The sequence below is a fragment of the Deinococcus metalli genome, assembly GCF_014201805.1.
Classification (GTDB): Bacteria; Deinococcota; Deinococci; order Deinococcales; family Deinococcaceae; genus Deinococcus; species Deinococcus metalli.
On sequence record NZ_JACHFK010000001.1, the window covers coordinates 162,943 to 217,945 of the forward strand.

54 protein-coding genes, 1 tRNA gene and 1 pseudogene (2 of these 56 running past the window's edge) are annotated in these 55,003 nt (G+C 70.8%); 23 read left to right on the top strand and 33 right to left on the bottom strand.

Features of this window, described 5'->3' with window-relative positions:
* Positions 1 to 2,009, bottom strand: the 5' portion of a protein-coding gene (locus HNQ07_RS23905) for a sensor histidine kinase (protein ID WP_229831803.1). The gene continues 28 nt to the left of window position 1, outside the view; the window shows 2,009 of its 2,037 coding nt (coding positions 1-2,009); the start codon lies at positions 2,007 to 2,009; its stop codon lies beyond the left edge, outside the window.
* An 84-nt stretch (positions 2,010 to 2,093) separates the two neighbouring features.
* On the opposite strand from HNQ07_RS23905, the gene HNQ07_RS00860 reads away from it, so the two are divergent.
* Genes HNQ07_RS00860 through HNQ07_RS00875 form a run of 4 tightly spaced genes read left to right on the top strand, consistent with a single transcriptional unit; the run spans position 2,094 to position 5,097 of the window.
* On the top strand, positions 2,094 to 3,056 hold the full coding sequence (locus HNQ07_RS00860) for a carbohydrate kinase family protein (protein ID WP_184108908.1): 963 nt from the start codon (positions 2,094 to 2,096) through the stop codon (positions 3,054 to 3,056).
* Positions 3,053 to 4,084, top strand: coding sequence for an endolytic transglycosylase MltG (mltG, locus tag HNQ07_RS00865; RefSeq protein ID WP_184108910.1), 1,032 nt, complete (start codon positions 3,053 to 3,055; stop codon positions 4,082 to 4,084). The genes HNQ07_RS00860 and mltG overlap by 4 nt, the downstream gene beginning before the upstream one ends.
* A gap of 39 nt (positions 4,085 to 4,123) precedes the next feature.
* Positions 4,124 to 4,315: a hypothetical protein gene (locus tag HNQ07_RS00870; RefSeq protein WP_184108912.1), complete on the top strand. Its 192-nt coding sequence runs from the start codon at positions 4,124 to 4,126 to the stop codon at positions 4,313 to 4,315.
* Entirely contained in the window at positions 4,312 to 5,097 is a 786-nt protein-coding gene (locus HNQ07_RS00875) for a DUF421 domain-containing protein (RefSeq protein ID WP_229831802.1), read from the top strand. The genes HNQ07_RS00870 and HNQ07_RS00875 overlap by 4 nt, the downstream gene beginning before the upstream one ends.
* 6 nt (positions 5,098 to 5,103) lie before the next feature.
* Here HNQ07_RS00875 and HNQ07_RS00880 read toward each other — a convergent pair whose 3' ends face one another.
* From HNQ07_RS00880 to ruvX, 13 genes are all read right to left on the bottom strand, one after another.
* The gene (locus HNQ07_RS00880; protein WP_184108914.1) at positions 5,104 to 5,502 is read right to left on the bottom strand and encodes a 2Fe-2S iron-sulfur cluster-binding protein; all 399 of its coding nucleotides are present in this window, start codon (positions 5,500 to 5,502) and stop codon (positions 5,104 to 5,106) included.
* 44 nt (positions 5,503 to 5,546) lie between these two features.
* On the bottom strand, positions 5,547 to 7,235 hold the full coding sequence (locus HNQ07_RS00885) for a sensor domain-containing diguanylate cyclase (protein WP_184108923.1): 1,689 nt from the start codon (positions 7,233 to 7,235) through the stop codon (positions 5,547 to 5,549).
* Positions 7,236 to 7,297: 62 nt separating this feature from the next.
* Positions 7,298 to 8,986, bottom strand: coding sequence for an adenine deaminase (locus HNQ07_RS00890; protein WP_184108925.1), 1,689 nt, complete (start codon positions 8,984 to 8,986; stop codon positions 7,298 to 7,300).
* A gap of 8 nt (positions 8,987 to 8,994) precedes the next feature.
* Positions 8,995 to 9,810: a hypothetical protein gene (locus HNQ07_RS00895; protein WP_184108927.1), complete on the bottom strand. Its 816-nt coding sequence runs from the start codon at positions 9,808 to 9,810 to the stop codon at positions 8,995 to 8,997.
* A gap of 39 nt (positions 9,811 to 9,849) precedes the next feature.
* Positions 9,850 to 10,593 (bottom strand): prepilin-type N-terminal cleavage/methylation domain-containing protein, encoded by a 744-nt coding sequence (locus HNQ07_RS00900; protein ID WP_184108928.1) that lies wholly within the window; start codon positions 10,591 to 10,593, stop codon positions 9,850 to 9,852.
* Positions 10,590 to 11,039: a PulJ/GspJ family protein gene (locus HNQ07_RS00905; protein WP_184108930.1), complete on the bottom strand. Its 450-nt coding sequence runs from the start codon at positions 11,037 to 11,039 to the stop codon at positions 10,590 to 10,592. Before HNQ07_RS00905 ends, HNQ07_RS00900 begins: the two co-directional genes overlap by 4 nt.
* Positions 11,036 to 11,560: a pilus assembly FimT family protein gene (locus tag HNQ07_RS00910; protein WP_375790389.1), complete on the bottom strand. Its 525-nt coding sequence runs from the start codon at positions 11,558 to 11,560 to the stop codon at positions 11,036 to 11,038. Before HNQ07_RS00910 ends, HNQ07_RS00905 begins: the two co-directional genes overlap by 4 nt.
* Positions 11,545 to 13,155 carry a pilus assembly PilX N-terminal domain-containing protein gene (locus tag HNQ07_RS00915; RefSeq protein ID WP_184108933.1) on the bottom strand — a complete coding sequence of 537 codons (1,611 nt, stop codon included), beginning with the start codon at positions 13,153 to 13,155 and terminating at the stop codon, positions 11,545 to 11,547. Before HNQ07_RS00915 ends, HNQ07_RS00910 begins: the two co-directional genes overlap by 16 nt.
* A 68-nt stretch (positions 13,156 to 13,223) precedes the next feature.
* On the bottom strand, positions 13,224 to 14,285 hold the full coding sequence (locus HNQ07_RS00920) for a C39 family peptidase (protein ID WP_184109806.1): 1,062 nt from the start codon (positions 14,283 to 14,285) through the stop codon (positions 13,224 to 13,226).
* A gap of 52 nt (positions 14,286 to 14,337) precedes the next feature.
* Positions 14,338 to 15,348 carry an alpha/beta hydrolase gene (locus tag HNQ07_RS00925; RefSeq protein WP_184108935.1) on the bottom strand — a complete coding sequence of 337 codons (1,011 nt, stop codon included), beginning with the start codon at positions 15,346 to 15,348 and terminating at the stop codon, positions 14,338 to 14,340.
* A gap of 225 nt (positions 15,349 to 15,573) precedes the next feature.
* Complete coding sequence (locus tag HNQ07_RS00930) at positions 15,574 to 17,256, bottom strand: long-chain fatty acid--CoA ligase (protein ID WP_184108937.1); 1,683 nt, start codon at positions 17,254 to 17,256, stop codon at positions 15,574 to 15,576.
* Between the two features lie 156 nt (positions 17,257 to 17,412).
* Complete coding sequence (locus HNQ07_RS00935; protein WP_184108939.1) at positions 17,413 to 17,589, bottom strand: hypothetical protein; 177 nt, start codon at positions 17,587 to 17,589, stop codon at positions 17,413 to 17,415.
* A gap of 43 nt (positions 17,590 to 17,632) precedes the next feature.
* Positions 17,633 to 18,055, bottom strand: a complete 423-nt coding sequence (gene ruvX / locus HNQ07_RS00940; RefSeq protein WP_184108941.1) for a Holliday junction resolvase RuvX — start codon at positions 18,053 to 18,055, stop codon at positions 17,633 to 17,635.
* A 42-nt stretch (positions 18,056 to 18,097) separates the two neighbouring features.
* On the opposite strand from ruvX, the gene HNQ07_RS00945 reads away from it, so the two are divergent.
* Positions 18,098 to 18,883 carry an enoyl-CoA hydratase-related protein gene (locus HNQ07_RS00945; RefSeq protein WP_184108943.1) on the top strand — a complete coding sequence of 262 codons (786 nt, stop codon included), beginning with the start codon at positions 18,098 to 18,100 and terminating at the stop codon, positions 18,881 to 18,883.
* A 62-nt stretch (positions 18,884 to 18,945) separates the two neighbouring features.
* Here HNQ07_RS00945 and HNQ07_RS00950 read toward each other — a convergent pair whose 3' ends face one another.
* On the bottom strand, positions 18,946 to 19,482 hold the full coding sequence (locus HNQ07_RS00950; protein WP_184108945.1) for a hypothetical protein: 537 nt from the start codon (positions 19,480 to 19,482) through the stop codon (positions 18,946 to 18,948).
* A gap of 127 nt (positions 19,483 to 19,609) precedes the next feature.
* Between HNQ07_RS00950 and HNQ07_RS00955 the strand changes: the two genes are divergently transcribed.
* The 5 genes from HNQ07_RS00955 to rdgB all read left to right on the top strand — a co-directional run bounded on the left by HNQ07_RS00955 (position 19,610) and on the right by rdgB (position 24,435).
* Positions 19,610 to 20,752, top strand: coding sequence for an XdhC family protein (locus HNQ07_RS00955; protein ID WP_184108947.1), 1,143 nt, complete (start codon positions 19,610 to 19,612; stop codon positions 20,750 to 20,752).
* 47 nt (positions 20,753 to 20,799) lie between these two features.
* A complete protein-coding gene (locus HNQ07_RS00960; RefSeq protein ID WP_184108949.1) occupies positions 20,800 to 21,330 on the top strand; it encodes a hypothetical protein in 531 nt (176 codons plus the stop codon).
* A 9-nt stretch (positions 21,331 to 21,339) separates the two neighbouring features.
* Positions 21,340 to 22,341, top strand: a complete 1,002-nt coding sequence (locus HNQ07_RS00965; RefSeq protein WP_184108951.1) for an ATP-binding protein — start codon at positions 21,340 to 21,342, stop codon at positions 22,339 to 22,341.
* 62 nt (positions 22,342 to 22,403) lie between these two features.
* Positions 22,404 to 23,777 carry a D-alanyl-D-alanine carboxypeptidase gene (locus tag HNQ07_RS00970; RefSeq protein WP_184108953.1) on the top strand — a complete coding sequence of 458 codons (1,374 nt, stop codon included), beginning with the start codon at positions 22,404 to 22,406 and terminating at the stop codon, positions 23,775 to 23,777.
* A gap of 58 nt (positions 23,778 to 23,835) precedes the next feature.
* Positions 23,836 to 24,435, top strand: coding sequence for an RdgB/HAM1 family non-canonical purine NTP pyrophosphatase (gene rdgB, locus HNQ07_RS00975; RefSeq protein WP_184109807.1), 600 nt, complete (start codon positions 23,836 to 23,838; stop codon positions 24,433 to 24,435).
* A gap of 79 nt (positions 24,436 to 24,514) precedes the next feature.
* Here the strand turns inward: rdgB and HNQ07_RS00980 are convergent, their stop codons facing one another.
* Positions 24,515 to 24,982: a SufE family protein gene (locus tag HNQ07_RS00980; protein ID WP_184108955.1), complete on the bottom strand. Its 468-nt coding sequence runs from the start codon at positions 24,980 to 24,982 to the stop codon at positions 24,515 to 24,517.
* A gap of 141 nt (positions 24,983 to 25,123) precedes the next feature.
* Here HNQ07_RS00980 and HNQ07_RS00985 point away from each other — a divergent pair, with 141 nt between their 5' ends.
* Entirely contained in the window at positions 25,124 to 25,987 is an 864-nt protein-coding gene (locus HNQ07_RS00985; RefSeq protein ID WP_184108957.1) for a sulfurtransferase, read from the top strand.
* 64 nt (positions 25,988 to 26,051) lie between these two features.
* Here HNQ07_RS00985 and HNQ07_RS00990 read toward each other — a convergent pair whose 3' ends face one another.
* From HNQ07_RS00990 to HNQ07_RS01000, 4 genes and pseudogenes are all read right to left on the bottom strand, one after another.
* Positions 26,052 to 26,750, bottom strand: coding sequence for a Gfo/Idh/MocA family protein (locus HNQ07_RS00990; protein ID WP_373297951.1), 699 nt, complete (start codon positions 26,748 to 26,750; stop codon positions 26,052 to 26,054).
* Positions 26,730 to 27,107: pseudogene (locus HNQ07_RS24505) on the bottom strand (Gfo/Idh/MocA family protein); the annotation flags it as partial. The pseudogene HNQ07_RS24505 and the gene HNQ07_RS00990, both read right to left, overlap by 21 nt.
* Before the next feature lie 10 nt (positions 27,108 to 27,117).
* A complete protein-coding gene (locus tag HNQ07_RS00995) occupies positions 27,118 to 28,578 on the bottom strand; it encodes a glycoside hydrolase family 13 protein (protein ID WP_184108961.1) in 1,461 nt (486 codons plus the stop codon).
* 29 nt (positions 28,579 to 28,607) lie between these two features.
* Positions 28,608 to 29,927, bottom strand: coding sequence for an HD domain-containing protein (locus tag HNQ07_RS01000; RefSeq protein ID WP_184108963.1), 1,320 nt, complete (start codon positions 29,925 to 29,927; stop codon positions 28,608 to 28,610).
* 96 nt (positions 29,928 to 30,023) lie between these two features.
* Here HNQ07_RS01000 and HNQ07_RS01005 point away from each other — a divergent pair.
* Positions 30,024 to 30,098 (top strand) — tRNA-Ala (locus tag HNQ07_RS01005).
* A 119-nt stretch (positions 30,099 to 30,217) separates the two neighbouring features.
* Positions 30,218 to 32,092: a sensor histidine kinase gene (locus HNQ07_RS01010; protein ID WP_184108965.1), complete on the top strand. Its 1,875-nt coding sequence runs from the start codon at positions 30,218 to 30,220 to the stop codon at positions 32,090 to 32,092.
* A 33-nt stretch (positions 32,093 to 32,125) separates the two neighbouring features.
* Here the strand turns inward: HNQ07_RS01010 and HNQ07_RS01015 are convergent, their stop codons facing one another.
* From HNQ07_RS01015 to HNQ07_RS01050, 8 genes are all read right to left on the bottom strand, one after another.
* Positions 32,126 to 32,587: a peroxiredoxin gene (locus HNQ07_RS01015; RefSeq protein ID WP_184108967.1), complete on the bottom strand. Its 462-nt coding sequence runs from the start codon at positions 32,585 to 32,587 to the stop codon at positions 32,126 to 32,128.
* Between the two features lie 59 nt (positions 32,588 to 32,646).
* A complete protein-coding gene (locus HNQ07_RS01020) occupies positions 32,647 to 33,639 on the bottom strand; it encodes a PIG-L deacetylase family protein (RefSeq protein WP_184108969.1) in 993 nt (330 codons plus the stop codon).
* A gap of 38 nt (positions 33,640 to 33,677) precedes the next feature.
* Complete coding sequence (locus HNQ07_RS01025; protein ID WP_229831801.1) at positions 33,678 to 34,379, bottom strand: C39 family peptidase; 702 nt, start codon at positions 34,377 to 34,379, stop codon at positions 33,678 to 33,680.
* Between the two features lie 118 nt (positions 34,380 to 34,497).
* Complete coding sequence (locus HNQ07_RS01030) at positions 34,498 to 35,364, bottom strand: ion transporter (RefSeq protein WP_184108973.1); 867 nt, start codon at positions 35,362 to 35,364, stop codon at positions 34,498 to 34,500.
* 71 nt (positions 35,365 to 35,435) lie between these two features.
* The gene (locus tag HNQ07_RS01035) at positions 35,436 to 36,611 is read right to left on the bottom strand and encodes a sensor domain-containing diguanylate cyclase (RefSeq protein WP_229831800.1); all 1,176 of its coding nucleotides are present in this window, start codon (positions 36,609 to 36,611) and stop codon (positions 35,436 to 35,438) included.
* Between the two features lie 104 nt (positions 36,612 to 36,715).
* Positions 36,716 to 36,898, bottom strand: a complete 183-nt coding sequence (locus HNQ07_RS01040; RefSeq protein WP_184108975.1) for a hypothetical protein — start codon at positions 36,896 to 36,898, stop codon at positions 36,716 to 36,718.
* Positions 36,899 to 37,034: 136 nt separating this feature from the next.
* On the bottom strand, positions 37,035 to 37,376 hold the full coding sequence (locus HNQ07_RS01045; protein ID WP_184108977.1) for a hypothetical protein: 342 nt from the start codon (positions 37,374 to 37,376) through the stop codon (positions 37,035 to 37,037).
* Positions 37,377 to 37,589: 213 nt separating this feature from the next.
* A complete protein-coding gene (locus HNQ07_RS01050; RefSeq protein ID WP_184108979.1) occupies positions 37,590 to 38,939 on the bottom strand; it encodes a LamG-like jellyroll fold domain-containing protein in 1,350 nt (449 codons plus the stop codon).
* 177 nt (positions 38,940 to 39,116) lie between these two features.
* Here HNQ07_RS01050 and HNQ07_RS01055 point away from each other — a divergent pair, with 177 nt between their 5' ends.
* The 8 genes from HNQ07_RS01055 (at position 39,117) to HNQ07_RS01090 (ending at position 49,273) form a co-directional block, all read left to right on the top strand.
* A complete protein-coding gene (locus HNQ07_RS01055) occupies positions 39,117 to 39,389 on the top strand; it encodes a hypothetical protein (RefSeq protein ID WP_184108981.1) in 273 nt (90 codons plus the stop codon).
* 178 nt (positions 39,390 to 39,567) lie between these two features.
* Positions 39,568 to 42,735, top strand: a complete 3,168-nt coding sequence (locus HNQ07_RS01060; RefSeq protein WP_221274664.1) for an ExeM/NucH family extracellular endonuclease — start codon at positions 39,568 to 39,570, stop codon at positions 42,733 to 42,735.
* Between the two features lie 92 nt (positions 42,736 to 42,827).
* Positions 42,828 to 43,583 (top strand): sulfite exporter TauE/SafE family protein, encoded by a 756-nt coding sequence (locus tag HNQ07_RS01065; RefSeq protein WP_184108983.1) that lies wholly within the window; start codon positions 42,828 to 42,830, stop codon positions 43,581 to 43,583.
* On the top strand, positions 43,580 to 43,870 hold the full coding sequence (locus tag HNQ07_RS01070; protein WP_184108985.1) for a hypothetical protein: 291 nt from the start codon (positions 43,580 to 43,582) through the stop codon (positions 43,868 to 43,870). The genes HNQ07_RS01065 and HNQ07_RS01070 overlap by 4 nt, the downstream gene beginning before the upstream one ends.
* A 218-nt stretch (positions 43,871 to 44,088) precedes the next feature.
* On the top strand, positions 44,089 to 46,434 hold the full coding sequence (locus HNQ07_RS01075) for a 3-hydroxyacyl-CoA dehydrogenase/enoyl-CoA hydratase family protein (protein ID WP_184108987.1): 2,346 nt from the start codon (positions 44,089 to 44,091) through the stop codon (positions 46,432 to 46,434).
* Between the two features lie 23 nt (positions 46,435 to 46,457).
* Positions 46,458 to 47,633: an alpha/beta hydrolase family protein gene (locus tag HNQ07_RS01080; protein ID WP_184108989.1), complete on the top strand. Its 1,176-nt coding sequence runs from the start codon at positions 46,458 to 46,460 to the stop codon at positions 47,631 to 47,633.
* On the top strand, positions 47,626 to 48,060 hold the full coding sequence (locus HNQ07_RS01085) for an SMI1/KNR4 family protein (RefSeq protein ID WP_184108991.1): 435 nt from the start codon (positions 47,626 to 47,628) through the stop codon (positions 48,058 to 48,060). The genes HNQ07_RS01080 and HNQ07_RS01085 overlap by 8 nt, the downstream gene beginning before the upstream one ends.
* Positions 48,061 to 48,073: 13 nt before the next feature.
* A complete protein-coding gene (locus HNQ07_RS01090) occupies positions 48,074 to 49,273 on the top strand; it encodes a thiolase family protein (protein WP_184108992.1) in 1,200 nt (399 codons plus the stop codon).
* Positions 49,274 to 49,471: 198 nt separating this feature from the next.
* On the opposite strand, the gene HNQ07_RS01095 is transcribed toward HNQ07_RS01090, so the two are convergent.
* From HNQ07_RS01095 to nadE, 3 genes are all read right to left on the bottom strand, one after another.
* Positions 49,472 to 50,209 carry an Ig-like domain-containing protein gene (locus HNQ07_RS01095; protein ID WP_184108994.1) on the bottom strand — a complete coding sequence of 246 codons (738 nt, stop codon included), beginning with the start codon at positions 50,207 to 50,209 and terminating at the stop codon, positions 49,472 to 49,474.
* Between the two features lie 200 nt (positions 50,210 to 50,409).
* A complete protein-coding gene (locus HNQ07_RS01100) occupies positions 50,410 to 51,273 on the bottom strand; it encodes an Ig-like domain-containing protein (RefSeq protein WP_184108996.1) in 864 nt (287 codons plus the stop codon).
* A 57-nt stretch (positions 51,274 to 51,330) separates the two neighbouring features.
* Positions 51,331 to 52,161 (bottom strand): NAD(+) synthase, encoded by an 831-nt coding sequence (gene nadE / locus HNQ07_RS01105; protein ID WP_184109005.1) that lies wholly within the window; start codon positions 52,159 to 52,161, stop codon positions 51,331 to 51,333.
* Between the two features lie 101 nt (positions 52,162 to 52,262).
* On the opposite strand from nadE, the gene HNQ07_RS01110 reads away from it, so the two are divergent.
* Both HNQ07_RS01110 and HNQ07_RS01115 read left to right on the top strand, forming a co-directional pair.
* Complete coding sequence (locus HNQ07_RS01110) at positions 52,263 to 53,732, top strand: nicotinate phosphoribosyltransferase (protein ID WP_268245891.1); 1,470 nt, start codon at positions 52,263 to 52,265, stop codon at positions 53,730 to 53,732.
* 94 nt (positions 53,733 to 53,826) lie between these two features.
* Positions 53,827 to 54,723, top strand: coding sequence for an ADP-ribose pyrophosphatase (locus HNQ07_RS01115; RefSeq protein ID WP_184109009.1), 897 nt, complete (start codon positions 53,827 to 53,829; stop codon positions 54,721 to 54,723).
* Here the strand turns inward: HNQ07_RS01115 and HNQ07_RS01120 are convergent.
* Positions 54,720 to 54,962, bottom strand: a complete 243-nt coding sequence (locus HNQ07_RS01120; protein ID WP_184109011.1) for a hypothetical protein — start codon at positions 54,960 to 54,962, stop codon at positions 54,720 to 54,722. The two genes, HNQ07_RS01115 and HNQ07_RS01120, sit on opposite strands and share 4 nt — an antisense overlap.
* A gap of 1 nt (position 54,963) precedes the next feature.
* On the bottom strand, positions 54,964 to 55,003 hold the end of the coding sequence (locus HNQ07_RS01125) for a hypothetical protein (protein WP_184109013.1). 218 nt of this gene lie beyond the right edge of the window; the window shows 40 of its 258 coding nt (coding positions 219-258); its start codon lies off the right edge, out of view — the gene reads right to left on this strand; its stop codon occupies positions 54,964 to 54,966.

Sequence of the window (55,003 nt, forward strand, 5' to 3'; positions counted from 1 at the left end):
GCCGGGAGCGTCACGAAGAACGATGCGCCCTCGCCGGGACGCCCTTCAGCCCGCACGTGCCCTCCGTGCGCGATCACGATCCGCCACACGTCCGCCAGACCCAGGCCCAGGCCCTCGAAGCGGGTGGTGGTGGGCAGGCGCGTGAACGCCCCGAACAGCCGCGTGGCGTCGGCCGGATCGAAGCCCACGCCGTTGTCCCGCACCTCCACCAGCACCCCGTCCGGCACCACGCTGGCCGACACCTGCACGTGCGGCTGTGCCTGCTCGCCGGTGTACTTCAGCGCGTTGTGCAGCAGGTTCCCGAACACCACCCGCAGGGCGGCCGCGTCGCCCCGAACGGGTGGTATCGGTCCGATCTCCACCGCCACCGCCCGCTGCGGGTCCGCCTGATCCGCCCACGCCGCGCGCACCACCGCGTCCAGATCCACGGTGCCGGACGCCTGCGGCACCGCTCCACGCGCCGCGTACGCGAGCAGGCCGTCCAGCACCTCGGCCATGCGCTCGGTCGCGCCCGTGATGGCGTCCGCCGACCGCGTCCGCTGCGCGCCGGACACCTGATCCAGCAGTGTGGCGTGCCCGAGGATCACCTGCATCGGCGTGCGCAGGTAGTGGCTCACGGAGTGCGCGAAGGCCCGCAGCTCCTCGTTCGCCGCGTGCAGCTCCTGCGTGCGCCGCTCCACCCGCGCCTCCAGGTGCGCGTGCAGCTCCGCGACCTCCTGCCGCGCCTCGCGCAGCGCCTCCCGCTGGATGCGGGCCGTCACCTGAGCGCGCTCGTATTCCAGTTCCGCCAGTGCGACATCCAGCCGTTGCCGCTCCAGCCGGCGGTCCAGGTCGTCCTGCAGGTGACGGTGCCGCTCGCCCAGCTCGTACGCAAGCCGGTATTCGCCCAGCGCCGCGTGGGCCTGCGCCTGCAGCCGGAACGCCCGCGCATGGAGCCGGCCCGGCGCCCCGGTCTCCAGGCGCTCCAGGGTATGCCGGGTGCAGTTCAGGGTGAACTGCGGATCGTGGGGCAACTCCAGCTCGGCACGGTTCAGGAGGGTACGGGCGGCGGCGTGCGTGAGGCCGCCGCGCTCAAGCAGCTCCAGACCCGTGGTCAACAGGGCGCGTGCCTCCTCCGTGCGGCCCAGCAGGCCGTAGATCCGCCCAAGGGTGTCGCTGGCTTCGCCGGCGATACGCAGCCCACCTTCGAGGTGCAGGGCATGGCGTTCAATGATATCGGCAGCTTCATCCAGACGGTTCAGTGAGGTCAGCGCCTCCGCCTTGTTGATTAACATCACCTTGTCCGACTCGGCCGGTGGGTTCAGTGGACGTCCGTCCAGATAGCTGTCGATCACATCCAGGGCCTGCTGGTGCAGCTCGAGCCGCGAGTAGAGGAGGGCGTGCTGGGCGTGCACGAATACGGTGACCTGGGACGAGTCCGTGTGGGCGAGTGCGTTCCGGAGCTGCGTCAGCGCCACGGCATAACGCTCGAGTTCGATACTGACGATCACGGCGTTGGTCGCCGCGATCGTTGCTCCGCGACGATCGCCGCTGTCCAGCGCCGCGCGGCTCGCCCGTTCCAGCCAGAGACCCGCGTCTTCCAGCCGTCCCTGGCGGAAGGCGGCACCAGCCAGAGCGTTCATAGCAGCTGTTGTCTCGCGGGGGCGCTTCAGACCGTCCAGAATGGCGGTGAGCCGCTCAATATCCTCATCTACCGTGCTGCTCTCTCCAAGAGAGATGAACATCGAGAGCCGTTGTGCGCGGACGCCCGCCTCGCTCTCGGCATCACCGTCTGTGTGCTCCAGAGCTTCATCCAGAATGAGTTGCGCTCTGTCGTTGTTTCCCGTTTCCGACAGCCCGGCGCCGAGCGCGGTCAGCAGGGAGGCGAGGGTGCGCCTGTCTCCGGTCGCCCGGGCTGCGGGTAGCAGCGCCTCGGCCTCGCGTACCACGTCTGCCGGCTGGTCGCGGGTGCGTTCGCGCAGTGCCAGCAGCGCCTCGGCGGACAGGGAGGGGTGGGTGGAGGTCGGCATCAGCGTGTGTCCAGCGTAGCGCTTAGGGGGCAGCTGGGGTGCGGTGACCCCCGGCCGGGTGGAGGGCGGTATGCTGCGCCGACCATGACTGAACGCACACCGCTCGTTTCGCTGGGAGACCTGGCCTGGGACGTTCTGGCGAAACCCGACACCATGCTGTTGCCGGGCGGGGACACCACCGGGCGCATGGAGCTGTCGGGTGGAGGCAGCGCCGCGAACCTGGCCGTGTGGGCGCAGCGCTGCGCGTTCCCGGCCACGTTCGTCGGGAAGATCGGCCGCGACCGCTTCGGGGAGCTGGCCACGGCGGAACTCCGGGCCGAGGGCGTGCGGACGGCCCTGACGCTGAGTGACGAGCACCCGACGGGCGTGATCCTGGCGCTGATCGACCGGCGGGGGCAGCGGGCCATGCTGACCGGTCAGGGGGCCGACTGGGAGCTGTTGCCGGGCGAACTGCCGCTGGACGTGCTGCGCCGCGCGGGGCACCTGCACCTGACCGCGTGGAGCCTGTTCCGTCATCCGCCGCGCGCCGCGGCGCTGGAGGCCGCGAGGGTGGCCAAGGCGGCCGGGGCCACCCTGAGCCTCGATCCCGGGTCGTTCCAGATGATCCAGCAGCTGGGCCGCGATCCTTTTTTGCGGATCGTGGACGGCGTGCCCTTCGACGTGATCTTCCCGAACGACGACGAGGCGCGCGCCATGAGCGGCGAGCGTCACCCGGACGCGGCGCTGGACTGGTTCCGCGCCCGGTATCCGCACGCGCTGGTCGTGCTGAAGATGGACGAGGACGGCGTGATGATCGAGGGGCCGGACTGCGCGCGCGTCCAGGTGCCGGCCACCCGCGATCCCCTGATCGACGCGACCGGCGCCGGGGACGCGTTCGGCGGGGCGTTCCTGGCCGGCTGGCTGCGGCACGGGGACGCGCGGCGGGCGGCGGAACTGGCGGTGCAGGTGGGCGGCTGGGTGGTGTCGCGCTTCGGGGCGCGCGCGCCGGCGGACGATGACCTGCGGGCCCGGCTGGTCCGTGTGGGCGCCGTGCAGGAGCCGGCATGACCCGCCTGAGTGGGCGCCGCACGCCGTGGTGGGTGTGGGCGCTGCTGGTCGTGGTGGTGCTGATCGCGGCGGCGGTGCTGGCCGTGTACGTGTATATCCGTGGGCTGTTCGGCCCGGCGGGCGGCGCGCCGTACACGCTGGAGGTCAAGCCGGGCGACTCGCTGAGCGCGGTGGCGCGCACGCTGGAGCGCCGGCACATCGTGAAGAACGCGCGCGTGCTGCGCTACGTGATGGACCGTGACGGCACGGCCGGCAAGCTCAAGGAGGGTCTGTACGACCTCACGGGTACCCAGACGGTCGATCAGGTCGCCGCGACGCTCGCTGGCCCGGCGCGCGTGCCCACGGTGAACGTCACCATTCCCGAGGGCCGGCGCATCCGGGACATGCCCGCCATCTTCAAAAAGGCAGGATTTGACGCCGCCGCCATCCAGACGCTACTCAAGGACGAGAACCTGAGCCCCTACGCCAAGGGCCGGCAGCCGGACCTAGAGGGCTTCGTGTTCCCGGACACCTACGCGTTCCGCCCCCAGGAGTCGGCGCGCACCATCGTGCGGACGATGCTCGCGCGCATGAGCGAGGAATTCACGCCGGCGAACGTCGCCCTGGCGAAGAAACAGGGGCTGGACGTGCGCGGCTGGGTGATCCTGGCCAGCATGGTGCAGGCCGAGGCCGCCAACGACCGGGAGATGCCGGTGGTGGCGGGCGTGTTCGTGAACCGCCTGAAGGAGGGCATCGCGCTGGGCAGCGATCCCACGGTCGCTTACGGGCTGGGCAAGGACCTCCCGGAACTCGACCGCAGCGCCGGGGACTTCACGAAGGACACGCCGTACTCCACATACACCCGCCAGGGCCTGCCCGCCGGGCCGATCAACTCGCCGGGGAACGCGGCCCTCCAGAGCGTGCTGCGCCCGGTCCTCACCATGCAGGACGGCCGCACGGCGCTGTACTTCCTGCACGGCCTGGACGGCAAGATCTACGTGAACCACGATTACGCCGCCCACCTGCGCGACGTGGCCCGGCACCGCTGAGCCGCCCTCCGTCCGGCACGGGCGCACTACACTGCGGGCATGTCCAGGCACCTTGACCTGCGGCGCCGCAACGCGCTGTGGCAGCGGCTGCGCACCGAGGTGCCCGGCAGCCCCGCCTTCGAGGACGCCGCCCGTGAGCTGAGCGAGCTGACGGGCTGGCCCCGGGCGCGCGTGCTGGCGGGCCTGGGCCTGACCGGGCCCGACGCCGCGCCCGCCCCGGAGCCGTCGTGAGCGCGGAAGTGCAGCCCTTTGACTGGCAGCGCATGCTGCTGGGCGACACGCCGCCCGTGTTCCTGCTGGAAATCGGCGTGCGGACGGTCGTGGTGTTCCTGTGGCTGGCCTTCTTGCTGCGGATCACCGGCAAGCGCGGTCTGGCGCAGCTGAGCCCTCTGGAACTCGCCATCGTGATCGCGCTGGGGTCCGCGGCGGGCGATCCGATGTTCTACCCGGAAGTCCCGCTCGTGCACGCCATGCTGGTCATTGCGCTGGTCGTGGGCCTGCAACGCGGGCTGTCGCTGCTGGTGATCCGCTCGGACCGCGTCGAGGCGTTCATCGAGGGCGAGCCGGTGGAACTCGTGCGCGGCGGTGTCCTGAGCCCGCCCGCCCTTCAGGCCGCCGACCTCAGCCGCGAGGACCTGTTCGAGCGCCTGCGTGCCCAGGGGGTCCGGCAGCTGGGCGAGATCCAGCGGGCATACTTCGAGCAGGACGGCAATCTCTCGGTGTTCCGGCACGCGCACGGCGCGCCGCCGGGCCTGCCGATCGTGCCGCCGTGGGACCTGGAACCGCCGCCCGCACTGCCCGTGGGGCAGGCCGTGAGTGGCCCGGTCGCGTGCCTGACGTGCGGTCAGGTGCGGCAGATCGGTGGCCCGCTGCCGGCGTGCCCGTGCGGCGGCGAGACCTACACGCCCGCGACCACCGATCCCTTCGCGGAGGCCGGCGCGCCGGCGGACGAGGGGGACCACGCACCGGGCAGCGCGCCGCAGGGGGGCAGTCCCGCGGCGTCGAGCCGGTAGGAGCGCTCAGCCCTCGGTCGACGCGCCGGGCCGGGTCGTCCACACCGGGTCCGGCTCGATCTGCGGGGCCGGGGCCTTGCCGGCCTCCAGGCCGGTGGACGCCGTGGTCTGGAGCACGCGCACGCGCATCCCCGGCGCGCACTCGATCTGGCACGACAGCCGCGCTTCGCCCAGCAGCGCCTTCTCGCTCAGCTTGTCGAACTCGGCGGCCGTCATGCTGTCCGGCTCGCCCTCCAGGAATTCCACCCGGCACGTCGTGCAGCGCGCGTGGCCGCCGCAGCGGTGCAGGATGCCGGTCCCGCCGCCCTCCAGCGCCAGCACCAGCCGCTGGCCGTCCTGGGCGCCCACCGGGCCGAAGCCCTCCACCTGCACGCTGAAGCCCTCGCCGGTCGTCTGAGCGGTCATGCGCCCAGCATGCCACGGCGGCGACCACCGTGCCCGGTCGCCGCCTACAGCAGGCTGTCGGGCATGCCGCTCTCGCCGTCCACCCACACGCGGCCCTTCACGCGGCGCTTGCCGCGGATCAGGGCGGTGTCGGCACGGGCCATCACGGCCGTGCGGAGCAGCGGCGTGGTCTGGGGATCGTGCGGGTCGTAGAACGCCAGACCAGCGGTGGACCGCACCGCGTGGTCCACGCCGTCGACCGTCACGGGGCGGCGGGCCAGCGCGGCGATCATGCCCTCGACGCGCAGCCGCACCTCCTCGCGGCTGGCGCCGTCGACCAGCACGGCGAACTCGTCTCCGCCCAGGCGGCCCAGCAGGTCGCCGGGCCGGGCGGACGTCAGCAGCCGCGCGCCCACCGCGAGCAGCACGCTGTCGCCGGCCGGGTGGCCGTAGGTGTCGTTGATGGCCTTGAAACCGTCCAGGTCGAAGATCGCCACGCCCAGACAGCGCCCGCTCTGGGTGGCCGTCTGCGCGCGTTCCAGCGCTTCATCGAGCTGTGCCAGGAAGCCGCCGCGGTTTTGCAGGCCGGTCAGCGGGTCGGTGGTGGCCTGGCGATGCAGCGTGCGGATGGGCCGCACCGCGCGCTCGAGCAGCGGCCACGCCAGCAGGCCGCCGAGCACGCACGCCAGCACGATGCTTGCCAGCCGGATGTGCGAGGTGCGTTGCAGGCCCAGCATGAAGTCGTCGACCGGCGCGTAGACGCCCACCCGCCACTGCACGCCCGGCGCAAGCGCGATGGGCTGCACCACGGCCGAGTACGCCTGGCGGTCCACCGTGAACTCGCGCGTTCCCGGCCGCACCTGCCCGTCCGGACCGATCAGCGCCCGCAGCGCCGGGTCCGCCACCTCCGACAGGCTGGGCACGCGGCCCGTGACGTTTCCGGGCCACGTGGGAGACGTGGCGATCACGTGGCCCTGCGCGTCGGTCACGAAGGCGCGGCCGTGCCCGCCGATCTGCACGCCCTGCAGGAACGACGCCACCTGCCGCAGCTGCACATCCGCGCCCACGACCACCGTGCCGTCCGCGCCAGCGTCGACCGCGCGGGCGACCGTCACCCCCGGCTGGCCGCTCGACGCGAAGGTGTAGGGGGGCGTCCACACCGTGATCCCGGGCGTGGCCACGGCCAGCGTGTACCACGGGCGGGTGCGCGGATCGTAGTTGCCCGTGTCCACCCGGCGCGACACGATCCGCCCGCGTTCGTCGAGGACGGTCACGGTCGCGCGCCGGGTGGGGCGGGTCTCGATGGTGCTCAGCGACCGGCCGGCGTCGCTGGAGCCGCCCCGGCGCGTAGAGGTGAAGCGGCCGTCGTCGTGGCCGATCAGGACACCGTTCAGCTGCGGTACGGCGTTCAGCATGGTCTGGAAGGTCACGCTCAGCCGCGTGGCGTCGGCGGTGTCCAGCTGCCCGGTGCGGATCAGTTCCGTGGTGATGTCCACCAGCTGCGTGGGCGACTGCAGGGACGCGCGGATGTTCTCGGCCGCGACCTGCGCCAGGCGGCCCAGGGTCGTTTCGGCCTCGGCCTGCACCACCCGCTCGGCGTTCTGCCGGTCGTTCCACACGACCACGGCCACCGTCAGCATCTGCGTGACCAGCACGGCCAGCAGCATCAGCAGCCGCGCCCAGAAGGTGGCGCGGGTCGCCTGCGCTGGGGTCAGCGAGCCGGGCACGGTGGACGACTTGGGGGCGTGAATCATGTCTGGGTGGGCAACCTCGCGTCAGTGTAGTCGCCGGCTTCCTCCCAAAGATGTTCTCGGCCTTATCCCATTCTCACGTGATCATCACTGTTCGGGGGGAGCCGCGTCCAGTTCGTCACATCCACCAGGCCGTCAGGCGTCAGCTTCAGCGCCGGAATCACCGTCAGGCCCAGGAAACTCAGGGTCGTGACCGGGTAGGGCAGGGTGCAGCCCAGCGTGCGCGCCGCCGCCGTCACCTCGCCCAGCTGCGCCGCCGCGACGGCCGGCGGCAGGTCCGTCATCAGGCCCGCGAAGGGCAGCGGCAGCGAGGCCTTCACCACGCCGTCCGCGACCAGCACCACGCCGCCCCCCATGGTCTCCAGCGCGCGGCCCGCGGCGCGGATGTCGTCGTCCGTGCCGCCCAGGAAGGCCGCGTGGTGCGCGTCGTGCAGCACGCTGATCCCCAGCGTGCCGCCCCGCAGGCCGCTGCCGGACGTCCAGCACGTCGCCCACTGCTCCCGCCCGAAACGGTCGGCCACCACCAGCCGCGCGTCCCCGCTGCCCGGCGCGCCCACCCCGGTCGTGATCTGGTCGCCGCGCACCTCAATCACCGGCCAGCCCTGGGGCGCTGCGAAGACCGCCTCCGCCCACGACGCGCCCAGCGTCACCCCGCCGCCGGCCAGCGCGGGCGTGTGTCCCGCCGGGGCCGCCGGCACGCCCCCCACGAAGGTCTCCAGCACCTCGAAGTCCTTCAGATCGCGCAGCAGCACGACATCCGCGTAGTGACCCGGCGCGACCAGCCCGACGTCGTGCAGGCCCCAGTACTCGGCCGGGTTGCACGTCACCAGCGCCACCGCGTCGGCCGGATGCAGGCCGCCCGCCACGCAGCGGCGCAGCAGCCGGTCGAGGTGCCCGAGTTCCAGCAGTTCGTCCACGCTCACGTCGTCGCTGACCAGCATCGTTCGGCGTGGCCGGTCACGCAGCACCGGCAGCAGCGCGTCCAGATTCCGCGCCGCCGAGCCCTCGCGCACCATCAGCCACAGGCCGGCGCGCAGGCGCTCGCGCGCCTCCTCGGGCGTGGTCGCCTCGTGGTCCGAGTGCAGCCCCGCTGCCGCGTAGGCCATCAGGTCGCGGCCCGTCACCCCGGACGCGTGCCCGTCCAGCCGCCGACCCGACGCCCGTCCGGCCTCCAGCACCGCCCACACGTCCGCGTCGCCGCCGAGCACGCCGGGGTAGTTCATCATCTCCGCGAGCCCCAGCACGCCCGGCACGCGCAGCATGGCCTGCACCTCCGCCGCGCCCACCCGCGCGCCGCCCAGTTCAAAGGCGCTTGCAGGCACGCACGACGGCGCCGACGCCCATACCCGCAGGCCCGACGACGCCCCCGCCCGCAGCATCCACTCCAGGCCGCCGACGCCCAGCACGTTCACCACCTCGTGCGGCTCGGCCACCACGCCGGTCGTCCCGCGCGGCAGCACCGCCCGCGCGAAGCCCGCCGGGGTCAGCAGGCTCGACTCGATGTGCACGTGCCCGTCGATGAACCCCGGCGCGAGGTACGCCCCGCGAGCCTCGATCACGTGCGCGGCACGGAACCCAGACCCCAGCGCCGCCACCCGGCCGTCTGCGATCAGCACGTCCGCCTCGAAGACTTCTCGCGTGGCCGGCTGCACCACCTGCGCGCCCCGCACCAGCACGTCGCCGTCCTCCACGCCACGCGCCACGCGCACCAGCCGCCGACGATCCCCTCCGTCCCCGCTCCGCGCTCCGACCATGGCGCAGTCTAGGGCCCGACTGGCCCACGCTTGAAGTGCGCGAGCTGCGGCCCCCGCTCGGCCAGCGCCCGCCGGAACAGCGCTTCCTGGAAGGCCCGCGCGTCGTTCACCCGCGCCCCCGCCCCGCCCGCCGGTTTCGCGGGTTTGGGCAGCGGCGTGAGCGTCCCGAAGCGCCGCGCGCGGAACATGCCCGGATGCTCCTCGAATACCACCGTCACGCCGTCCGGCAACGCGGCCAGATGCGCGGCGAACGCCTGCTCCTGCGCCAGCTCCGCGTGTGCTGCGCCCGTTCCCAGCTCGCTGAGCAGGCGGTCGATCAGGGCGAATATCAACGCCGCGTACGCCTCCACCTCGGCGCGCGTCGGCAGCGACCCCCGGTGGATCACGCGGTTGCGGAAGTCCGTGCCCAGCCCCTTTGGCGTCAGGAACTCCGGCTCGCGGCCCTCGCGCAGCAGATACGCCAGCGTGAACATCCCCAGCTGCCGCTCGGACTGGCTCGCCACATGCCGCCACGTGCCGTCCAGCGCCGCCAGCGCCGTCCCGAAGTCGGTGTCGGTGCCCGCTGCGCGTTCCAGCGCCACGGCCCGCACGTAGAACTCCATGAACCGCTCCAGCGCCGCCGCGAAACTCGCCACCGCCTCCCGCGCGTACCCGTCCATCAGGGCGCGTGTGCCCAGGTCGAACAGCACCTCGAACTTCTGCTTGCGGACCAGCACGCAGTAGTGGGCGCCGCAGCGGTCACACGTCAGGTCATAGATGCTGCTGTCCGCGAACTCGGCCCGGTTCTCCCGGGCACACGTCGGGCAGACCGTCGGGAAGTCCATGGGGCGGAGTGTAGTGTCTGGCGGCTGCGGGCTGCGGATTCAAGGCACGTTGCGGGCTTGGACGGTCAGGGTGTAGGCGCCCGTTGCTGGAACGGTTTTGATCACACCGCTCACCTGCTTGCGTGACTGCACCGTGATAGTGGTCGAGCGCGTGTTGGCCGTGTAGACGAAGGGAGATGCTCCACTGGGCAAGGTGTTTGACGGCGTCAGGTAGTCCGAGACAAGGTAGGGCTGCAGACCGCTCACCGAGCTCAGGGTACTGAGGTTACGCATAGCCGCACACGGCGTGGCAGCTGCAGTCTCGAAGGTCTCGCCAGTCCCGAGTAGACAGCTGATCGGCGTCGAGGACGTGTCGGTACTGCGGTATTCGCGTAATACCTGCACGTTATTTTCAGCCCAGGAATCATCCGTCTTGTCGTCAGTTGAAACGGCGGAGCGGTCCTGCATCCGGTAGACATACAGCACAAATTTCTGCGTGCCTGCCGACGTGTATTCGGGCATGACTGCCACCAGGCATGGCGTGCTTGTCGTGCAGGCATTACCGCTGCCGGAGTTGACGCTCAGCCCACTGGTGGCAACCCGGACCCGTACCGCCGAACGGACACGGTCACCGATGTAGCCGGTCATGTCGTTCAGGTCGGCCAGCTGCTGCGCCTGGGCGCTGGTGCGGGTCGTCAGCTGGAGCGTCTGCGTCTGCCAGTTGATGATCAGCGCCAGCACGATGCCCAGGATCGCCATGGCAACGAGAATCTCCACCAGTGTGAGTCCGTCCTGAACCTTCACAGCGGTCTCGCGTAGTCCACCACGAACGTCCGTATGGGCTTGCCTGTCTGGGTGCAGGAGAGGGTCAGTCGTCTGACGGTCACGACGGAGCCTGTTTCCGCTGGCGTGATGACCTGGTCAGTGAAGGCGTTGGCACAGCTGTAGCCGTTCATCTGGGTGCCGCTCGGCGGAGCAGGGACAGTTTTGTTGTCGAAATTGGTCTGTCCGGTGGACGTGCTTTTTCCGGTGGTCGGATCGACGGTCGTCATCGGATCGTTGAAGGCGGCCCGCACCTGTTCCAGATAGGCTTTGGCCGGCACCGTGACTCCCTGCTCATCCCGCGTCTGGCCGTTGACTTTGAGGATGCCAGGCAGGGAGCCGAGTACAGCTACCGACAGCACCGTGAAGATTGCGATGGAGACCAAAACCTCGACCAGCGTCAGTCCAGCGGTCAGCCTTCCGTTCACTTGATGATCACCTTGCCGAACACACCTGTCACCCGGATGTCTCGTTTGATGGTCGTATCCGCTGTCCAGCGCGACTGGTAGCTATCTGGCGACGCATCCGAGGTGCCGTAGGGCGGCGTGAAGTTGATGGTTGACGTGGTAGTAGAGACCGTACCCGTACTGCTCACGCGGACCAACTGCGTACCGGCGGGCATGGTGTAGACCCGCGTGCGTAAGGGAGCAGGGGTAGCCCCAGTTGGGCAGGTCGCGGTGCCGTACTCCTTGATCTGGTACTGGGTATTGGTGGCGGTGTAGGCCACCAGCGAGAGCTGCCAGCACGCATTGGCCCGCTTGGCGCCGGTGCGGGTGTTCAGGACAGCTTGGGAAAACTCCTGCGCTCCCTGAAGTGCCGTCGAAGTGGCCCGCCACCGCAGATAACTGCCGATGCCCAGGGCGAGCAGTGTGCTCAGGACGGCGAGCACGATCAAGACCTCCAGCAAGGTGAAGCCCCCGACGCGGCCCGTGCTCACTGCTGGCGCCACGTGCCTGAAATGACATTCAGTTTTTTACTGCCCGTTGCCGACTGGAGCACGGTTCGGAGGGTGACAGCATTGTAGTTGATGGCGAGACTGCCCAGAATAGTACTTGTCGTCATGGTGTTCGATCCGCGGACAGCGACGCTTCCATTGACAGTAAAGTTGCCGTTACCGAACCCGATCAGGTTCCCACGGATATAGATCAGCCCATTAAAGGTTGTACTTGCATTTATGTTTTGATCCACGTCGCCGTCGACTATGAGCACCCCTGTAGAGTTCTTGCCTTTTATGGCACTAGCAAGGTCGGATCCCCTGATCCGCATGATGCCGCCAGAGAGCGTGGGGAAGTTCGACGTCGTGAGCGGTACAAGATCGCTCAACTCCTCATCGGTCATCCCGAACAGCAGTTGTGTGAAAGAGAGGCTCGTGCTGGTCTGTGTCGCACCTGCATTTGCAAGAACCGTATCTTTGGCTCCTGCACATTGGATGGTACCGTTGACGTCTGCGCAGTCGTTCGTCAGTGCCCCGCCCGATATTCCTTTGAAGTTGTTGACCTTGCCGTTGACAAGCGTGATGTCGCTTCCGCTGCTCAACGCGGTCACGTCACGGGTGACCGGCGTTCCCTCATCTATGGAGGATGGGGGAGAGCCCGTCCAGGTGAGTGTGACCGTCTTCGAACTGTAATCGATGGTGGCAATTTTTGCCTTTACACTACCGATGTTGATGATTTCCCCCACTGCATAGTCCGCGATGTTCGATACCTTGATTGCAGTGGACGATGTGACTCCGGTATACGACTGGGAGACAGCGTTAAGCACAACGTCGACATTGCCCGAAAGCGTTTGCGCCGTGCTCGAGGCCCCTGGGACACGAATGACGGTGAGAACATTTCCGGAGATTGCGCTGATTTTGAAGGTTGAGCCACTAATTTTTACGTAGTCCCCGGTGGTTAGGCCCGCCGAGCTGACAACCGGTACGGTCGCGCTCGTCGTCAGTGCTGGAATGTTTACCGCCGCACCGCTGACCGTCGTGACCGTGTTGTTGACGTTCTGAGCCTGCACCGTAGCATTGCCGTTTGTATTGATGGGTGGGCGAGAGATAAGTCCTGAGCGTGGCCGCAAGCCGGGCGGCAGCGTCCGGTCAGTGACTGCATAATCCTGCAAGATCGTCTTGGTGCCCGTGCTGCTCGTCCCTGTCGATACCGCCGTAAAGGTCGTGGCGCTCTGGGCAGTCAACGAGACGATGGTGTCGCCTGTGGCGGGGTTCTTGGTGGAATCGTTCAGGGCCGCCCGCAGGCCGCCCGCATTTGTGGGGCTCGACGATCCCGTCAACCACGACTGCAACTCGGTCTGGGACGCACCGATGTAGGGTGTGGTGCGGACGTACTCAGCCGACCTGCGGGGCAGCGAGTTCAGGCCGCTCTCGGCCACCAGCAGCGCCTGGTACCCTACGCGCTCATTGGCACCGCCCTGCCGGGTGCCAGTCACCAGAGACGCAGCAGTAGAAACGACGATCAGCAGCACAATGCCGGTGAACAGCAGGGACAGCACAAGTGCGAAGCCCTCTGTCTGCCCACGAAGTGACCGTCCGTACATACCCATGCCTAAAGGGTGCCATAAGGAAGTTCTCATGGACCCGTCATAAGACGCGCCCTGATAGATTACGCTCGCTACTGCGGTAACAGAACGTAACTCAGGCCGCCCGAGTGGGTGAGCCACAGCGATTCAAAGGCAGCTCGCGGGTAGGTGCGGCGGACGGTGGCGTTGTCGGGCGCCGCTGGATCGTTGAGGACCGGGTTGCCAGCGGCATCGAAGCCGACCAGCACCATCAGGTGGCCGCTGCTGCTCTCGATGGCTGCGCCCGGCAACTCACCCTTCTTCCAGCCCAGGCTGACCGCCAGGGGCCGCCCGGCCGCCGTGAAGGTCTCGGCAGCGGCGAGGTTCGGCAGGCGCGTGACGTACGCGCGCAGGCCCAATGAACCCGCGTACGCCGTGTTGAACGGCCAGTTGCCGGTGCCGTCGTAGACCCGGTCGAAGGTCCCCCTGGCCGCCTGCGGCACGGTCACGTCCACGCCGTAGCGGGCTAGGATCATGGACACGCTGGTGGGGCTGCACCACACCTCGCCGCCGTCCGGGTAGATCATCTGCGAGCGCCGGGGCACGTCCACGACCTTGCCCCACATAGCGCGGTTGCCCGGCTGCCCCAGGCCGGCGGTGCGTTTCGCCCGGTCCGTGGTGTTGACGGCCAGCAGGCGGACGGTCGTGCCCGCGCCGCGCAGCGTCACTCGGTACTGGTACGCCGTCGCGGAGCGGTTCAGGCGCAGGGTGTCGGTGAGCACCTGTCCGGCGGCGTCCTTCTGGCCGTTCACGCTGGCCCGGTCGCCGCCGCTGCTCCACGTCCCGAAACTGAACCAGCGCGACCATGCACCGCCCACCTGCGCGCGCACCTCGACGGTGACGCTGCCGCCCACCGGGGTCACGGCGTTCCACGACGGAATCAGTTCGTCGAACGCGGGCACGGTCAGCGGCGCCGAGGTCACGGTGCCGGTCGCGGTACCCGCCGGAAGGGTCAGCGCCTCGGCGTGTGCCCGGACGCCGACGAGGGCTGCGCCGGCCCAGTCGGCGGCCCGCTCGTGAAGGATGGTCGTGCCGTTCGGGTACGTCATGGTCAGGGCTCCCGCGCCGCCCGTCAGGGCCAGCGCCAGCGGCAAGGCAAGCAGCGTTCCTCGCATGAATGCGGTCACTATGCCGTCCAGACGGCCGGCGCGGGTGAGGGCGCTGCGGTCAACGGCCCTGCAGGTACAGCAGCGCCTCGGGCAGCGCCTCGCGCCACGTGACCCAGTTGTGCCCGCTGGGGTACTCACGGTACTGGTGCTCCAAGCCGTGGTCCGCGAACAGCGCAGCCATGCGGCGGTTCGGGCCGGTCAGCCACTCCAGCGTGCCGGTGTCCAGGCTGGTCTTCAGGTGCGAGGGCGGCGCGCTGCTCAGGCGCTCGCGCAGCCACTCCCCCGCCGTGGTCGTGTCGATCACGCCGTCCGCACCCGCCGCGCCGGGCCGGGCGATGAAGGCCCCGCTGTGGCTCGCCACCCTCGCGAACAGGTTCGGGTGCGCGCTGCCCAGGTACAGGCTGGTCAGGCCGCCCAGGCTCGCGCCCCACAGGCCCCGCACCGAGGGCGTGACGTGCACCCCCTCGACCCGCGGGAAGACCTCGCCGGTCAGGAAGTCGAGGTACCGGTCATTGACGTAATACTCCTCGTTTCGGTCGCCCGGTTCCACGAACACCAGGACCGCGCCGCTGGCCTGCCCGCGCTCGACCGCGCGGTCCATCACCTCGCCCAGGCGACCGGTGCGGTAGAAGGCCACGCCGTCCTGCACGTAGTACACCGGGGTCGGCGTGGCCGGATCGTGGCCGTGCGGGGTGTACACGATGGCGCGGCGCGTGCCGGAAAACACCCCGCCGGGCCAGCTCAGACGGTGGGCGGTGCCCCTGCGGGCGGCGTCCTCGCCCAGCCACAGGGGATGGCGCGCATACACGCCGACCTCTGCGGCGCGCGGGTACGGCCACCACGGGTTCAGGGACCGCCGGTCGTTGTCGGGGTCAGCGAAGGCCTCTCCCGCCGCGTCCACCCACGCGTACTCCACCCACGCGCCGCGCGGCAGCGTCAGCTCGATCGGCGTGCCCGCCACCACCGGCAGCGGGTCGCGCTTTCGCCAGTCGGTCATATCTCCGATCAGGCCCACTGCGCCCGGTGGGGGAGTGAAGGTCACGCGCTGTCCGGACACGGAAACGGCCATACGCAGGAGTGTAGGGGCTGGCTGGGCTCCGGCGGCGTCAGCGGGCACGGACCGCGGAGGTCCGCTCCGCTGCTCTCCGAGCTAGAGCATGCTCCACTCCTGCCGGCCAGCGCAGGAGGTCAACGGCCCGGATCTGGGGCTGCAGGTCAGACCTCTCCGTACGGAGTGCAGGTTCCCCAGGACCGGGTTCAGGTCAGCGGCGGCCCGCTTACGGTGCGGCGGTGCTTACACCGAACCTTCCTGCCGGGTGCGCTGCCCGCCGTAGCCCCGGTACTCCTCGCGCAGTTCACGCTTGAGGAACTTGCCGGTCGCGCCGATCGGGATGTGGTCGGTCAGCACCGTCGCGTCCGGCAGCCACCACTTGGCGAACTTCGGCGCGATGAACGCGATCAGTTCCTCGTGTGTGACGGTCTGGCCGGGCCGGGGCACCACCACGGCCAGGGGCCGCTCGTCCCAGCGCGGATCGTCCATGGCGATCACCGCGCACTGCGCGACCGCCGGGTGCGCCATGATGGCGTTTTCCAGGTCTACCGAGCCGATCCACTCGCCCCCGGACTTGATCAGGTCCTTGCTGCGGTCCTGGATGTGCATGTAGCCGCGCGCGTCCAGCGTGGCGATGTCGCCGGTGTCGAACCACAGCTTGCCGTCCATGCTGAAGAAGTTCGCCTGGCCCTCGCCCTTGAAGTAGCTGTCCGCCACCCACGGCCCGCGCGTGATCAGGCGGCCCATGGTCTTGCCGTCGTGCGGCAGCTTGTGGCCGTCATCGTCGATGAGTTCCAGCTCGATCAGCGGCACGGTGCGGCCCTGCTTGGCGCGCAGCGCGTAGCCCTCGTCGCTGACCGGGTCGACGCCGGCCGGAATGGAACTGGCGGTGCCCAGCGGGTGCGTCTCGGTCATGCCCCACGCGTGCAGGAGGCTCAGGCCGTGGCGGTCCTCGAAGGCGCGGATCAGCGCCTCGGGTGCGGCGCTGCCGCCCACGATCAGGCTCTGCAGGGCGCTCAGGTCGTACGGCGTGCCGGCGCTCCGGGCGCGGTCGAGTTCGCCCAGCAGCCCCATCCAGATGGTGGGTACGCCCGCCGTGATGGTCACGCGCTCGTCCTGGAGCAGCCCGGCGAGGCTGGGGCCGTCGCTGAACACGCCGGCGTACACCTGCTGCGCGCCATACATCGCGCAGGTGTACGGCAGGCCCCACGCGTTCACGTGGAACATCGGCACGATGGGCAGCACGGTGTCGGCCTCGCCCACGTTCAGGCAGTCCTTGGGCGCGCTCGCCAGCGAATGCAGCACGGTGGAGCGGTGCGAGTACACCACGCCCTTCGGGTTGCCGGTCGTGCCGCTGGTGTAGCACATGGCGGCCGCCTCGTTCTCCTGCAGGTCCGGCAGCGCTTCCAGCGGCGTGCTGGACTCCACGAAGGCGTCATAGTCGAGCACGCCCGGGATCGCCTGCGGGAGCGGTCCCATCACGATGACGTGCTCCAGCGCGGGGCACGCGGCGCGCAGCGCGGGAATCATCGCGGCGAAGACGTTCTCGACGATCAGCACGCGGTCCTCGGCGTGGTTGAGGATCCACGCGACCTGCTCGGGGTGCAGGCGGATGTTCACGGTATGCAGCACCAGCCCGGCACTCGGCACGCCCAGGTACGCTTCCAGGTGCCGGTACGAGTTCACGGCCAGCGTCGCCACGCGGTCGCCGCGCGTGAGGCCCAGGCCCTTCAGGCCGCCGCCGAGTTTCAGGGCGCGGTCGGCGACCTCGCCGTAGGTGGTGCGGTGCTTGCGGGGGATGGGACTGCCCTTCTCATCGCGACCGGCGACCAGCAGGCTCACGATCTCCCGGTGCCGGTAGAGGGTGCGGGCGCGTTCCAGAATGAACGGCACCGTGAGCTGGACATCCATCATGTTGCCTTGCATACCTTGACCTCCGCGGGCGGACACGGCCCCACGACCCCGTGCCGGGCCGGACGCGCTCGTCTCTGTCTGTGCGGCCAGTATAGGTGACGGGCGCCTTTTTGGACTCGCGTCAAGTTTCCGAGCCGCAGTCCGGGCAGTCACCCGCGGCACGGTCGGTCAGCGGGTCACGGGCTCCGGCGGCCGGGCCTGCACACCGTCCCGCCGGGGCCGTGGCCCGGCCGGCACCGGGACGCCCGCGCCGCCCTCGCGGTCATCCCGTCCGTCCCGGCGCGGCGAGGGTTCGGCGCCGCGGTCGGCGCGGCGCCGCAGCCAGCCCTTCAGTTCACGGAGCATGCACCAGCGTGCGCGTTCCCCGCGCCGGATGCAAGCGGAGGTGTCAGGTTCCGTCCGCCGCGCGCTGTTCCTGCACGGCGACGCGCTGGAGGTACAGTTCCAGGATCTGCACGGCCGCCGCCTCGTCCAGGTCGGCGGCGCCCAGGGTGCGGGCGCGCTGGGTGGTGAAGCGCTCGTCCTGGTACTCGACCGCGTAGCCCTGCTCCTGCAGGATACGGCCGAAGGCCCGCGCGCGGTCGGCGGCCGGGCTGGGCGCGCCGTCCGTTCGCAGCGGCAGCCCCAGCAGCAGGGTGCCCGCGCCCGTCTCCCGGACCTTCAGCCGGATGGCCTTGAGGTCCAGCGGCAGCCGCCGCCGGTCCACGCTGCCGCGCCCGAACGCCAGCGTGCCCGCGCTGACCGCGAAGCCGATGCGGGACTTGCTGACGTCCAGCGCCAGGACCGGGGCGGGGGAGGGGGACGTCGTCACGCGCGGAGTGTAGCAGCGTGCGGCGGACGCTACGCTGTCGGCATGACCCACGCCGACGTCGTGCTGGTGGAGACCGCAAGCGGTGTCCGCACCCTGACCCTGAACCGCCCGGATCGCCTGAACGCCGCGAACGACGAGCTGCTGTACGCCCTGACCGACGCGCTGGAGGCCGCCGGCGCGGATACTGACGTGCGCGTGGTCGTGATCACCGGGGCCGGCCGCGGCTTCTGCGCCGGGCAGGATCTGGGCGGCGTGTCCGGGCGCAACATGAGCTTCACCGAGCACCTGAACGCCACCTACAACCCGCTGATCCGCACCATCCGCATGCTGGACAAGCCGGTGATCACGGCCGTGAACGGTGTGGCGGCCGGGGCCGGCGCCAGCCTCGCGCTCGCGGGCGACATCCGGCTGTGGGCGCAGAGCGCGCGGCTGATCGAGGTGTTCAGCACCATCGCGCTGATCCCGGACTCGGGCAGCACGTGGTTCCTGCCGCGCCTGGTCGGCTACCACCGCGCCTTCGAGCTGATGGCCCTGGCCGAGCCGGTGCTGGCCGAGGAGGGCCTGCGGGCGGGCCTGTGCGAGCGGGTCTACCCGGACGAGACCTTCCTGGCCGACGTGCAGGCCTACGCCGAGCGCCTCGCGGCGCGGCCCGCGAACGCGCTGGCGCTGACCAAGCGGGCGCTGAACTTCGCGCTGACCAGCACCCTGGACGCCGCGCTGGACCAGGAAGCGGCTCTGCAACAGCTCGCCGGCGACCACCCGGAGCACGCCGAGGGCGTCGCCGCCTTCAAGGAGAAGCGCGCCCCGGACTTCCGCCGGCCCCGCTGACCTGGAAACGGACGTCGCCGCTCCATCCATCGGGGCGGCGACGTTCTGTGGCGGGCTGACGTCTACTTGTCCAGCGGATCGCTGTGGCCCTTCATGTTCTCGGCCTGGTCGAGGGCGTTGTCACGGCGCTGCGGCTCGCGCGCGGCCTCGTTGCCCATGCTGGCGGTGTCCTTGCCGAGCTCGGGCAGCTCGTCGCTGTGCTGCACGGTGGGGTCGGGCGTGGTGGGAACGTCGGTGCGCGTCATGGGGGAGACCTCCGGGGGAACGTAGGGGGTGGCGGGCCGGACCGGGGCGGCCGTGGGGGCGGCGCTGGCCTCGGCGGTCGCCTCGTCTTCCGGGGGATCGCCGAGTTCCTCGATCAGCCGCTCGCGGGCACGGATCTCGTCCTCGACGCGCTTGATGTCGTCGCGCACGCCCTGCAGCACGCTGACCTCGGCGCCCGCGTGGAACGAGCGGCCCAGGCGGGCGTACAGGCCGTCGAGTTCGCGGCCCAGTTGAAAGACCTCGACGCGCAGCCGGGCCACGTGCGCGACTTCCTCACCCCGGCGCTGCACGCGCTGTGCGCCGCGTCTGACCGTGTTCAGGATGCTGTCCAGCATGCCCCCAGTGTGCGCGCCGTCCCCGTGGGCCGGGTGAGGGGGCGTTTAGGAAAGGGCGGGCGGTGGGCCGCGCGCCGTGACGGGCGCGACCTTCCTCCAACCGGGCCGGCGGTACAGTGGCTCCACCATGAACGCTGCCGAGACCCGCGCGCTGCTGCACGCCCTGAACGCCGCCCTGGCCCGCGGACAGGCCGCCGCGATCGCCACGGTGGTCGGCGTGCACGGCAGCGCGTACCGCCGCGAGGGCACCCGCATGCTGGTGCTGGACGACGGCGCGCAGGTATGCATGCTCTCCGGCGGCTGCCTGGAGGCCGAGGTGGTCGAGGTCGCGCTGGAGGTCATCCGCAGCGGCGTGCCGGCCCTGACGCACTACGACCTGTCGGAGGACGCCACGTGGGGCCTGGGCATCGGCTGCGGTGGCAGCGTGGACGTGCGGGTCGAGCGCGTCCAGCCGGGAGACCCGGTGACCGCCGCGTGGCTGGCCGCTCTGGACCGGGGCACCCCGGCCGCGCTGGTCGTGCCGCTGGGGGGGCGCGGTCAGCTGTACGTCGAGCCCGGCGGCCGCGTAATTGGCGAGCTGCCGCCCAGTCTGCGGGCCTTCGCGCAGCAGGCGGCGCAGGAGCGCCTCGCGCAGCTCGAGCCGCGCGCGGTCACCGTGAGCGCGCCCGACGGCACGCCGGTGTTCATCGACGTGAGCACGCCCCCGCCGCAGCTCGTGCTGTACGGGGCCGGGCACGACGCGATGCCCCTCGCCGCGCAGGCGCACGCGCTGGGCTACGACGTGCACGTGATCGACCCACGCGAGGCCTACCTCACGCCCGGCCGTTTCCCCGGCGCGACCCTGCACGCCCTGGCGCCGGACGAGCTGGACGCGTTCACGCCGTCGGACCGCGCGCATCTGGTGATCATGAATCACCACCTCGACCGCGACCGGGTGTGCCTCGCGCACGCGCTGCGCTCGGGCGCGCCGTACGTGGGCGTGCTGGGGCCGCGCAGCCGCGCGCAGGACCTGCTGGCGGCCCTGGCCGACGAGGGACAGACCTTCACGCCGGCGCAGCTGTCCCGCCTGCGCTCGCCGATCGGTCTGCGCTTGGGCGCGGAGGCCCCGGAGGAGGTCGCCATGAGCATCCTCGCGGAACTCATGGCGTGGCGCCGCGGCTACGACGGCTCGTTCCTCAGCGGGCACGCGGGCCGCATTCACGACGCGCACACGCACGCGGCGGCCCCCACCCCCCTGACCCGCGACGTGGCGGCGCCCGCCGCGCCATAGGCGGCCGGCTTCAGCGGGCCATCAGCGCCGGGCCGTATGGTGGACGCATGACGGTTTGCCCAGCCCTGCGCCGCGTGCTCCTGGGAGCCGCGCTGCTCGCGGGCGTGGCGGGCGCGCAGCCCCCGCGTCCGCTGCCGCAGCCCCCGAAACCCGAGACGGTCGGCTTCGCGCAGGTGCAGCGCGTCCTGAACGCCGCGCGCCGGATCACGGCGGCCCTGGAAGCGGGCCCGGTGCTGACTGACCCCGGTCCCGGCCCGGCCGGGCCGCGCACGGTGATCCTGAGCGCGGACGGTCAGGCCGTGGCGCGCGTGGCGCTGCGGCCGGACGGCACGCTCGCCGCGCTCCCCGGCGGCCCGGCCCGGCCCGGCGGGCGGCCCGTGACGCTGGCCGCGGCCGAGGCCGCCCGCCTGAAGGCCGTGGTCGCGTCCCTGACGGTCTCGGGGGCGGTGCAGGTCACGCCGGCCGATTACCGCGTGCCGCTGCTGTCGGGCGGCGTGGTGGTCGCCGTGCTGCGGCTCGACCGCGTGACCCTCGACCCCCGTCCCGACGGCCCGCCGCCCGGCCCGCGCGACCGATAGAATCTCCGCATGTTGCAGGGCGTTTTCTCCTACCTGGATGACACCGGGAATCCTTTGCCGCGCTTCACAGCGCCGCGCTGCCTGCTGGAACGGCAGGCGGTGGGCGGCTGCGGCGCGTGCCACGACGTGTGCCCCCACGAGGCCGTGCAACTCGGGCCGCTGGGCGATTCGGTGACCATCGATCCCCAGCGCTGCACCGGCTGCGGCCTGTGCGTGCAGGTCTGCCCCAGCGGCGCGCTCGAGTACGGCCTGGACGCGCCGCTCCAGAGCGTGCGCGACCAGCACGGCGCGGGCGACGGCGCCAGCCTGACGTGCCCGCAGAGCGGTGCGGGCGGCCCCAGCGTGCCGTGCCTGGGCCGCGTGACGCCTGCGCTGGTCGCCGCGGCGGGCGCGTGGGACACGCCGCTGGACCTCATCCACGGCGAGTGCGCCGGCTGCCCGGTGGGGTCGCCGGACGTGCCGGAGCGGCTGCGGTCGGTGGTCGAGCAGGCCCAGGCGCTGCGTGCTCCGACCGGGCAGCCCGCCCGGGTCACGGTGCGGCCCGCCACCGAAGCGGACGCCGACCGGGCCGTGCGCGTATCGCGGCGCGGGGCCTTCAGTGCGCTGCTGAGGGGCGGCAAGCAGGGCCTGGCGCGGACGCTGCCCGAGTCGCCGCTGCCGTTCCTCGACTGGAGCGTGCCGGAAGACCGCACGCCGCAGGAGTGGACATGGCGCCGGCTGGCGCTGCGGCCCGCGCCCCCAGAGACGGCCGCCGTGCCGTGGCCCGCGCCGCTGGTGGACGAGACCTGTATCGACTGCCCGGTGTGTGCGAACGTCTGCCCGACCGAGGCGATCACGCGCGACCTGCGCCCGGACGGCGGCGTGAACCTGCTGCTGAACCTCTCGGCGTGCACGGGCTGCATGGGCTGCCTGCGCTCGTGCCCGCCGCAGGCCATCCACGAGCAGCGCGAGTGGCTGCCCGCCGCGTTCCGCGCGCCCATCCTGCTGCGGGAAAGCGACTCGGTGATGTGACGCGGGGCGCGTCGCCACGCCGGGGCGCTCCTCGCCCGGCCCTTACGCGCTGCGCCGCCGGCGTGGCTGTTCTGACCGGCGTGCTGGGGCTGGGCGGCGGCGTGAGCGTGGAGGCCCCGGCGCCGGCCCTGACCCTGCACCGCGCGCCCGCCGTGGGCCCCGGCGTGAGCGCCGCCCTGCGCGGCCTCCCGGCCGGCGTCCGCACTGGGCTGCTGGTGGTGGACCTGACGTCCGGCGGGCCGCTCGACACCCTGGCCCCCGACACGCCCCTGATTCCGGCCAGCGTGACGAAACTCGTGACGGCCGCAGGCGTCCTGGCGGACCGGGGCGGAGCGGGCGGGTGGTGGAGCACCGAGCTGACGGTGCCGGCCGCGCAGGTGGGCCGCGCCCGCGTGGACAGCGTGACCCTGCGCGGCAGCGGTGACCCCACCCTGGAGGCGACGCGGGGTCCCTACAGCGTGCGCGCCCTGGCCGCCCAGGCGTACGCGCGGGGCCTGCGGCAGGTGCAGCGCGTGCGCGTCGCGGATCAGGTCCTGGAGGCCGGGGCGTGGGCGGGCGAGCCCATCGACGTGCCCATGACCGGCCTGCGCCTCGCCGGCTGGCACGACCGGCCGCCGGCCACCGCCGCCCAGGCCCACCGGGCACTGGGCGCAGTCCTGATCTCGGAACTGCGCCGGGCCGGGGTGAAGGTCGCCTCGGAGGACGTGGGCTCGGTCCCGGTGACGCCTCCTCCCGCCGCGCCGCCCCGGACGGACGACGCGGGCACGCCCCTGCCGCCGGACGTGCTGATTCCGGTCGCCCGCCGGCCCGAACAGGGGATCGCCAGCGTGCGCTCGGCGTCGCCGGCGGTGGTGCTCGCGGCCACCCTGCGGCCCAGCGACAACCTGCGCGCCGAGGAACTCCTCGCGACCCTCGCCCGCCGCCCCGCCGCCCCCGGCCGCAGCGAGGACGCCCTGTCGCGTGAACGCGCCGCACTGCGCCGTGCGCACGTGGACCTCAGCGGCGTGGTGCTGCACGACGGCAGCGGCCTGGACCGCCGCAACCGCCTCACGCCCCGCGCGCTGGTCGGCCTGCTGCGTGCCCAGTACGACGTGCCCTACCCCGTGCCGGGCACCGCCGGATTGCCCCCGGCCCTGTACGCGGCGCGGCACACCGCCTTCGCGGAACTGCTGCCGCAGGCCGGCACCGGCGAGAGTGTGCCCGCGCACGACGGCCGCGGCGGCACCCTGGCCGGGCGGCTGGTCGGCAGCGGCCTGGACGTCCGTGCCAAGACCGGCACGCTGCCCGGCGTGAGTGCCCTGGCCGGCTACGTCACCGCGCGCAGCGGGCACGTCCTGGCCTTCGCGGTGATCATGAACGGCCCCGAGGACACCCCGATCCTGACGCTGCGGGCCGTGCAGGACGACCTCGTGCGCGCGCTGGCCGCCACGCACTGACCGCCCGTCCAGGCCCTACACTGGGCGCGTGACGAGCGAAGCAGGTGCAGGAGCGGGCATGGCCGTGGTCGTGGCGACCGGGAATCCCGGCAAGGTGCGGGAGATCGAGGAAGCGCTGGGCAGCCTGAACTGGATGCTCCAGGCACTGGGGCCGGTGCCGCTGCCCCCGGAGACCGGCACGACCTACGAGGAGAACGCCGCGCTGAAGGCCTGCGCGGCGGCCGTCGCCACGCACCTGCCCGCCCTGGCCGACGACAGCGGCCTGGAGGTCGAGGCGCTCGGCGGCGAGCCCGGCGTGTACTCCGCGCGCTTCGGCAATGTCGGCAGCGACCTAGAACGCAACGTGCTGCTCCTCGACCGCCTGAAGCGGGCCGACAACCGCCGAGCCAAGTTCGTGTCGGTGGTCATCCTGGCCTATCCGGACGGCCACCTGGAGACATACCGGGGCGAGCTGCACGGCACGCTGCTGGAAGGGCCGCGCGGCGAGAACGGCTTCGGCTACGACCCGCTGTTCGTGCCGGACGGCGACACGCGCACGCTGGCCGAGATGACGGTGGCCGAGAAGCGCGCCGTCAGCCACCGCGGCCGGGCGCTCGCTGCCCTGATGGCCGCGCACCGCGGTGGGCCGCCCGCGCGTCAGGGTTCGGCGCTGGAGTGAGCTGCGGTCCGGTCGAGACCCCATGAACGGGTGAGCCCCGCCGATACGTTCCGTCAGCGGGGCTCACTTCGTCACCGTCTCAGGCGGTCGGCGTGTCGCCGCTCTGGGCGTGCTCGCGCACGTCGTTCTTCAGGCGCTTGAGGATCGCGCCCATGCCGCGCAGGCGCATCGGGGTGATCAGTTCGGTCAGGCCCATGTTCAGGTAGAAGTCGTCCGGGACGTTCAGGATCGTCTCGGGGGACTCGCCGTCCAGCGCCTCGTGCAGGATGCCGGCGTACCCGCGCACGGTGGGCGCTTCCTCGGGCACCTTGAAGTGCAGCTTCACGCCGCCGCCCTGCGCCTCCGTGACCAGGAAGAAGGGGCTGGTGCACTCGGGCACCGGCTGCATGAATTCCGGGTGCTCGACGTACTTCTCGGGCAGGCCCGGCAGCTTCTTGCTGTATTCCAGCAGCGCCTGGAGCCGCAGGGGCTTGGGCGCGCTCTTGAACAGCGTCACGATGTTCTGGAGCTTCTCCGGCAGGGCACTCGGCGTGGCGGGGTCGGTCATGGCGCCACTGTACGCGCCGCGCCCGGCCCGGAACGTGCCACCTGTCCAGTTGAGCACTTTTGTCAATTTCTGGAGAGTGCGGGTAGAATCCGGGACGGCAGCTCATCCCCACCGGCACCATTCCTGAGGAGGATCAAGACCATGGACTACGCGAAAGACGTGCTCGTGAACACCGACTGGGTCGAGCAGAACCTGAACACGCCCGGCATCCGCCTGATCGAGGTGGACGAGGACATCCTGCTGTACGACACCGGCCACGCCCCCGGCGCCGTCAAGGTCGACTGGCAGCGCGACTTCTGGCACCCGGTCGAGCGCGACTTCATCGGCCCGGACGGAGTCAGCGCGCTGCTCGGCAAGCTCGGCATCAAGGACGGCGACACGCTGGTGCTGTACGGCGACAAGAGCAACTGGTGGGCCGCCTACGCGTACTGGTTCCTGAGCTACAGCGGCGTCAAGAACCCCCTGAAGCTGATGAACGGCGGCCGCCAGAAGTGGATCGCCGAGGGCCGCCCCACCACCACCGACGCGCCCGAACACGCCGCCACCCAGTACCCCCAGCTTCAGCGCGACGACTCGCTGCGCGCGTACCGCGACGAGGTCAAGGCCCACCTGCAGTCCGTTGCGGGCGGGCAGGGCGCCCTGGTGGACGTCCGCAGCCCCGACGAGTTCAGCGGCAAGGTCACGCACATGCCCACGTACCCGCAAGAAGGTGTGCTGCGCGGCGGCCACATCCCCGGCGCGCGCTCCATTCCGTGGGCCAAGGCCACCAACGAGGACGGCACCTTCAAGTCCGCTGACGAGCTGAGCGCCCTGTACGGCGGCGAAGGCGTCACGCCCGACAAGGACGTCATCGCGTACTGCCGCATCGCGGAACGCAGCTCGCACACGTGGTTCGTGCTGCGCGAACTGCTGGGTTACCCCAAGGTGCGCAACTACGACGGCTCGTGGACCGAATGGGGCAACGCGGTGGGCATGCCCATCGAGAAGACCTACTCCGAGGACTGAACCCCAGAAGCGCGGGCGGGATGGAGGGGCACACCCTTCATCCCGCCCGGTTTATGTGCCGGTCCTACCACGTCACGTCGACGGCCTGTCCGGTCTCGGCGCTGCGGATCGCGGCCAGCACCATAGCGAGGCTTTTGATGTTGTCGCTCGCGATCGTCTCCGGCGCGTTCCCGGTGCGCAGTGCCCGCACGGCGTCGCGGATCAGGCCCTCGTGGCCGCCGGTGCGGGCGTCCGGCGCGGCCGCAGGTAGCTCCAGCTCCTCGAAGGTCGAGTGGAAGCCGCCGGTGCCCGTGACCAGCGCGGCCCGTGGGTGGTCGCCGCCGTCCCAGCGCACGGTGCCCTGCGTGCCGATCACGCGCCACTCGGACTCCCAGGTGGTGGGGAAGCCCTCGGCGCACCACGAGCCGCGGTACGTGAAGACGACCCCGCCGGTCATCTCGAACACCGCCACGGCGTTCGCGCCGTGCGCGTACCACGACCCGGCCGGATTCCACTCGTGGCAGTGCACGCGCACCGGGTCCTGCCCACAGATCAGGCGGGCGGCGTCGAAGGTGTGGATCGCCATGTCGAGCAGCAGCACGTGCTGCATCGCGTCGCGGAACCCACCGAAGTGCGCGCCGATGAAGAAGTCCGCGTGCAGGGCCGTCAGGTCGCCCAGGCGCCCGCTCTCCACGAACTGCCGCACGCGCCGGATGTTCGGGTCGTAGCGCCGGTTCTGCACGACCGCGTGGTACACCCCGGCGTCCTGCCCCGCCTGCACCATCTCCTGGGCGCGCTCCAGCGTGTCGGCCAGCGGCTTCTCGCCCAGCACGCCCACGCCGCGCGCGAAGGCCGTCAGCGCGGTCGCGTGGTGCGCTTCCGGGACGGTGCAGTCGAAGACCACATCTGGCCGCGTGGCCGCGAGCATGGCGTCCAGATCCGTCCCGGTCTGGGCGTGCAGGAGGCCGAACTCGGCCTGCCGGGCCTGCGCGGCCTCCCCATGCAGGTCGACCAGCCCCACGACCTCCAGTCCGTCCATGGTGGCCGCCACCTTCAGCCACGCGGCGCTCATGCCGCCGCAGCCGACCAGCACGGCGCGCACTGGCCGGTTGTCCGGGACACGGGAGAAGTCGGGCGTCATCCTCTGGCGCTCATATGGGGAGGAGCACGCGGGCGCCGCGGGCGGGCACCGGCACGGTCTTGCACGGGCACAGCTCGAAGGTCTCGCCGGTGAGCGCGTCGCGGTACCGGGCCTTCGGGACGTCGGTCAGGGGCAGGTCGGCGCTGGACCGGCCCGTGTTCATCGCGACCATGGCGTGCCCGGCCGCGTGCTCGCGCAGGTACACCAGCGCGTCGCCGTGGGCGTGCAGCACCCGGAAGTCCCCACCGCGGAGCGCCGGCGTGGCGTGCCGGGCGGCGATCAGGGCGCGCGTCAGGGCCAGGGTGGTGTGGTCCCACGCGCCCTCGTCCCACGGGAAGGCGCGGCGGCAGTCGGGGTCCGGGCCGCCCGGCAGGCCGATCTCGTCGCCGTAGTAGATGCACGGGGCGCCCACGTAGGTCATCAGGAAGGTCAGGGCCAGGCGGTAGGCGCTGGCGTCGCCGCCCACCGCTGTCAGGTAGCGCGCGGTGTCGTGTGAGTCGAGCAGGTTCAGCTGCGCGCGCACGATGTCCGGGTGGTACAGGTTCTTGACCTCGGTCATGCGGCGGCCGAACGCGGCGGCGTCCATGGCGTCCACGTGCCCGGTGCCGCTGCGCTCGTTCATGGGGTGGTCCAGCGTGTGCGCGCCGAAGAACGCCAGACACGGCCGCGTGAAGTGGTAGTTCATGACCGCGTCGAACTGGTCGCCGGCCAGCCAGCGGTGCGCGTCGCCCCAGATCTCGCCGACGATGTACGCCTCGGGGTTGATGGCCTTGACCCGGCGCCGGAACTCCTGCCAGAACGAGTCGTCGTCGATCTCGTTGGGCACGTCCAGCCGCCAGCCGTCGATGCCCTGGCGCGCCCAGTACTCGGCCACGTCCCACAGGAACGCGCGCACCGCCGGGTGGTTGGTGTTGAACTTCGGCAGCGCGCGGTTGCCCCACCACGCGGCGTAGTGCGCGGGCTGCGCGTCGTCGTAGGCGTGCAGCGGCCAGCCGTCCACATGGAACCACTCGCGGTACGCGCTCGCCTCGCCCTGCTCCAGCAGGTCGTTGAACTGGAAAAAGCCGCGGCTGGCGTGGTTGAACACCCCGTCCAGCACGACCTTCAGGCCGCGCGCGTGGGCCGCGTCGATCAGGGCGCGCAGGGCCTCGTTGCCGCCCAGCATGGGGTCCACCTGGTAGTAGTCGTGCGTGTGGTAGCGGTGGTTGCTGGCCGACTGGAACACCGGGCAGAAGTAGATGGCGTTCACACCCAGGCTGGCGATGTGGTCGAGCCTGTCCACGACGCCCCACAGGTCGCCGCCCATGTACCGGTGGAAGTGCGGCGTGTCCCCCCACGGCTGGAGGTTCAGCCCCGTGACGCGGCCGCTGCGCGCGAAGCGGTCCGGGAAGATCTGGTAGAAGACCGCGTCCTGCACCCAGGCAGGCGTGATCGGGCGGGCGTCCTGAAGCGGGGCGGGCGTGGGGGACATGACGCCGTCAGCATAGCCCGAACGCGCTTTCAGCCGTCTGACTGTTCAGCCGCGGAGCGGTCGGCCCAGTCCCGCAGGAACGCCCTCGCTTCATCGGCCGTGCCCACCTCGCCCAGGGCCGCCGCCTCCGCCACGGCGCGCACGGCCTCGCCCACCCTCGGCCCGGGCGCGAGGTCCAGCAGCGCCATCACCTCCCGGCCGTCCAGCAGCGGGCGGGGTGGGGCCGGCTGCTCCTCCAGCGCCGTCAGCACGCGGTCCATGGCGCGGGCATACGCCAGCCGGGACGCGGGCGAACTGCTCGGGCCACGCGCCGCCTCGCGGTCGGCCAGCATCACGCTCAGCAGGTCCGGCAGCAGCGCCCGGCGCCGGTGCACGAAGCGCCGCGCCTCGCGCTCCCCGGCCGGCAGGGGCACCATGTGCGCCCCCACCAGCGCGGCGGCGTGCGCCACATCGTCTGCCGGCAGCTTCAGGCGGCGCAGCACCTGCGTGGTCACGGCCGCGCCGACCTTGTCGTGCCCGTGGAACGAGATCCGCCCCGAATCCGGATCGCGGGCCAGCGTGCGCGGCTTGCCCACGTCGTGCAGCAGCGCTCCCCAGCGCAGCGGCAGCGGAGCGTCCGGCCGCCGAGCCAGCAACTGGTGCAGCGCCTCGACCCCGTGATGGAACACGTCCAGGTGGTGAAAGCCGCCCTGAACGAGCCCAATGCCCTCGCGCAGTTCCGGCACGGTCAGGGCGAGCAGGCCCAGCTCCTCCAGCCGCAGCACGCCGCGCGCCGCGTCCCGGTGGAGCAGCAGGGCGTGCACCTCGTCCCGCACGCGCTCCCACGCCGGAAGCGGCAGCGTCCCCGACGCGAGGTCCGCCACCACCCGCCGCACCGCCACCTCCGTACCGGGCTCCAGCCGGAACGCCAGCGTCACCTCGAAGCGCGCCGCCCGCCACACGCGCAGCGGATCGGCCCGCAGGTTTGCCTCCGAGACCATCCGCAGCCGCCGGGCCCGCAGGTCACGCCGCCCACCTGCCGGGTCGAGGACCTGTCCTCCAGCCGTCAGGGCCACGGCGTTCACGGTGAAATCCCGCCGCGTCAGGTCGGCCGTCACGTCCACGGGCAGCGGCACGAAATCGTGCTGCACACCGCCGGGCGCGTGCACCCGCCAGTAGTCCCGCTCCTCATCCACCACGAAGGCCACGCCGCCCACCGCCCCGGCTACGGCTCTGGCCGCGCCCGCCGGTTCCGGTACCGCCCAGTCGAAATCCCGTGCCGGCACGCCGCGCAGCCAGTCGCGGGCCGCGCCGCCCACCAGCACGCCGCCGGGCGGAAACGGCGGCAGGGGAGGGCGGCGGCGGAACATCTGTCCATGCTAGCCGCGTGGGGTGCGCCCACGCTGCGCACCGTGGCTTAAGCCTTGCTGCCCACCCCCCATACCTGCTACAGTGCGCGGCGCTGAGGGGGCTTAGCTCAGCGGGAGAGCATCCGCTTTGCAAGCGGAGGGTCTGGGGTTCGAATCCCCAAGCCTCCACCAATGAGAACCGCGCCTGGTGCGCGGTTTTTCTATTCATCCCTCTCTCGGGTCGCGGCCCGCGCCTCGGCTGTGAAGTTTTCATGATCCGGACGTGAAGCCGGGCCGGTACGCTGAGGTGCATGCATCGCCGTATGGGTCGTCTGGAACGGGCCGTGCCGACGTTGGCGCACCGGCTCGCCCTGACCTTCGCGGGGCTGTCCGCGCTGGGCGCGCTGATCCTGCTGGGCGTGATCCTGCCGGCCGGGACTGCCCAGCTCGAAGCGCAGCAGCGGCGGCTGCTGACACAGGTGGCGGTGGTGGCGGCGCAGTCGCTGGACCGCACCATGGCGGAACGCTACCGGGACGTGCTCCTGACGCGCTCGCTGACCGAGCTGCGAGGGGGCACGCCCGCACAGCAGCGGCAGGTCCTGGAGCAGTTGCGTCAGGGCAGTCCGGAACTGGCGTGGGTGGGCGTCACCGATCCGGCGGGCACGGTCCGCGCGGCCACGGGCGGCCTGCTGGAGGGCGTCAGCGTCTCGCGGCGGCCGTGGTTCCGGGCGGGTCGCCGTGGGCCGGCGGTGCAGGACGTCCACCCAGCCCTGCTGCTGTCGGCTGTGCTGCCCAGGCCGGCCAGCGGAGAACCGCTGCGCTTCGTGGACATCAGCGCGCCGGTGATTGACGCGGCAGGCCGCGTGCGGGGCGTGATCGGCGCGCACCTCAGCTGGGCGTGGGCGCAGGCTGTAGAGCAGGACGCGCTGGCCCTGGCCGGCAGCGCCCAGCAGGTCGAGGTGCTGATCCTCAACCGGCAGGGTGTGGTGATCCACGGCCCGGACGAGCTGCTGGGCCAGGCGCTGTCCGGGCCGCCGGACGTGCGGCGCGCGCGCCCGGGCGCCCGTGGGGACGCGACGGTCACGTGGCAGGGCACGTCGTACCTGGTGGGGTACGCCGTCACGGGCGCCGGGGCGGTGTACCCCGGCGTGAGCTGGCGGGTGCTGGTGCGGCAGGACGCGGCCGTGGTGCGCGCGCAGGCGCAGGGGCTGCGGCGCCAGATCGAGCTGTGGGGCATCCTGGGGGTGCTGGTCTCGGCGCTGGTGGCCTACGCGGCGGCGCGCACGGTCAGCCGGCCGCTGGGCCTGTTGACGACCGCCGCGCTGGGCCTTGGGCGCGGCGGGAGCACACAGGGCCTGCCGAGGCTGCGGCAGTACGCGGAGGTCGATCACCTGTCGGCGGCGCTGCACGACCTGTGGGAGGGGCGCCGGGCGGCCGAGGCCGAGCAGGCCCAGCTGACCGCCACCCTGGAGCAGCGGGTGAACGCGCGCACGGCCCAGCTCACTGAGTCGAACGAGGCGCTGGACGCGTTCACGGCGTCCGTGTCGCATGACCTGCGCACGCCCATCCGTCACGTGGCCGGATACACGTCGATCCTGCGCCGGGCGCTCGTGCAGGGGGACACGGCGAAGGTGGAGCGGGCGGTGGGCACCATCGAGCAGGCCGCCGCGCAGATGGACGCCATGACCGAGGCGCTACTGGAGTTCGCCCGCACGTCGCAGGTGCCGCTCACGCGCCGTGCGGTGAACCTTGAGCAGCTGGTCACGGCGGCGCAGGAGCGCCTGGCCCGCGACCTCGACGGCCTGGACGTGCAGTGGCAGGTGGACCCCCTGCCGACGGTGATGGGCGACGCCGCGCTGCTTCAGCAGGTGGTGACGAACCTGCTGTCGAACGCCGCGAAGTACGCGCGGGACCGGCGCCCGGCGGTCATCCGCGTCACGGCGCAGACGCAGCCCGGCGAGTGGCGGGTGGAGGTGCACGACAACGGCGTGGGCTTCGCGCCGGAGCAGGCGGGGCGGCTGTTCGGCCTGTTCCAGCGGCTGCACCGGGCCTCGGAGTTCGAGGGCACCGGCGTGGGCCTGGCGAACGTGCGCCGGGTGATCCTGCGCCACGGGGGACGCGTGTGGGCCGAGGGCCGGCTGGGCCATGGAGCGACCTTCGGGTTCAGCCTGCCGCGCACCGAGTGACGCGCCGGCGGCCGGGCTTCCCGGCGTGGTCCGTCAGGTCCGCAGCTGCCGCACCTCGGCGAGCACCGTGTCGGCGTCCTGGGCGGGATCGACGTCCCGCCAGTGCCGCACGACCACGTTGTCCGGATCGAGCAGGAACGTGTCGCGGCGCGGCCGGCGCACGGTCTCGTCGGGCCACGGCTCGCCCAGCACCCCGAACAGCGTGCTCAGGACCTGCTCACCGTCGTCCAGCAGCGGGTACCCCAGCACGCACAGGTCCCGGAAGGCGAGCTGGTCCTGCCGGGGGTCACCGTTGATTCCGACAACGTCCACGCCCAGCGCCTGGAACTGGTCGTACACGCGCTGGTAGCGCCGGGCCTGCAACTGGCAGTGGGTGGTCGTCGTTTTCGGGAAGAAGAACAGCACGCGCCACCGGCCGGGCGCCGGCGCGTACGGCGCGCCGGACGCCTGCACGGCTGTGAATGCGGGAACGGTCTCGCCCTGCTGAACGGTCATGAGGGCAGTCTAGGAAGGGAGTGCGTGGGTCAGATGTGCGCGCCCCGGCGGCCGTCCCGTCATTCCGGCGGGGCGTCCGCCGCCGGTCCGGCCGTGGGCAGCGGTTCGGGGCTGAGCAGCTCGTTGGCGCGCACGAAGGCCTCCATGAAGCGCGGCTCGATCTCGGTCTGGGTGCGGTACGCGCGCACGGCCTCCAGCTTGCGGCCGCGCTGCTCGGGCGTCAGGTCCACCCGCGTCCACGGCAGGCGGTTCGCCAGGGGCGGCACGGTCAGCGGCAGCGCCTCGTGCAGGCCCTTGGGCACCGGCCACTCCAGGCCGCCGTGCACCACCCAGTAGCGCAGGCGGTCGGCCTGGTGGCGGCGGCTCATGAGCTGCAGCGCGATATACGACAGCGTGTGGTGGTCCGTGTGGAAATCCTGCGGCGCCGGCGCGAGCACCACGTCCGGCTGGACCCGGTCTAGCACCCGCGTGAGGTCCGCCTCGAGCGCCTGGCCGGTGAACGGCGCGTCCGGGGTGAGGGCGCCCGTCACGTACACGGCGTCGGCGCGGGTGCGGGGCGCGGTGTAGGGGACGGTGAAGTTCGTGGTGAACAGCCGGAACAGGCCGCCGTCGGGGTAGCCCAGCATGTAGGTGCGCTGGGCCGGCACGCCCAGCACCGCCGCCGCCCGGCGCGCCTCGCCCACACGGGTGTCGCCCAGCGCGCGCATGTTCTGCGGGCCGGGGCGCAGGGTGCGCTCGGTCAGGGCCGCGTCGAACTCGAAGCCGTCGCCGGCCGTCATCCACGCGATGGACACCTGCGCGCCGGCCGCCTGCGCCTGCTGGATCATGCCTGCGCAGCACAGCGTCTCGTCGTCGGGGTGAGGGGAGAGCATCAACACCCGCTGCCCGGCGCGGAACGGCGTGGCGGCCGGCAGTGCGGCGACGCGCGCGCTGCTGCGGTCGAACACGCGGCTCACCAGCGGCAGGTTGATCCACGCGGCCAGCGCCGCCAGCGCCAGCACCACGGCACCGGTCCAGAGGCGGGAGCGGCGCGGCGCGGACAGTCGGGTCATCCCCACCACTCTAGAGGGCCGGTCACGCCGCGCGGCCTTCAGCTGTTCTTGCCGAGCAGACCGCGCACGACCGAGTCGTAACCCTCGGGGTACACCGGGAACATCCGCCGGGACTGCGTGTTCCACAGCACGTCGAAGCTGTGGTAACTGAGGTAGGCGACCGGGCCCACCATGCTGTCACTCACCCAGAACACCCGCGCCTGATCGTCGTAGCCGCGCACCACCCGGAAGTGGTTGAGGTGCCCGGGCCGGTCGAACCACTGCAACACGATCACCGGGATGCCCAGGGCGAGCAGCCGCTTGACCTGCGAGGCCTGGGCATCCCGGACTGCCATGGTCTTGAGCTTGTAGCGGGCGAGTTCGGGCGCGATCGCGCTGACCTGCATGTACCCGCCGTCGGGCCGGGTGGCCCGCTGGATCACGTCCTGCCCGAGCTTGACCTTGTAGAAGCCCAGCACCGACGACAGGGCGCTCGGCCCGCAGTTGTTGTACGTCTGGAAGTCGAAGGCCAGCCCCTGGAGGAAGGTCCGCACCGGCAGGACGTCCGCGCCGGGCAGCCAGTCGTTCAGCGGCAGCCACCCGATGAAACTCGCGACCGTCGCGTCGGGCGTGCTGGACCACGCGACCGGGCCCGCCACTCTGGTGGGGTCCGGCCGCGGCACCGGCGGCGCCGAGCGCCCCAATGCGACCGCGCTCAGGCCCAGCAGCAGCGCGCCGCCGCGCAGCAGGAGCGTCCTCATGGAGTGGAGGGAGGGGAGCGTCACGGAACGCCCCGCAGTCGAGTGGTGCGGCATGCAGGAGCAGCTTACCCGGTCGGCACCTCGGCCGTGGCGAGGCGCTCTGGAGCGGGCCGCAGCGTCACGACGGCGCGCCCCCGGGCGCCGCTGTGCCGATGTCCGTCTCGGGCAGCGCCTGCGCGCAGCGGCGGCAGTAGCGGGCGTCGGTCTCGTGGCGGTCCAGGCCGCAGCGCGGGCACAGCCGGTCGGCGCGGCGGTTGGCCTGGGCCTGCGCGAGACCGACTGTCACGATGCCGGTGGGCACGGCGATGATGCCGTATCCCAGGATCATCGCCAGAGACGCCAGCGCCTTGCCCACGGGCGTCTTGGGGGCGATGTCCCCATAGCCCACCGTGGTCAGCGTGACGACCGCCCAGTAGATGCTGGTGGGGATGCTCGTGAAGCCGTACTGCGGCCCCTCGATGACGTACATCAGCGTGCCGATCACCACAACCAGCGTGAGCACCACCGCGAGGAACACCGTGATCTTGGCGAGGCTGGCCCGCAGCGCCAGCGTGAGCACACTCGCTTCCGAGAGGTAACGCACGAGCTTGAAGATGCGGAAGATGCGCAGCAGCCGCAGGACCCGGAGGATCAGCAGGAACTGCGCGCCCGGCACCGCCAGCGCGATGTAGGCCGGCAGGATCGAGAACAGGTCGACCAGACCGAAGAAACTCAGCGCGTACCGGCGTGGCGTGGGCGCCGCGATCAGCCGCAGCACGTACTCCACCGTGAACACGGCGGTGAGCAGCCACTCCAGGGTGCGCAGGGCGGTGCCGAAGCGGGCGCGGTAGATCCCGACGCTGTCGAGCATCACCGCGAGCACGCTGAGGATGATGGCCGCGATCAGCAGGACGTCGAACGCTCGCCCGGCCCGGGTGTCGGCGTTGTCGATGATATTCGCCAGCGTGTCGCGCCACGCTGCCCGCCCGGCCGTCCCGCTGCGCATTCCGGCAGTCTAGGGGCTCGGCGTGGAGCAGGCGGTCCGCTGCGTCACGGTCGGCAGCGCCCACCCCGGGGTCACGCAGACACGAGCTGTGCGGGCGCCGGGCGGCGGAGCTTGGACGCATACATGGCCAGGTCGGCCCGCGTCACCGCGTCGGTCAGGACGTCCCCGACGCGGACCGGCGTGCGGCCCACGCTGACCGTGCAGCCCAGCGATCCGTCCAGCCGCGCGTCCAGGTCGGCCACCTGCGCCTCCACCGCTGCCGCGGTTCCGGTCAGGAGCAGCACGAACTCGTCCCCGCCCCAGCGGCCCGCGACGTCCCCCGGCAGGGCCACGGCGTGGAGCGCCGCGCCGAGCCGGCACAGGCACTCGTCCCCGGCGGCGTGCCTGCGCGTGTCGTTGATGCGCTTGAACTCGTTGATGTCGCAGACCAGCAGGGTGGCGGCGCGGCTGCCCAGCCCGGCCGCCCACGTGCTGAACGCCGACTGCACGCCGCGGCGGTTGAGCAGCGCTGTCAGCGGATCGTGCAGCGCCTGCCGACGCAGCGTGTCCTGAAGCGCCTGTACTTCCTGACGCTGCCGGTCGGCGTGCAGGATCCAGAACGCGAAGGTGCCGCCGATCGAGAGCAGCGTCACGCCCAGGTACAGCAGGATGTTCGGCACGTTCAGCGCGAAGGCCACACCCTGCCCGTGTCCGGCGCCCAGCATCACGGTGCGCGGGACGGTCAGCAGCGTCACCAGTCCCAGCACCCCGAGGTTCAGGGCGTAGGCCGTGCGCAGCGTCGGCTCGGCGCGGGCCTGCCGCACGAGCAGCCGCACCAGCGCCACGCACACAGCGCCCAGGTACACGCACACCAGCACGAAGCGGACCGTGAAGAGGTCCGCGCCCACTGTCAGGGATGCCAGCAGCGCCAGCACGGCCGCGAGCAGCAGTGCGTGGCGCAGCAGGGCCGACGGCGTGGGTGCCTGCCGTCCGAAGCGGGCGAAGGCGTGCAGGAGCGCGGCCGCCCCGGCCATCACCAGGCCGTTGCCCAGCAGGATAGAGGGCAACTGGGTCTCCGGGGTCCGCAGGGCGCCGATCAGCATGCCCAGCACGACCGCTGCGTGCCCCACTGCCCAACTCCGCCACCCCGGGTACGACGGCCGCAGGTACGCGAGTCCCACGGTCAGCGCCGAGACCAGCGTCGTCACGGCCCACACGGTGCCGGCCATCACGACCATGCCCGGCTCTGCTGTCCACCCGTCGTCCACGCCACCCCCCAGGCCATCTGTGTGGCTGTGGCCTCAGTCAAGCAGGGGGGCACTGTCCGGAGTCTTACGCCCGGGAACCCGGGGAACGCGCGCCCACCGGGCGTTCAGGCGTGCGAGACGACGAAGACCACAAGGGCGATGGTCAGCAGCACGGCCCAGAACCACAGGGGAAACGAGGACTGCGTCTGCTGAGAGGGTCCCGAGTACACCTGCGGCGCGGCGCCCTTGAGCCTGACGCGGGCCACGGTGCCGGCGCTAGAACTTAATGTGGTCGAGTGTCTGCCCATACAGTCGTCCTCCCTGACACGGCGTTCCGCACGTGAAGGGATGGTAAAGCTCGCGCCGGTGTCAGTGCTGTGTGATTCCCGTCGTCGGCAACCGGGGGCATGACCCCCCCCCGAGCGGCTGCGGCAGGCCAGGACGTCAGGTCGTCTGATCGAGCATCGAGATGACCGCGCACGCGAGGTTGTACACGGGCTGGTGCCCGTGCTCGGAGCACATGCGCTGCGCAGCGCTGACGCGCGCGTTGGCGCGGCTGGACGCCGACTCGAGCCGCCAGTCCCAGCCGCGCGCCTCGGCCTCCTCGCGCAGACCGTACTCAAGGTGGCGCTCACCGTGCAGCCACCACCCGCTGCTGGCCCCGACCTGGTACACAGGAATCCACGCGCCCTCGGTGAACACGCTGTACACGTTCACGCTGCCCTGCCGCTCGGCGCAGATACGGTCAGGCAGGCGTTCTGTCAGGGTACACAGCAGGTCATTCATCGGATGAGCTGACGGTAACATCTGCCTCCAAACCGGTGGGAAAGAAAATGTTCAAGGTGACGCACCCTTTATGAACGATGAACGACCGTCCCATGAGTCGTGGGCGGTGCGTTCCGGGTCCGCAAGAGGGAACACGTACCCGCTTATAGGGTTCACACCAGAAACGTGCCGGGCCGTGCGCCCTGACCGGCCCGGCATGGTGCCCAGCCGCGTTCAGGGCTTCGGGTAGCGGTCGAGCGTGTACAGGGCGCTCACCTCGTACGGTTGCAGGGCGCGGTTGTACAGCCGCAGGTCGTCCACGCTGCCCGAGAAGGGCGAACTGCCCGCGCCGCTGTCCGTGCCACCCTGCGCGTCCGCGACCGTCCACGCCGCGGTGCCCTGGGGCAGCACATACGCGCTGCTGGCCGACGCCTGCGCCACCCGCACGCCGTCGCGGTACAGCCCGAGGATGGACGGGCTGCCGCTGAGGATCGCCACGTACTGCGTCCAGGCGTTGCCCGTTATGGCGGTGGGGTCGGTCACGTTCAGCGCCGCGCCGCTGGCGGGAGCAAGGCGCGCCGTGACCCGGCCGTCCGTGCCCAGGGTCAGGCTGAATGCCCCGTCCTTCGTGCCGGTCAGCCAACCGCCCCGGTTGAGCCGCGTGCTGTCCGGCCGGACCCACACGTTCACGCTGAACTCGCCCGGCAGCGGAATCGGGGCGGTCGTGCCCCCGCCGGACACGCTGACCGTGCACGCGGCGGCGCCGGGGTCGTTGAAGCGCTCGGCCCGGTCCGCCACGGTGTACCGGTCGGCCACCGGGGTCAGGCACCCGCTCCCCGCGTAGGTGCCGCTGCGCTTGTTGCCGCTGAGGTCGGTGAACGTGTTCCCGTCAAAGACGAAGTGCGCCTGCGAGCCCGTCTGGAAGCGGGTCACGTTGAGCGTTCGCGTGTCGGTGGTCCGTCGGCCGCTGCTGTCCGTGGCCGTGACCTTCACGGTGTAGGTTCCGCTGGCCTGATAGTCGTGCGTGGCGGTGAAGTTCCCCGTGGACGCTGTGCTGGGTGTGCTGCCGGTCTCGCCCCAGTCCACGGTGACGCCCTGCAGTGTGCCGCTCGTCGTGCTGGCCGTGCCGCTGATGGTGACGCGCTCCGGCGTCCCTGAGATGCCGTTCACGACGGTCACGTTGTTCAGCGTGGGCGCGGCCGGGTCGGGCGCGGGCGTCGTGGCGCTCGCCTCGGTCGAGTAGGGGCTCGTGCCGGCGGCGGTGGTGACGCGCAGGTGGTAGGTATACGCGGTGCTGGGGCTCAGGCCGGTGTCGGTGTACGTGGTGGCGCTGCCGTCCGGTGAGGCCACCGGCACGTACGGCGCGGTCCCGCTGCGCCGCTCCAGGGTGTACCCGGTCGCGCCGCTCGCGGCCGTCCACGTCACGGTGATGCTCTGGGGCGAGCTCGGGGTGGCCTGCACGCCGGTGGGCGCGGTGGGCGGAGTGGGCGCGGCGGTGCCGGGGCCGCAGCCGCCCAGCAGGCCGATGCCGGCGAGGGCGGTGAGGACGGCGCTGATCCGGTGGGCAGTGCGGTATGTGGTCATGGAGTTCCCCTGTGGGCGTGGGCGGTGGGACGGGCAGCAGTGTGGACCGGGCCTGATGGTATGGCGGCGTGGCGGCGGGCCGGATTGGGCCACCGTGAAGACCCCCTGCGGTTGGCGGGTGGGCCGATAGAGGAGAGCGCGGGTGACAAATCGCAAGTCGGAGCCTAATATTCTGTTATGAGCGAAACGCCGCTGTCCCCCCTGCTGGTGCTGCACGCGCCACCCGGCCACGACGTCGACCCACAGGCGCTCGATGCGCTCAAGGCGTACGCCGGCGCCCGCTACGGCGCGTCGGTGCTTGTCAACCCGCGCCTGGAGCCGGCCAGAGCCCACCAGCCGCTGCTGCTCGGTGACTGGGGCGCCATGCGGCCTGGCCGCGTGCTGGCCGACCTCCAGCCCCTGATCGCCCGCGTCTTCTTCAACCTCGACTGGCTGGCCGATGTGATCTGACGCGGCGCCCGAACGGGAGGTGGCACGGCGGGCCGGCGGAGTCTCACTGTCCCGTTTTGCTGTCCAGCACGCCGAGAGGTGCCTACCTGTTCCCGCTGTGAATGTACCCTGGATGACGCCCAGATGAAATCGCTTCTCTATGGTGTGGCGGTATCACCCCAACCCCCCAAGGAGATTCATGCGCGCATCCCTGGCTCTTGCCCTGTCCTGCACCCTGCTCGTCGCCGCGTGCGGCACCACTCCCGCCGCCACCGCCCAGAAGGCCCAGACGCCCGACATGATCGCCCAGGCGAACAAGGTCGCCGTCGTGAGCGTCAAGGTGGCGCCCGAGGTCAAGTACCTCGACCTGAGCCTCACACCTGTCAAGGGCGGCACCACCCAGAAGCTGAGCGCCGCTCCCGCCGACGGCACGGCGATCTTCCAGATCAGCACCGCCGGTACGGCCGAGTACACCGCGACCATGAGCGCCTACGACGCGCAGGACCGCCTCGTCACGCTGTATGAGGGTGCGGCCACTCTGAGCCTCAAGTCCGGGCGCGCCACCACCTTCCCGGCCCTGACTCGCGTGACCGCCACCGTCACCGTGAACGCCACGCCCACCTCGGACGTCACCAGCGCGTACGCCGCGACGCTGGGCGAGACCACCCAGACCATGACCGTGAAAGACGGCGTGGCCACCACCGCGTTCACGGCCATCCCCACCGCGCGCGGCCTGACGGTCACGGTGAAGGGCTCGACCAGCGACGGCCAGACCAGCCAGACCGGCAGCGCGACCTTCAACCTCACCAAGGGCGGCGCGACCGTCCCCGTGGAGCTGACCGCGCAGCCCACCTGCGCCGTTGTGCCCACCACGGCCATCGGCGCGGTGCAGGGCAGCGGTGACACCAGCCCGCTGGCCGGTCAGACCGTGACGGTGCGCGGCGTGGTCACCGCCGACTACCAGGACGGCCTGAGCGGCTTCATGTTGCAGGACGCCGGCGACAGCAACGACGCCACCAGCGACGGCGTGTTCGTGTACACCGGCACCACCAAGCGCGATGTGAAGGTGGGCGACGTCGTGCAGCTTGGCGCGACCGTCAAGGAATTCGGCACGGCCCCTAACACCCTGACCGAACTCGATACGCTGACGGCCTTCGCCAAGTGCGGCGCCAGCCTGACCGTCAAGCCCGCCGTGATCAGCGCGCCCTTTGGCGCCCTGGAACGCTACGAGGGCATGCTCGTCACGTACCCCGGCATCCTGACCGTCACCGATAACTTCTCGTATGGCCGCTACGGTGAACTGGGCCTGAGCGCCATCGGCCGTCAGTTCAACCCCACCAACGGCAATACCCCCACGATGCCCGGCACCGCCGATCTGCTCGCCAACCGTATCGTGCTGGACGACGGCCGCAGCAACCAGAACCCTAACCCGCTGGCGTACCTGAGCACCCAGGAAAACACCCGCCGCACCGGCGACACCGTCACGGGCCTGACCGGCACGCTGACCTACGCCAACGGCGCGTTCAAGATCGAGCCCACCGGCACCGTGCCCTTCGTGGACGCCAACCCGCAGCCCGCCACTCCCGCCTCCGTGGGCGGCAGCCTCAAGGTTGCGGGCGCGAACGTCCTGAACTACTTCACCACCTTCGGCGGCGCGAGCGACCGCGGCGCGAACAGCGCCTACGAGTTCCAGCGCCAGAAGACCAAGGTCGTGAATGCCCTCAGGGGCCTCGACGCCGACATCGTCACGCTGATGGAAGTGCAGAACAACGGCGACACGGCCCTGAACGACCTGGTGTCTGGCCTGAACGCCGCCTACGGCCGCGAGGTCTACAAGGCCATCCAGACGGGCGTGATCGGCACCGACGCGATCAAGGTCGCCATGCTGTACAAGCCCGAAAGCGTCCGCCCCTTCGGCTCGTACGTGATCGACCCCAACGCCGTGTACTCGCGCCCACCCCTGGCGCAGACCTTCCAGAAACTCACGGGCGGCACCCTGACCGTGGTTGCCAACCATCTCAAGAGCAAGGGCAGCTGCCCCGCCAGCGGCACCAATCTGGAGAATCAGGACACCGGCCAGGGCTGCTGGAACCAGCTGCGCGTCCAGCAGGCCCAGGCGCTCCTGGCCTTCGCCGGCACCCTCAAGTCCCGCGTGAACGACCAGGACGTCCTGCTGATGGGCGACTTCAACGCCTACGGCGCGGAAGATCCCATCAAGACCATCCAGGCGGGCGGCTTCGTCAGCGAGAACCTGCGCATCGACGCCGATGACCGCTACTCGTACCAGTTCGGCGGGCTGTTCGGCTACCTCGACCACGCCCTGGCCAGCACCAGCCTCGATACCCAGGTGACGGGCATCACCGAGTGGCACATCAACTCGGACGAACCCACTGTCGCGGACTACAACGTCGAGTTCAAAAACACCCCGAACTGCGCCAGCAGCACATGCCTGGGCGCCGACCTGTACAACCCGGCCACACCCTTCCGCGCCAGCGACCACGACCCGGTGCTCGTGGGCCTGAACCTCGCCAGTGACAGCCCCACCGATCCCACCCCGCCGGCCCTGACCGTCGCCGCGACCGGTAGCGACACGGCCACCGCCGGGCAGCCCTACAGCCTGACCGTCACCACCACCGGCACGCCCGACAGCGTGTCCGTGAACTGGGGCGACGGCACCAGCGGCGCTGTGACGGCCAGCCCCGCCACCCACACCTACACGGCCCAGGGCCCCTTCACCATCACCGTGACCGCCATGCGCGGCGCAGAAACGCAGACGGCGACCAAGGCCGTGACGGTCAGCGCTGCGCCGACGGGGAACGGCAAACTGGTGATCAGCCAGGTGTACGGCGGGGGCGGCAACAGCGGGGCGACCTTCAACAACGATTTCATCGAGATCTTCAACGCGGGCAGCGCGCCCGTGAACCTGAGCGGGTACTCTGTGCAGTACGCCTCCGCAACCGGTACGACGTGGCAGACCACGCCGCTCACCAACGTCTCGCTGGCGGCCGGTCAGTACTATCTGGTTCAGGGTGCGGCCGGCACCACGGTCACGAATGCCCCCCTGCCCACGCCAGATGCCACGGGCACCCTGAACCTGAGCGGCACGTCTGGCAAGGTGGCGCTCGTGAGCAGCACCGTCGCCTTGAGCGGCACCAATCCGAGCGGCGGCCCGCTGGTCGATCTAGTCGGTTACGGTTCCGCAAATGGATTCGAGGGCAGCGCGCCCGCGCCGACGCTCTCGAACTCGACTGCCGACCTGCGGGCGAATGGTGGCTGCACCGACACCAACCAGAACAGCACGGACTTCGCCACGGGCGTTCCCGCACCCCGCACTACCGCGACCGCCCCGAAAGCCTGCACTCCCTGATCCTCTTCCATCCACGCTGAACGGACGACCCGCTGCTTGGGCCGTCCGTTTCCTGTTAGCCTCGCTGGCGTGATCCGGCCTTGATATCCGCGATGATGCTCGCCGTGATCGGCGTGGGACTGCTGGCCGGGGTGCTGGGCGCGATCCTGGGGCTGGGGGGTGGAGTGGTGGTGGTGCCGGCGCTGGAGTTCGTGCTGCCGCATTTCGGGCGGGACATCACCATCCAGCAGGCGGTGGCGGTCAGTCAGATCGGGGTGCTGGCGGTGGGGCTGAGCGGCGCGGCCAGTTACCTGCAACAGGGGCTGGTGCGGGCGCGCACGGGCTACCTGCTGTCGCCGTACACCATCGTGGGGGGCGCAGTGGGCAGTTTCCTGGGGCTGGTGCTGCCGGCGCAGGCGGTGGCGACGGTATTCGCCGCGTTGCTGCTGTACTCGGCGTACAACCTGCTGCGCGGCCTGAAACGCGTGGAGGTCGAGCGCGAGCCGTCGCGGCTGGTGCCGCCCGCCATGACCTTTGCGGGCATCATGAGCGGCCTGCTGGGCATCGGTGGGGGCACGGTGCAGGTGCCGGTCCTCAACCTCCTGGCGGGCGTGCCGATCCGGCAGGCGATCGCCACGAGCACCTTCATCATGGGCCTGACGGCGGTGGGGAACGCGCTGGTGTATCAGGCGGGCGGCCTGCTGGACGTGCGGCTGGCCGCCGGGATCGGGCTGGGCGTGCTGGTGGGCGCGCGGGCGGGGGCGTTCCTGCAGAGCCGCATTCCGGCCGCGCAGCTCAAGCTGTTCTTCAGCCTGCTCCTGATCTTCACGGCGCTGCAACTGCTGTGGAAGTACTGGGGCCACGCGTGAGCAGCCCACAGCGCGCTCCGGCCGGCCCGGACGAGACCCCGGAACTCGCCGGCCTGCCGCACTGGCTGTACCCGGCCGGCTTCTGGGTGGGTGTGGGGCTGCTGGCGGTGGGGGTGCTGGCGCCGAACCTGGCGGCGATCGGGGTGGTGTGGATCGCGGCCGTGCCGGTGCTCGCGGCGCTGTGGGTGGCTGTGGCCGGGTGGCGGCAGGACCGCCGCCTGAGCGTGGCCGCGCTGATCGCGCTGACCGGGCTGGTGCTGGTGGTCGTGGTGAAGCAGTTCATCTGATCGCGCGCTCTTCCGGACTGACAGCCTGACGCCGGCCCTGGCCGAGGGGCCGCAAGTCCTCGTGCGCCGGTCTCGTACCGCCTGGGGAAGGAGGCGCGGCGGGTCGGCGGTGCCGGCGCAGAGGCTGCCGTGCCGTGCGTCCGCGCCGGTGGACAAACCTCCGCGGTGGGCCTAAACTTGAACCGAGTCCAATTTTGGTTCCGCCCGCAGGAGGCCGTATGAAGATCCAGAAAGCAGCCGTGATCGGTGCCGGCGTCATGGGCGCCGCCATCGCCGCGCAACTCGCCAACGCGGGCATCCCCGTGCTCCTCCTCGACATCGTGCTGCCGGACCAGCAGGACCGGAACTTCCTGGCGAAGGGTGGCATCCAGCGTGCCCTGAAGGCCCGGCCCGCCGCCTTCATGGACCCGGCCCGCGCCGCCCTGATCACGCCCGGCAACCTCGAAGACGACCTGAAAAAACTCAAGGACGCCGACTGGATCGTCGAGGCGATCATCGAGAAGCTGGACGCCAAACGCGATCTGTGGGCGCGCGTCGAGACAGTCGCCAAGAAGACCGCGATCATCTCCAGCAACTCCAGCGGTATCCCCATGCACCTCCAGATCCAGGGCCGCGGCGAGGACTTCCGGCGGCGTTTCGTGGGCGCGCACTTCTTCAACCCGCCGCGCTACCTGCACCTGCTGGAGGTCATTCCCACGCCCAGCACCGACCCCGAGATCGTGAAGACCTTCAGCGAGTTCGCGCAGACCACGCTCGGCAAGGGCGTCGTGGTCGCCAACGACGTGCCGGGCTTCGTCGCCAACCGCATCGGCGTGTACGGGATCGTCCGCGCCATGCAGCACATGGACAGGGCCGGCCTGACGCCCGCGCAGGTGGACCAGCTCACCGGCCCCGTGCTGGGCCGCGCGAACTCCGCGACCTTCCGCACCGCCGACCTGTCCGGGCTGGACATCATCTATCACGTGGCGAACGACCTCGGCCGGGCCACACCGGACGACGAGGACTTCACCCTCACGCCCGCCTTCCGCACGCTGGTAGAGGAGAAGAAGATGCTGGGCGACAAGACCGGCAGCGGCTTCTACAAGAAGACCAAGGGCGCGGATGGCAAGACGAAGATTCTCAACCTGAACCTGGAGACCTTCGAGTACGAGGACCAGGGCAAGGTGAAGGTCGCCGCCGTGGACGCCGTGAAGGGCCGCCCCCTGGCCGAGCGCGTCAAGGCCCTGTACGCCGCCGAAGGTCCGGAAGGCGACTTCCTGCGCGGCGTGATGAACGACGGCTTCTGGTACGCCGCGAAGATGGCCGGGAACGTGTCGGACCGTCTCCAGGACATCGACAATGCCCTGAAATGGGGCTTCGGCTGGGAGCAGGGCCCCTTCGAGACGATGGACACGCTCGGCGTGCAGGGTGTCATCCGGAATCTGGAAGCGGAGGGGCGGACCCTGCCCCCGCTGCTGGCGGCCATGAAGGACAGCGGCCGGGACGCCTTCTACCACGGCGGCGAGACCGTCACGCCCGCCGGCGAGCCCACGCCGTACCACGCGCCGTACTTTATCCTCGCGGACCTCAAGAAGGACGCCACGACGGTCGTGAAGAAACGCGCCGGGGCCAGCGTGCTCGACCTGGGCGACGGCGTGCTGCTGGTCGAATGGCACGCCAAGATGAACGCCCTGGGTGAAGACCAGCTCCGCGCTGTGCAGGACGCGCACAAGCTGGTGCAGGACCTGGGCTACGCGGGCCTGGTGCTCGGCAACCAGGGCGAGAACTTCAGCGCGGGCGCGAACCTCCCCCTGATCCTCGCGCAGGCGCAGGCCGAGGAATGGGATGAGCTGGACGACATGATCAAGCAGTTCCAGCAGGTCACCACCAGCCTGCGCTTCAGCCCCCACCCCACCGTCGCCGCGCCGTTCGGCCTGACGCTCGGCGGCGGCGCTGAATTCACCCTGCACGCCGACCACGTGGTCGCCAGCGCGGAGCTGTACATGGGCCTCGTCGAGGTCGGCGTGGGCCTGATCCCCGGCGGCGGCGGAACCAAGGAGATGCTGCTGCGCTTCACCGACCAGCAGCAGCCCGGCCAGCAGCTCGGCGCGGCCCTGCTGCCCGCCGTGCAGCGCGCCTTTGAACTCATCGGCACCGCGAAGGTCAGCACCAGTGCGCTGGAGGCGCGGAACCTGGGCTTCCTGCGTGACACCGACACCGTCGCCATGAACAAGAACCACGTGCTGCAGGACGCCAAGCGGCAGGTGCTGGCCCTGGCCCCCGGCTACGTGCAGCCCACGCCGCGCCAGGACATCCCCGTCATGGGAGACGCCGCCATCGCCGCGATCAAGAGCGCTCTGTACGGCATGCACCAGGGCGGCTACGTCACCGACTACGACCTCGTCGTCTCCGAGCAGCTCGCCCGTGTGCTGTCCGGCGGGACCGGCAACAACCGCACGGCGAAGGTGTCGGAGCAGCACCTCCTCGACCTCGAACGCGAGGCCTTCCTGACCCTGCTGGGCAAGAAGGGTACGCAGCAGCGCATCGACCACATGCTCAAGACCGGCAAACCGCTGCGCAACTGAGCGGCCTGCCCCAGGATGTCGTCATGACCACCCCACTGGATCGCCTCCGCACCATCCGTAAACGCCGCGCCCTGGCGTGGGCGGGTGCGGCCTACGCCGGGCTGGTGCTGGCCGGCGCGCTGATCGGCGCGGAGATCACCCTGCGGAGCAAGACGCGCTGGGTCAAGGGCGTGTTCGTGCCCGTCGGTCGGCGCGGGAACGACGTGTTCCTGCCGGCCAGCGTCGAGACCCTGTCGCGCGGGCCGCTGGGCGTGGTGCCGTTGCGGCCCAACCGGGGGCACGCGGTGCTGGGCCGGCACCAGATGGCCGGCACCGTCGTGAAGCGGCCGATCCTGCAACAGCGGGGCACGCTGCCGAACGGCGCGCTCGCGTGGGTGTCCACGTACCTGTACAACGGCACGCCCGCGCAACTCGGCGTGGCGTACTCGGACGAGGTCGTCCGCACCCCCGTGGGCGACATGCCCGCATGGCACATCCCGCCCATGCACGGCGAGCCGGACGCCGTCGCCATCGTGATCCACGGGCACGGTGGGCAGCGGGCGCAGGCGCTGCGGATGCTGCCAGCGCTCCTGCGCTCCGGCGTCGGCTCGCTGTATGTCACGTTCCGCAACGCTTTCGGCGCCCCGCAGGTCGGCAAGGGTTACCTGACCCTGGGCGATGTGGAGGCCGAGGACGTCCTGGCCGCGCTGCACTGGGCGCAGGAGGCCGGGTACAGGCGCGCCGTGCTGTACGGCTTCTCCATGGGCGGCAACATCGCCCTGAGCGTTCTGCGCGCCCAGTTCCGCCCGTATCCGATCCCGGTGGTCGGAGTGCTGCTCGACTCGCCCGCGCTGGACTGGCGGGCCACCATCCGCTGGAACGCCCAGCGCTTCGGCCTCCCAAAACCCGTCGCGCGGCACGTCGGCGCGTTCACGCAGTGGGTCGTCACGCGGCGCAGCGGGCAGGACTTCGACACCGTGGATCAGATTCAGGCCGCGCCCACCTTCGACGTGCCGATCCTGCTGTGGCACGGCACCCGCGACCGCACCATCCCTATCGATCAGGCTGAAGCGCTGGCCGCCGCCCGCCCCGATCTGGTCGAGTACCACCGCGTGGAGGGCGCCAAGCACATCCGCACGTGGAACATCGACCCGAAGGGCTACGACGCGCAACTGGAGGCGTTCATCGGGAAGGTAGTGCCGGGGGTGCAGCGTGAGTGACTGGCAGAGACTGACGACAACATCGGACAAGGTGGCTCTGAGAGCATCTGTCACTGATATGGATTTGCAGGATCTCCGCAAATGCGCCGGCCTTCAACTTCCCCAGAAGTACGAGGACTTCCTGCGCTATTCGGATGGACTTGATGTGTATTCATCCATTGTCTTCTCGACAAAAGACGCAATCGTCAAAAATTCTCGACCCATCACTCAGGATTGGGACGAGCTGTACATGCCTGTCGCAGGACTATTTTTCTTTGGGGAAGATGCCGACGGCGACCTATTCTTCTTCAGGCGCTTAAAGCGCTGTGTTGATCGGAGCGTGTACGTGTGGCGACACGAAGATGATAGCCGAATCCAGATCGCCTTCTCGCTTGCGGCCTTCCTCGAACAATATCTATCCGGCGATTATGATGCCTGGAATCTATAAAGGAGTAACCACCATGCGCGATGCTGTTATCGTTTCTGCTGTTCGTACCCCCGTGGGCCGTGGCGTCAAGGGTACCCTCGCCAACACCCGCCCCGACGACCTCGCGGCGCTGGTCATGAACGAGGCCGTGAAGCGGGCCGGCGTGGACGCCGGTCTGGTCGAGGACGTCTACCTGGGCTGCGCGATTCCCGAGGCGGAACAGGGCCTGAACGTGGCGCGGCTGGCGGCGCTGCGGGCCGGCATGCCGGACTCGGTGGGCGGCGTGACCGTCAACCGCTTCTGCTCCAGCGGCCTCCAGACCATCGCCATGGCGGCGGCGGCCATCCAGACGGGGCAGGCGGACGTGATGCTGGCGGGCGGCGTGGAGTCCATGAGCATGGTGCCCATGAGCGGCCACAACCCCAGCCCGAACCTGGAACTGGTGGATCAGCGCCCCGGCGCGTACATCGGCATGGGCCTGACGGCCGAGAACGTGGCCGCGAAGTACGGCGTGAGCCGTGCGGACCAGGACGCCTTCGCGCTGAGAAGCCACCAGCGGGCTGCCGCCGCGCAGGATGCCGGGAAGTTCAACGACGAGATCGTGCCGGTGCCGGTGCGCCGCGACACCGTGAAGGGCACGAAGGTCAAGTCCGAGACGCTGGCCTTCGACCGGGACGAACTGATCCGCCGGGACGCGAACCTGGAGGACATGGCGAAGGTCCGCCCGGCGTTCAAGGCGACGGGCTCGGTCAGCGCCGCGAACTCCAGCCCCTTTTCCGACGGCGCGGCGGCCGTGCTGATGATGAGCGGCGAGAAGGCGCAGGAACTGGGCGTGAAGCCGCTGGCAAGGTTCCTGGGCTTCGCGGTGGCCGGGGTCGATCCGGAACTCATGGGCATCGGGCCAGTCAAGGCCGTGCCGAAGGTGCTGGCGCAGACGGGCCTGACGCTCGCCGACATTGACCTGATCGAGCTGAATGAGGCGTTTGCGGCGCAGTCCCTGGCTGTGACACGCGAACTGGGCCTGAACGAGGACATCCTGAACGTGAACGGCGGCGCCATCGCGCTGGGCCACCCGCTGGGCTGCTCGGGCGCGAAACTCACCACCACCGCCATCTACGAACTGCGGCGCCGGGGCGGCGGCAAGGCCCTGATCACCATGTGCATCGGTGGCGGCATGGGCGCCGCCGGAATCATCGAGGTCTACCCGGCCGAGGACACCCAGGCCGCAGACTGAAGCGGGAACAGCGGAGGGGCCGGACACAGATCAGTCCGGCCCCATTTCGTTTGGAAGGTCAGCGAGCCGGAAGGTGGCGGCTGATGTTCCGTTCTGTCTCTGGACCTGTTCTGGATACCGAACCGATTGTGCGCGTCTGCGCCACGACTAGGACGGCCTTCTCCCTGGCCAACTCGCCGGCGGTGCTGCCACTCTTTGTCACGGCAGCTCGGCGCTGCTCTGTACAAGGGTGATCCGGACAGGCTGGTTCGATCCGTCTTCTGAATGAAGCCAGCCCGATCCTTCAAACGTCGTTTTTCCCTGCACTGTCGTCAGGGTGTTATCCCCATCTGTGCCGGAGATATAGGTCGTGACCAGAATTGCGCCGGCCGTCTTTTCAACCTTCCACAGGGTCGCTGACAGTGTGCCGGCTGGATCGGACTGGCTCATGATGATGTCGCCAGAGACAGTGCCGGTCTGGTTCTCGAACCCACCGACTCCCGAAGGGGCGCCATCACTTCCTACAGGGCCGGACTCGGAAGAGACAGTGGCTGTTCCGGAGTCCAGCGAAGTGGCGCCGTCCGGCGTGCTGACGGCCCAGTTCCACACCCCCTGATACCGTGTTGTGATGTCAAATGCCGCGCTGGAGCCGACATTGCCGGCCGCGTCGTATGCCTTGGCGGTAAAGCCTGTTCTGGCAGCGGTCAGATCGGGTGTGTACGTGAACGGCGAGGTCGTATCGGTCGCCAGCAGCGTGGTTCCCTGGTAGAACTCCACCCTTGTCACCTTCACGTTGTCGGTGGCAGTGGCGATAAGGGCCAGTTCACGGGTATCGCTGGTACCGCGGCTCAGAGCGACTGCCGGAGCCGTGGTATCTGGCGTGGCAGGTGCGAGACCGTCATCACAGGCCGTCAGAAGAAGAACCGCTGTGAGGGCCGACAGGAAGGCAGATTTCACCCGGCCACTGTAGGGGTGACGGCAGGAGCGCGGTGCCTCACATCCGTCAGTCCGGACCGGAAAGCGCTCGCTGGCTCAGAAGTTGGCCCTTCGGTGAAATGCGGGCGCACCCAACAGCGGATCATCGTCTCCTGTGGCGTGGGCGCACCAAGGCTAAGGGACGGACTGCGCATGTCCGTCTCTTAGCCCTGTGGAAGGGTTCAGCGGTTGAGGAAGCCCGCCGCCACGGACTTCACGGTGGTCTGATCCAGTGTCAGGGTGCGCACGGGTACGCGCTGCGAGGTAAGGTAGGCGACCGCCCGCTGCCCTGCGTTCTGCCGGGCCGTGTTCTGCCCGCTCAGCGACTGGGGAACGACGGCTGAGTCCTGTACCATCGCCAGCGCCACGGTCGCGCCCGCGGTATTGGTGGAATCGTAGATGACTGCGGCACCCTCTACCGTTGCCTTGCCCTGGTACGTGCCCAGCGTGTCGTCGGCATCCTCGCCATAGAAATAGTTGCCGGTGCTGGATTCAAGGCCGGCGCTGAAAATGACTTCCAGCTTTCCGGCTGCGAACAAGGGACCCATCAGTGAGACGCCGGTGCGATTCGCTGGGCTGTTCTGATACACGCCGAAGCCGGCCACGCGCCCCTGGAAGGAGCCCTCGTCGAAGAAGATGACGGCGCCACTGTCGATGACGGTGCCGGACGCGTCGCCCAGGGCCCAGCCCCACACGCCCTGGTAGGGGGTCACGATGTCAAACGCGGCGCTGGTGCCGACATTGCCCGCCGCGTCGTAGGCACGCGCGGTGAAGCCGGTGCGGGGTGCCGTGACGTCAGTCTCGTAGGTGAAGGGCGCCGCCTTGTCGGTGGCGAGTAGGGTGCTGCCCTGGTAGAACTCCACCCTTGAGACGCGGGTGTTGTCGCTGGCAGAAGCCGTCAGGACCACAATGCCATTGGCGTCCGAGATGCTGCGGCTCAGGCTGACGGTCGGTGCGGCCGTGTCCTTCGCGGCGGGTGTCGTACTTCCATCGCATGCGGTCAGGATCAGGGCGGCGGCCAACAGGGCTGAGCTGCTGAATTTCATGTGGGCACTCTAGTCCCGTGTTGTGGGACCGCGTGCCGCACATCCTGCAGTGAGCAATCAGGGCTGAGCTGCCCACCAGCCGTCGAACGGCGTGACGGGCAGTGCGCGTTTGTGGCGGGTGTTCACGAACATGGTCTCAATGCGCTCGGCGGCGCTGGCCTCGATGTCGCGGCCTTCCAGGTACGCGTCGATCTGGGCGTAGGTGACGCCCAGGGCGGCCTCGTCGGGCAGGCCGGGGCGGCCGTCCTCGAGGTCGGCGGTGGGCACCTTCTTCCACGCGCTCTCGGGCGCGCCGAGGTGCGCGAGCAGCTGCGCGCCCTGGCGTTTGGTCAGGCCGGTCAGGGGCGTGAGGTCCACGCCGCCGTCGCCGTACTTGGTGAAAAAGCCGGTGACCGCCTCGGCGGCGTGGTCCGTGCCGACCACAAGGAGGTTCAGCTGCCCGGCGATGGCGTACTGCGCGACCATGCGCTCGCGGGCCTTGACGTTGCCGCGCACGAAGTCGCGCAGGTCTGTGCCCAGGGCGTCGGCGGCGGCACGCGCGGCGGCGTCGGCGCTGGGGCAGATGTTCACGGTGACCGTGTGGTCCGGGCGGATGAAAGCCAGCGCCGCCTGCGCGTCAGCCTCGTCGGCCTGCACGCCGTAGGGGAGGCGCACGGCGATGAAGTTGGCCGCGCCGCCCCCGGCGCGCACGCGTTCGGCGGCGAGCTGGCACAGCCGGCCCGCCAGGGTGCTGTCCTGTCCGCCGCTGATGCCCAGCACGAAGCCGGCGGCGGGGGTGGCGCCCAGGTAGGCGCTGAGGAACGCGACGCGCCGCTCGACCTCGTGGGTGGGGTCAATGTCCGGCTGGACGTTCAGTTCGGCGCGGATGCGGTCGCGGAGCGCACTCATGACCCGGAGTATGAATCATGCCGGTGCCGGGTGAGTCGAGGACGAAGGCGGGCGGAGCGGACCGGAGGGTTCCTGGAGGGAAGCGCGCGTACACTCCGCTCGTGACCCCTGCGCCCCTGCCACCTGCGCCGTCGGCCGTGTTCACGGACCTGTATCAGCTCACCATGATGCAGGGGTACGTCGAGCACGGCCTGCACACGCAGGAAGCGGTGTTCGACCTGAGTTTCCGGCGTCGGCCGTTCCGGGGCGGGTACGCGCTGTGGGCGGGCCTGGAGCCCATGCTGGACGCGCTGGAGGCCCTGCACTTTACGGGGGACGAGCTGGCGTACCTGGACGGCCTGGGCCTGTTCCGCCCGGCGTTTGTGGACGCCCTGCGGGGGTGGCGCTTCACTGGGCGGGTGGACGCCTTCCGCGAGGGCAGCGTGGTGTTCGGGCACGAACCGTTGCTGACCGTGACCGCGCCGCTGTGGGAAGCGCAGCTCGTCGAGACCATGCTGCTGAACACCCTGAACTTCCAGACGCTGGTCGCCACGAAGGCCGCGCGCTGCGTGCTGGCCGCCGCGTCGAGCCCGCACGGGGGCACGGTCGTGGAGTTCGGCGCGCGCCGGGCGCAGGGGCCGGACGGCGCGCTCTCGGCCACGCGCGCGGCGGTGGTGGGCGGCGCGGTCGGCACCAGCAACGTGGAGGCCGGCCTGCGCTGGGGGCTGCCGGTCACCGGGACGCACGCGCACGCGTGGGTGGAGAGCTTTCCCGACGAACTGAGCGCGTTCCGCGCGTACGCCCGCACATACCCGGACGCCACGACCCTGCTGCTCGACACGGTGGACACCCTGGCGAGCGGCCTGCCGAACGCGCTGACGGTCGCCCGCGAGCTGCGCGCCGCCGGGCACGAGCTGCGCGGCGTGCGATTGGACAGCGGCGACCTCGCGTACCTGTCGCGGCGGATTCGGGCGGACCTCGACGCGGCGGGTTTCGAGGACGTGCGGATCGTGGCCAGCAACGACCTCTCGGAGGACGTGATCACCGCGCTGATCGCGGAGGGCGCGCGGATCGACGTGTACGGCGTGGGCACCCAGCTCGTCACGGCGGGTGGCGAGGGCGGTGGCGCGCTGGGCGGCGTGTACAAGCTGGTGCAGCTGGGCGGGCGGCCCCGCATGAAGCTCACCGCCGATCCCGGCAAGGCCAGCGTGCCGGGCGTCAAGCACGTGTGGCGCGGCGCAGAGGGCCCGGCACCCGACGCGCCCTACGCGTGGGACGTCCTGACGCTTGGGGAGCCGCCCGAGCCGGGCGACGTGGTGAGCGACCCCGTGAACCCGCTGCGCGCCGCGCGTGTGCCCGCCGGGCTGCACTGGGCGCCGGCCCGTGAGATGGTCATGCGGGGTGGCGTCCGCACGGGCGCGCCCGAGGCCCTGCTGGACGTGCAGGCGCGGGCGCGGCGCGAACTCGCCCGTGTGCCGGCCGGCACCCGCCGCCTGCTGAACCCGCACGTGTACCGCGTGAGCCTCGCCCCGGAGGTGGCCGCCCTGCGCGACCGGGAACGCGCGCGGCTGCTGGGCCAGTCCAGCGCGTGACCGACGTGCTCCGCCGCTTCCCTGCGATGCCGGTCGATTCCGCTGGCCCCCGACCGGTCGAGGACGATCACCGCACGCCAGTCTGGGCGCATCCATGAGCCCCGTGGACGGCGCGGTGTTCATCGGGCGCTGCCAGCCGCCGCACGACGCGCATGTCGGGGCGGTCCTGGCGGCGCTGGACGCCGCGCCGCGCGCCGTGGCGCTGCTGGGCAGCGCGAACCTCGCGCGCAGCGTCCGCAATCCCCTGAGCGCTCCGGAACGCGCCCGGCTGCTGCGCGCCGCCGTGCGGGACGCTGGGGGCGACGTGCGGCGCGTGACCATCCGCCCGCTGCCCGACCGCTTTGACGGCGAGCGCTGGGCGGCCGACGTGCGCGCGGTGGTGGCCGGCGTGCTCGGCCCGGCCGCGCGGATCGCCCTGGTCGGGCACGAGAAGGACGCCAGCGGCGCGTACCTGCGCTGGTTTCCCGGCTGGACGCGCGTGCCCCTGCCCGGCGTGCCCGGTCTGGACGCCACCCGCATCCGCGCCGCTTGGCTGACTGGAGCCCCCCTGCCGCCGGGCGTGCCCCCGCGGGTGACCGCGTGGCTGGCGGCCTTCGCGGCGCGCCCGGCGTTTGCTCGCCTGGCGGCCGACTGGGTCGCCGTCGAGGCTGCCCGCGCGGCGCTGCCACCCGGCGTCCGGCTCCACGAGGAACGCTGGCTGCAGATCCACGCCGGTCAGGTATGGCTGCACACGCGCCGGGGCGACATCGGCTGGGGGCTGTGGGAGCTGCCGGGACGGGTGCTGTCGCCGGGGCACCGACCGGAGCGGGACGGCGTGGTGTTCGGCAATCCCGCCCGCGCGCTCGTCGGGCAGGCGGTCGCGCACGTCTACCGGGCGCCGCCCCCGCCGGACGTGCTCGCCCGGCCAGTCGACCTCGCGGCGGCCCTGGCCCGCCCTCGCCGCTTCCACGAGGACCACCACGTCATCCTGACGCGGCTGCTGGGGGGCTAGCCCTCCCCGGACGACTCCTTCACGTTGTCGGCTTCATCCTTGAGCCAGCCGGTCGTCTTGCGGCGGTTCATCTCCCCGAAGGCCGACAGCCACTCCGGCTCGCTCAGGCCGTCCAGATCACGGCCGGAGAAGCGTTCGAGCAGCACGTCGCGCATCACCGCCGCCTCGTAGTCGCTGGCGCTCTGGGCGCCCAGGCGCTCCAGCACGGCGCCGGTGCTCAGGTGCTCGTCGATATTCATGTCAGGCCTCCTGGATGTCGAAGGGAAACACGGACGCCTCG

Excerpts from the sequence above, each read along its gene's own strand:
- HNQ07_RS00860 (WP_184108908.1), top strand. The coding sequence starts at position 2,094 with ATGACTGAACGCACACCGCTCGTTTCGCTGGGAGACCTGGCCTGGGAC.
- mltG (WP_184108910.1), top strand. The coding sequence starts at position 3,053 with ATGACCCGCCTGAGTGGGCGCCGCACGCCGTGGTGGGTGTGGGCGCTG.
- HNQ07_RS00870 (WP_184108912.1), top strand. The coding sequence starts at position 4,124 with ATGTCCAGGCACCTTGACCTGCGGCGCCGCAACGCGCTGTGGCAGCGG.
- HNQ07_RS00880 (WP_184108914.1), bottom strand. The coding sequence starts at position 5,502 with ATGACCGCTCAGACGACCGGCGAGGGCTTCAGCGTGCAGGTGGAGGGC.
- HNQ07_RS00885 (WP_184108923.1), bottom strand. The coding sequence starts at position 7,235 with ATGATTCACGCCCCCAAGTCGTCCACCGTGCCCGGCTCGCTGACCCCA.
- HNQ07_RS00890 (WP_184108925.1), bottom strand. The coding sequence starts at position 8,986 with ATGGTCGGAGCGCGGAGCGGGGACGGAGGGGATCGTCGGCGGCTGGTG.
- HNQ07_RS00895 (WP_184108927.1), bottom strand. The coding sequence starts at position 9,810 with ATGGACTTCCCGACGGTCTGCCCGACGTGTGCCCGGGAGAACCGGGCC.
- HNQ07_RS00915 (WP_184108933.1), bottom strand. The coding sequence starts at position 13,155 with ATGGGTATGTACGGACGGTCACTTCGTGGGCAGACAGAGGGCTTCGCA.
- HNQ07_RS00920 (WP_184109806.1), bottom strand. The coding sequence starts at position 14,285 with ATGCGAGGAACGCTGCTTGCCTTGCCGCTGGCGCTGGCCCTGACGGGC.
- HNQ07_RS00925 (WP_184108935.1), bottom strand. The coding sequence starts at position 15,348 with ATGGCCGTTTCCGTGTCCGGACAGCGCGTGACCTTCACTCCCCCACCG.
- HNQ07_RS00930 (WP_184108937.1), bottom strand. The coding sequence starts at position 17,256 with ATGCAAGGCAACATGATGGATGTCCAGCTCACGGTGCCGTTCATTCTG.
- HNQ07_RS00935 (WP_184108939.1), bottom strand. The coding sequence starts at position 17,589 with ATGCTCCGTGAACTGAAGGGCTGGCTGCGGCGCCGCGCCGACCGCGGC.
- HNQ07_RS00945 (WP_184108943.1), top strand. The coding sequence starts at position 18,098 with ATGACCCACGCCGACGTCGTGCTGGTGGAGACCGCAAGCGGTGTCCGC.
- HNQ07_RS00950 (WP_184108945.1), bottom strand. The coding sequence starts at position 19,482 with ATGCTGGACAGCATCCTGAACACGGTCAGACGCGGCGCACAGCGCGTG.
- HNQ07_RS00955 (WP_184108947.1), top strand. The coding sequence starts at position 19,610 with ATGAACGCTGCCGAGACCCGCGCGCTGCTGCACGCCCTGAACGCCGCC.
- HNQ07_RS00960 (WP_184108949.1), top strand. The coding sequence starts at position 20,800 with ATGACGGTTTGCCCAGCCCTGCGCCGCGTGCTCCTGGGAGCCGCGCTG.
- HNQ07_RS00965 (WP_184108951.1), top strand. The coding sequence starts at position 21,340 with ATGTTGCAGGGCGTTTTCTCCTACCTGGATGACACCGGGAATCCTTTG.
- rdgB (WP_184109807.1), top strand. The coding sequence starts at position 23,836 with ATGGCCGTGGTCGTGGCGACCGGGAATCCCGGCAAGGTGCGGGAGATC.
- HNQ07_RS00980 (WP_184108955.1), bottom strand. The coding sequence starts at position 24,982 with ATGACCGACCCCGCCACGCCGAGTGCCCTGCCGGAGAAGCTCCAGAAC.
- HNQ07_RS00985 (WP_184108957.1), top strand. The coding sequence starts at position 25,124 with ATGGACTACGCGAAAGACGTGCTCGTGAACACCGACTGGGTCGAGCAG.
- HNQ07_RS00990 (WP_373297951.1), bottom strand. The coding sequence starts at position 26,750 with ATGGTGCAGGCGGGGCAGGACGCCGGGGTGTACCACGCGGTCGTGCAG.
- HNQ07_RS00995 (WP_184108961.1), bottom strand. The coding sequence starts at position 28,578 with ATGTCCCCCACGCCCGCCCCGCTTCAGGACGCCCGCCCGATCACGCCT.
- HNQ07_RS01000 (WP_184108963.1), bottom strand. The coding sequence starts at position 29,927 with ATGTTCCGCCGCCGCCCTCCCCTGCCGCCGTTTCCGCCCGGCGGCGTG.
- HNQ07_RS01010 (WP_184108965.1), top strand. The coding sequence starts at position 30,218 with ATGCATCGCCGTATGGGTCGTCTGGAACGGGCCGTGCCGACGTTGGCG.
- HNQ07_RS01015 (WP_184108967.1), bottom strand. The coding sequence starts at position 32,587 with ATGACCGTTCAGCAGGGCGAGACCGTTCCCGCATTCACAGCCGTGCAG.
- HNQ07_RS01020 (WP_184108969.1), bottom strand. The coding sequence starts at position 33,639 with ATGACCCGACTGTCCGCGCCGCGCCGCTCCCGCCTCTGGACCGGTGCC.
- HNQ07_RS01025 (WP_229831801.1), bottom strand. The coding sequence starts at position 34,379 with ATGAGGACGCTCCTGCTGCGCGGCGGCGCGCTGCTGCTGGGCCTGAGC.
- HNQ07_RS01030 (WP_184108973.1), bottom strand. The coding sequence starts at position 35,364 with ATGCGCAGCGGGACGGCCGGGCGGGCAGCGTGGCGCGACACGCTGGCG.
- HNQ07_RS01040 (WP_184108975.1), bottom strand. The coding sequence starts at position 36,898 with ATGGGCAGACACTCGACCACATTAAGTTCTAGCGCCGGCACCGTGGCC.
- HNQ07_RS01045 (WP_184108977.1), bottom strand. The coding sequence starts at position 37,376 with ATGAATGACCTGCTGTGTACCCTGACAGAACGCCTGCCTGACCGTATC.
- HNQ07_RS01050 (WP_184108979.1), bottom strand. The coding sequence starts at position 38,939 with ATGACCACATACCGCACTGCCCACCGGATCAGCGCCGTCCTCACCGCC.
- HNQ07_RS01055 (WP_184108981.1), top strand. The coding sequence starts at position 39,117 with ATGAGCGAAACGCCGCTGTCCCCCCTGCTGGTGCTGCACGCGCCACCC.
- HNQ07_RS01060 (WP_221274664.1), top strand. The coding sequence starts at position 39,568 with ATGCGCGCATCCCTGGCTCTTGCCCTGTCCTGCACCCTGCTCGTCGCC.
- HNQ07_RS01065 (WP_184108983.1), top strand. The coding sequence starts at position 42,828 with ATGATGCTCGCCGTGATCGGCGTGGGACTGCTGGCCGGGGTGCTGGGC.
- HNQ07_RS01075 (WP_184108987.1), top strand. The coding sequence starts at position 44,089 with ATGAAGATCCAGAAAGCAGCCGTGATCGGTGCCGGCGTCATGGGCGCC.
- HNQ07_RS01080 (WP_184108989.1), top strand. The coding sequence starts at position 46,458 with ATGACCACCCCACTGGATCGCCTCCGCACCATCCGTAAACGCCGCGCC.
- HNQ07_RS01090 (WP_184108992.1), top strand. The coding sequence starts at position 48,074 with ATGCGCGATGCTGTTATCGTTTCTGCTGTTCGTACCCCCGTGGGCCGT.
- HNQ07_RS01100 (WP_184108996.1), bottom strand. The coding sequence starts at position 51,273 with ATGAAATTCAGCAGCTCAGCCCTGTTGGCCGCCGCCCTGATCCTGACC.
- nadE (WP_184109005.1), bottom strand. The coding sequence starts at position 52,161 with ATGAGTGCGCTCCGCGACCGCATCCGCGCCGAACTGAACGTCCAGCCG.
- HNQ07_RS01115 (WP_184109009.1), top strand. The coding sequence starts at position 53,827 with ATGAGCCCCGTGGACGGCGCGGTGTTCATCGGGCGCTGCCAGCCGCCG.
- HNQ07_RS01120 (WP_184109011.1), bottom strand. The coding sequence starts at position 54,962 with ATGAATATCGACGAGCACCTGAGCACCGGCGCCGTGCTGGAGCGCCTG.